This window comes from Paenibacillus sp. J31P190 (assembly GCF_059692075.1).
In genome coordinates this window covers 115343-173013 of sequence record NZ_JCAUAS010000012.1, presented here as the reverse complement: position 1 = coordinate 173013, position 57671 = coordinate 115343, and the positions used below count along the sequence as shown (strand labels likewise).

Here is a 57671-nt window from a genome sequence, read left to right as displayed (position 1 = left end):
CTCGCGAAACAACCAGAAATAATGCGCAATTTCCCAGAAGTCGCTTGCACATAGACGATCCCCCACAAGGTGGGTGTGAGTATCCAAAACAGGCAGCTGCATGATCCGTTCCTCAAACGCTTCCTTACCGTGTTTCATCTCCATATTCGTTCCTTTTCCTCCTTCTATAACATCTATGTCCTGATGGTACAATGGTTGCTCCATCTGTTCCATGGGATAACTTCCACTGGGTTGTGATTTTTTATGATGGCTTCCGGTTTATCACTCGCTCGGATAGATACCAATCCGCTATCATCTCGTCTGTAATGATGAAATTTATCGTTACAGACACGATTTCACTACACCTTGCATCTGTAACGATGAAAAATATCTTTACAGCTTTGTGTACTGCCTGTATGTTGTTGCAGGCTTTTCAACACTATGAATATGAATTGGCTACATCCATTTCAAAAAAAATAAACCGCCCTAAGGAGGTTTCCTTTAGGCGGTTTGTCTTAAAGCTAGTTGACTTCACAGTCAATCATGACGTGTATGGTATCTCCTTTATGTTCATTCCTCAATTGGAATGCCCGGGCGACTTCCGCGAGGGGAACGACGTGAGTAATCATTTCCTCCGTGTTAACTAATCCGTCAAGGACCAGCCTCAGCCCTTCTTCAAAGTAGCGTCGGTTGTCGATGTCCCGCTTAGGTTCCGTAGAAAGGATATCCAACCGTTTTTTGTGAACCTTGAAGAAATCAACCGGCTTGTGACAGGTGCCGATGCACCCGTACATCACAATACGTCCGTTCTGCGCTGCTGCATTAATTGCGTCTACCATCCCCGCTCCTTCCAGAAGACAAGGAATGACCACGTCAAACCCGTCCGGGAAGTCTGCTCCAACGATATCCATGGTATCCGCATGTTCATGGGGGATTTTATACGTATGGGTGGCGCCATATTTACGAGCAAGAGCCAGCTTCTCATCAAACAAATCCGTTACGACCAAATTTCTCGGACTAAACATATTGATCACTTGAGTCATCACTAGACCGCTGACGCCTTGCCCAGTAATCAGCACGTTCTTATTAGGGGAAATGTCCCCGAGCTCCGCTGCATGAATGATGCCCGGGAGCACTTCAATCAGTGAACCCTCGATTAACGGCAGGTCTTTCGGCAGAACCTTAAGAGAAAACGGGGTGCAGCATACATATTCGGCAAACGCGCCCCAAACATACCGCAAAGCTACATGATCGCCTTCCTTGACACCAATCACATTAGGGCCGATCTTATCAATAACCCCTGCAACTTCATGTCCTAGCCTGGTAGGGTACGAAATAAATTCAGGCTCGCGCGCACCACGGAATACCTCAACGTCACTTCCACAAATACCGACCCACTTGACCTTGACGCGTACTTCGCCTTCCTTGGGTTCTGGAATCAAAGCCCGTTTGACACTAATCTCTCCGATAGCGTCCATAACCGCACACATCTGCGTTCCGGGACCATCATAATCTACCAATTCCATAGGAGGAACGGACATTTTTCTTACCATCTGAGTATTTCTCCTTCCGATATCTAAGGACTCTGCAACCTGTTAGGCCATAACTTCCCACATTTTCTCGGTTACTTCATACGTCGTCTTTTCTTCCCGCAGGCTTCTGATGATGTCTTCGACTACTTCCTCCATCAGCGCAAGATGGCCTTGTACAGAGGCTCCGGCAATATGCGGAGATAGAAGGACATTCGGCAGCGACCGGATAGGATGATCCACAGCAAGAGGCTCCTTCTCAAACACATCAAGTGCAGCAAAGAATCGTCCGCTTTGAAGCCCTTCCATAAATGCCTGCTCATCCACCACAGGACCTCTGGAAGAGTTAATGAAGACCGCACCATCCGGAATAAGTGCCAACAATTCACGGGTCAGCATTCTTTCGGTAGCGGGAAGCTTCGGCGCGTGCACCGAAATAATGGGGCAGCTCATAACTTCCTCTAATGTAGCCCTCTTAGCATTCAACCGGGCTGCCGCTTCTTCCGTCAAATAGGGATCGTAAATGAGCACATTGACTTGAAACGGCGCAAGCAGCTTGATAAAAGCACGAGCAGTAGAACTAGCTGAAATGATGCCGACCGTGCTGCCGGTAAGCTCCCTACCCTTCAACCCGGCAATCTTCCATTTCCCTTCCCGCATCGTGGAATCGAAAGCAGGCAAATACCGCAGAGATGTAAGAAGTGCCGCCAAGCAATATTCCCCTACGCTTTGTGCGATCCTCGGAGCTGCGGAGAATACTTTGATTCCACGAGAGAAAATCTGCTTCGGAACAAGGTTCTTCACAGTTCCGGCCGCATGGCCAATGGCTCTTAGCTTGACGGCCTTCTCTAGCATTTCGTCGGTCAGGCTAGGAGAGCCCCAACTGGAAATAATCACTTCAGCATCCGCAACCAGCGCTGATAACTCTTCTTGTGTATAGTCGCGTCCGTTCTCATTCCACACCGGTTCGAAATAGTCATTTATTTTCGCGCGGCACGCCTCCGAACATACTTCGTCCAAACGCGATTGCGGTGAAAGCACCAAGGCTTTTAACTTCATTGCAAAAGTCCTCCTTCGTTTTCCCCTCAAGGATTAAAGCTGTACAACTTGACCGGTACGCATCGATTCGAAGCAACCATCAATGACTTTCATCACCTGGATGATTTCTCGGCCTGAAGCCAGAGGCTGACGTCCTTCTCGTATAGCGCCCACAAATTCCTCAAGCTGCCATGTGAAATTAGCGAAAGTGGTCTCACACGTTTCCAGTTTCTCTCCATTCAAACTAAGCTCGTATTCGTCTTTCAAGTGCAGCAAGCCGTTCGAGCCAATTAAATATCGGTCGTAAATGCTATTCTGAGTGGACCATATACGCTTTCCTGTAAGACCATCTTCATCCGTCCGGCGGCAGCCCGCGTTGAACGACATCCACACATTCGCCATCCGGCCTTCGCCAAAATTCATGGAAATGGCGACTTCATCTTCACCCGTCCAATTCGGATTGTTAGAATGTCCTTGCGCATAGACCGACAGTGGGGCTCTGCCGTAAGCCCATAGCATATAGTCAAGAATATGGCTCCCCCAAAGCGGAATAATAAATCCGCCGATTTTCGACTCGTCCTTCCACCAATCTGCTGCCGGCTTATCCATATGCGCCAGAAGCATTGCGTTGATATTGATCAAATCGCCGATAGCCTTCATTCTCACCTGACGGATCGATTCCATCACCGGTTTATAAAAACGGCGGCTTTGCCCGATCATTAAGGTGACGTTATTGGCTTCCGCAGCCTCTGCCATCTCCTCTGCTTCCTGCACATTCATCGCCATTGGCTTTTCAACCAGCACATGCTTGCCTGCGCGAAGCGCCTTAATCGAATATTCCGCGTGAATATCATGCGGAAGAAGCAGCAGGAAAGCGTCGATATCCGGATCATTGACCGCATCATCATAGGAAGTATAGGTTTTCACCCCTTCCCACTTTTCGGCTTCCGACCGCAATTTACCTTCATCGCGGGTTACAAGCGCAACCAGCTCAATTTGTTCAGCCAGCTCTCGTACAGCCGGAAGATGGGACTTCGATACGCGTCCCAATCCGACAACTGCCAATCGCAATTTTTGCAGCATGGGTCTCCCAACTCCTTCTCTCTGTTTATTTCCCACTTTTTCTATTCTGGAAGGCCTGGTTGAACTCATCGATCATCTTCATATAATTGGCGTCCGCTTTGAAAGACTTCACCATCGCATCCCAAGATTCAATCGGTTCTTTACCCATGATCACTTTAATTTTCATATCGTCCATCTTCTTCTTGAAGTCCGGTCCCATTTTCAAATCGATATCGGACAATAAACCGAACGCTACATCCGCAACACCGTACTTTGATCGTTCGTCAATGATTTTTTTGTTGCGTTCGAAGATGGCTTTCGGCATACCTACGCGGTAGGCCCATAGGTATGGATCATATCTTTCGAATATTTTACCGAACGAGCTTTGCGAAACACTATCTTTAACTGCTTGCTCTGTTGCCGTTTTGAAGCCGTCTACTACCTTAAAGTGGACATCCTTAAGGCCATAGCAGGCCAATTCAAAGCCTTCTTCCGATGCACCGTAATCCATCAAAGCTAATATTTTCTTCATCTTGGCTTCAGGGACTGTTTTCGGGATCACGTATAGTCCAGAAACGCCAGTATTTGTGTGAACCATTTTACCGTTCGGGCCTTCAAGATAAGTCATAGCAACAAAGTCGGCTTTTGGATCAAGCTTTTGTGCGCCTTCTGTTGAACGATACACACCTTCCGTGGTATCCGCTTGGACGCCGACTTTACCTGCTTTTGCCATGTTTTCAAAGTCGGTGGTTTTCAAAACAGCGAAGTCTTCAGGCAATATTTTATCTTTGTACATCTTGTTCAGATAAATAAGTCCGTCTCTTGTTCCCTGTTCCAGATCCGTGTCAACCAGCTTGCCCCCCACTTCTTTCCATTTACCGTTGCTTTTGTTGAAAATATCAATAACCCTTTCCCAGTTCTTGCCGTTATAACCATATGTGTCTGCCTTGCCATTCTTGTCAGGATCTTTATCTACAAATGCCTTTAAAGCTGTATAGAACTCATCCATGGTGTTAGGCATTTTCAGCCCAACATTATCCAGCCAATCTTGGCGGATATTGAAGAAGTTGCCTCCTTGGAGCGGACGTACCGACGGCAAGATATATTGTTTGCCATTGATTTTCGTAATGTCCATAATTTCTTTCGGATAAGCCGACAAGTTTTTATAATCCTTCAAATAAGGCGTCAAATCCCAAAAAGCGCCTTGTTTAATCATGGTGATCGCCTGAGTTTGTTTAAAGTCCTTGATCTTCATCAAATCAGGCATGTCGCCCGATGCCAGCATAACGTTTTGCTTCTCTTCCCACGCGTTTGGAGATGCCCAAGTAATATTCAGTTTGGTATTCGTGCGCTTCTCGAATTCCTTCGTAACCGGATTATCAGCTGCCGGAGGTTCAGGTGTACTAAACTCTGTGAAAATGCTGATTTCCGTTGGTTTACCACTGTCAGCCGTAGCGGCTGTACCTGTTGTTGAAACTGGCGTTGAACTGCCGCCGGAACAAGCCGACAAAGCCGAAGCGACCATAATCAATGCTAGAGATGCAGGCACCGCTTTAGATGTAATGACCCTTCCTATTTCTTTCATACTAACCCTCCTCATTCATTTTAAAAAGATTATCCTTTCACCGAACCCAGCATGACGCCTTTGGCAAAATGCTTTTGTAGGAACGGATAAACACACAGGATTGGAAGCGTCGCTATAACAACTGCAGCCATTTTTAAAGTTTCGGTAGGGATACTTTGTTCTGCCATCATCGCTGCTGCTGCCGATCCCCCCGCTTGAGTCGATGAGTCGATCAACATATTGCGCAGCACGAGCTGAAGCGGCCATTTGGCATGATCATTGATGTATAATACCGCACTAAAGAATGTGTTCCAGTAAGCCACTCCGTAAAATAATCCGAATGCGGCAAGTGCGGGAAGTGACAGTGGAAGGACAATCCGGAAGAAAACGCCAATATCGGTTGATCCGTCGATGATAGCGGATTCCTCCAACTCAACCGGAATGCTGTCGAAGAAGCTTTTCATCAGGATGACGTACCATCCGCTGGTCAGCACCGGTAAAATCAATGACCAGACGCTGTTAATCAATCCCAAATCGCGAACCAGCAAGTAAGGCGGGATCAATCCCGGACTGAACAAAAGTGTAATAAGAATCAATAACATGATTAGTCTTCTACCCTGCAACCGCTTACGGGATAAACCATATGCTAGCGCAGCTGTTATCACCAAGCTGAGTGCGGTTCCGACAGCAGCTAGAAAACCACTGATCATCGTTGCGCTTTGAAAAGCCGACGTAGACAACAAATATTTGTAAGAATCTAATGTCCATTTTTCTGGAAATAGGATATAGCCTTGCTTCTGGATGTACTCTGCCGGATCCGTAAAAGAAACGACAAATACATAGTAAAGCGGAAAAAGCGTAATGATCGCTATAATGCCGAGCACAATGATATTCGCTGTATCAAACATGCGGTCGCCTATGCTTCGTTTCATTATTCTCACCCCGTTACCGATAATTAGCGGTGATTAATAAACGCCTTCTTCGCCAAATCGTTTAGCCAGCTTATTAGCTGCAATAACCAGAATTAATCCGACCACGGATTTGAACAAACCGACGGCGGTACTGAAACTGAATTGTCCCTGCTGAATACCCAGACGATAAGCATAAGTTTCAAATACATCCGCGACATTGGACACTGCGCCGTTCATCATCAAAAATACTTGCTCGAAACCTACATCCATAATATGACCGAGCTTCAAAATGAACAAAACGACAATGACACTGCGGATCGCAGGCAGCGTTACGTGCCAGGCTTGCCGAATACGGTTGGCTCCATCCATTTTAGCCGCTTCATACTGCTGAGGATCCACGCCCGCAATAGCGGCTAGGAAAATGATCGTTCCCCATCCGGCTTCTTTCCAGACGTTTTGTACGGTAAGCAGTACCCAGAAATTATTTTCATTCGTTAAAAAGTCATATTTGGCCGCCCCTAAACTGACAAGCATCTTATTGACAATACCCGACGACTGCGACAACAACAAAAAGGTAATCCCTGCGATAATAACCCACGAAAGAAAGTGCGGCATATATACGATCGATTGGATCCACTTTTTGTAGACGGCATTGCGCAGTTCGTTCAATAAAAGGGAAAGTAAGATCGGCAGCGGGAAAAAGAACACCAGGCTCAACAAGCTGATAGCCATCGTATTTCGAAATAGAAGATAGAAGTCTTGGTTTGAAAAAAAACGGATAAAGTGCTCAAAGCCAACCCACTGACTTCCCGTTACACCCATATATGGCGAGTAATCTTGGAAAGCGATGACGACTCCCCACATAGGAACATATTTGAATATCAGAAAAAACAACACGCCAGGAGCAATCAACAAATAAAGAAATTTGTCTCGTCTAAGTCCGTGCATCACATGCTTCCATCTGCTTTTCGGTGCGGTTTTTGCGAGACTGCCCACATACAATTCACTCTGAGCTGCCATGGTACTGCACCTCCTTTTACTTAAAAAGCGACTTCGCGTAAGCAAGATCTTCGGCGATGTAGCGGTCTTTATTGGCCAGATCCGTGTACTCCGCAGTCAAACAGACAACACCGGCATAGTTTCGTTCTTTTACATAGTCAGCAATCCGTGGCCAGTGGGCCATACCGTGCCGTCCGGTCGTAAAATGACGTTTCCACTCGGCTGTTTCGGCTTCAGGTCCGTTGCTTCGAATAAAGAAACCGTTTTTCAGATTCACCATCGCAAGGTGGGACCAAACGATGTCTAATCCATATTCAGGCTGCTGTCCCGCGAATGCGTCGTGCGCAGCATCCCAGACTACACCGATATGGCCCGGGCTGAGGTTATCCATCAACCTCATAATTCCATTGGAATCGATGATAAAGTTTCCGTAATGCTGCTGGACGCCAACCTTCACGCTGTACTTCTCGCAAAGCGGTACCAGCTCTTCCAACATCCGCTTGGTCCGTTCTTCCGTCGCCTTATAGCCGTCCTGATCTATGTTGGCCATGATCCGGATAAGCGGCACTCCAGCCTCCGCACATGCGGCGAAAATCGACTCATCGGTTGAAGCGGCAACGCTGTATATGTTGACCCCTTGTTCACCGAGCTGCTTAGCGAATTCCGGCAGCGTTTTCTGGGCGGTTTCAGGCTCAACCTGAAACCCAGCGCGCACGGGAAGCTCGATGCCGTCAAACCCGATACTGCTTACAAAGCGAGCCAGCTCTGGTGCCGGTTTATCTTTCCAATGCTTGACAAAGAGTGAAAAAGAAAATGGCTTTTCTGAATTTTCCACAGCAGTGCTACACTCCCTCAGTCGAACTTGTTAAACGTTGACATTAGATTTTGTGATACTTAGCAATTGCTGCACATCCTTATAACATTGCTGCGCCAACACGGTATGTACGGGAAGATCGGAGCCAGGCTTGCTAACACTTTCAACAGTGAGGTAGCCGCTGTACCCGATTTGCTCCAGCCCGCGGAAAACTTCGTACCAGTCGATGCCGCCTTGATTAATGAGCCGGTGACAAAAATATTGCTCTTCCTGTTTGCCCTGTTTAGGCATGACCCGGTGGTATCGGCCGATATGCGGCACATAATCACTATATTCGAAAGCCCAAGGATACTGGTTTCCTTTCAATGCCACGATGTCTTTGATATGAACATTGAAGAGGTATGGTTTTAAGCGTTTAATGGTTTCTATCCCATAATCCGTCGGTACCTGATACAAGTTGACCGGATCCAAGATCAGCCCTACATTACTTCGCCCTACCGCTTCAACAAAGGCGATCGACGAATCCGCAGTATCACATAGTGTTCCATGGTGCATTTCAATAACCGCTCGGATATTGCGTTTGCTTGCAGCATCAGCGCAGAGTTGAAACCACTTCACAGCTTTCGCAAAATCATCCTTGGAAACCTCATCAGAATGCTGGAATCCTGGATTCAATCTCATCATGCCGCATCCGATCGTAGATGCAAAATTGAGATAGCGCTCCCATTTGAGAAACTCGGCATTATTTTCCTCCTCTGTATTGCAGGCAAAATTCCCTACAAACAGAGACAGATTAATAGGCGTTAGACGATAACCTTCAAGCAAATCTTTAATTTGCTCCGCCCGTTCTTGCGAGATATGACCGTCTTTCAACTCACCAACACCACGAATCTCGACACCCTCATAACCAATCGCAGCCGCATCTTTCAAAAAATGCTCGATTGTAGAATCATCATACATATTACCGCCTAAGACGATCATCGCTTTCACCCTATCCCCTCCGTAATAGCGCTTTCATTAATATGAGGATATCATAAAACAAGTGCAATACTTACGTCAAGATTTAAATTAAGTATTTATTTTTAATGAATTTAATAGTGAAATATGTCTCAATTAAGTAAAAATATATTGAACTTTGTTCTATTTTTTATTAAAGTGAGTACACTACCCTTATAACTTTAGGTTCAGGTATAATCGATTTAATGACATAATGATATAGCGACGGTGAAGTTCATGATAATTCCTAATAAAAGTGATCAAAAGGGCAGCAAAACCAGTATCATTCAAGCCTTGCGCATGCACGGATCCATGCCTCGGATTAAATTGACCAAAGTTACGGAACTGAGCAGGGCTACCATCTCTTCAACGATTTCCGAGCTCATGGATTGGAATCTTGTCAAAGAAACGGAAAAAGCCCCATCGACGGGTGGCCGTCCAGCTATTTCTCTAGAGCTTGTCCCTGGATCCCATGGCATTATGGGTGCCGATTTAGATAATCAAGTATGGACGCTAGGCGTATTTGACTTACTTGGCAATGTCCTGCATCTTACGAAAATACCGGTCAGCTCGTCCCAACCCGAGACAGCGATCCAGGAATTAACGGATCAAACCTCAAAGTTTGTGAAGGAATTGGACATCGAGATCATCAAATTGTTCGGTCTGGGAGTGCCAGGTCTTGTCGATACGAGACGAGGTATTATTAGGAGCGCATCCGATTTGGGCTGGTCTAACGTGAACATCGAGGAAATAGTAAGTAAAAAGCTGGGTTGGCCCACCGTGGCCATAAACAGGCACCGCGCCCGCGGGCTTGCCGAATGCCGATTCGGTTCAGGAAGCAGCTACAAGCATATGATTTATGTCGGGGTCGGCTCTGGCATAGCTGCGGGAATCTTTAATGATCGGCAGTTGGTGTCCGGTTCATTCGGAGGTGCAGGTGAGCTCGGGCATATTACAGTTGAACCAGACGGACCCGTATGTCCTTGTGGAAATAACGGATGTTTGCACCTATACGCTACGGCTTCAGCTATCGAACAGGAAGCCCGCAGACAGCTTCGCTCCGGTCAAGAGGAAAGTTTACTTAACGGTGTAGTACAAGGAAACGACCTCCAACTTCTCCAGGCAAGGGACGTTTGCTTGGCCGCAGATCAGGGCGATGAATTGGCGATACGCGTCGTTAATCATGCCGCCACTTATCTCGGCATTGCTCTGGCTAATCTGGTCAATTTACTGAATCCCGAGGCTATCATTCTTGGAGGATCCATCCCCAGTATGTGCAGCACCTATGTACAAACCGCCACCAAAGTTATGAAGCAGCGGTCCATGATGGCTCTATCCGCCGGAATAGCGGTAGATACTGCTGTATTGCCAGAAATCGGCGGAGCACTCGGTGCAATCAATTTTGCGCTTGATCAACATTTTTCTTTTACAATGATTCAGTAAAAACAAATCTCCACATTAGATTGCATTTCCGTTTTTCTCCATAAATAAGAAAGAGCACCGACCTATTAGTCAGTGCTCTTTCTTATTTATACGACACAAGAGCTTTCACTTACGCCTCTTTTAGCCGTGCAAACCTCCTACTAATCGCGGGCAATGACGATAGGGTCCAACCGGGATTTGGATCAGGCTGGTTATTCCTCGCGAAGCCATCTTGTAGATCTCATCACACAATCTCGCATCAAATCCTAGAAGCGGATGTCCCCCCATCCCGATAGCGGATGCCGCCAACAGTAAACGCTGAACGAGCATCCCTGCTTCCATCTGTTGGATACGGTACCCCCTATACCCCAGGGCACTTAAGAGATGCTCCTTGTCCCCTGCCACATGAAAGCATAACGGAACTTGAAACAAGTTCACGTTGTCGGAAGGCATTCCCTGCTGCAGCCTGAGCCGATGATCTCCATGACGTACCCGGCATAACGTATGAGCAGCGCTGTCATAATAGTAAGCGCCGTTCGGAATGCCCTCAATGTTATACAAACAGACGTATAGTGAGACGCGCGAAACAGGGTTCTCATGTGCTCCATCCAAATCGTTCCGATACCTGAAGGAAGATGTTGCCTCCTGCAGCAGCAAGGCCAACTGTTCTTGGCTTAGCTTGCCCATTACAAAATCACCGTCCGGTGAAAACCGTCGACGGCTTACTGACGCCAGATCATACAAGAGCCGCTTCACACGGGGCAGAGCAACCGCTTGATCCTCGCTGTGAACGATCTTACCTTCCCCAATTCGGCCTAACGGCCTAAGCGATTCCAATCGGGATGCTTCATTCATCTTGATAAGCATCGGAAACTCCTTGACCCTCCGGGACCGGACGTAGTGATCATGCTCAACCGACCTCAACTCCCGGCACAATTCGGTGGCAGAGATCCCCTCATCCTTATTGGCAAACCATGGGATCGCAGGCTCCACCGACAGTGGAATCACCGCATACACGCTTTCCTCTTGTTCGGACACTCCGAGAAGATCATTCACGGCCCGATCAAGAAACTGGAAATACACCCCTGACGCAAAGCCAAACCGTTTTGCCACTTCCAAGAGCTGCCCAATCAGCGCTCCTGCATCCAGTCCTTGCAGGCGGTAGGAAAAGTTATTGTATTTAAAGAAGTTTTTCCAAAACAGGGTCGACACAAAAACAGCACCAAAGCAAGTTGATACGTCACAGCGATTGCCAAGAGCCCGGGCTAAATATGAATCGAAGTCACCTTCGCGCAGCAATACCAAACGATGGTGTGCCACATCATAATGATATACCCCTGCCTGCATATCCTCTAGCTTCAGATACACGTATAATTCATTCGGATATAAGGCTCCCCCTGAGGGAGCAAACCGCCGGTACAACTGCAGCAGACCCATGTTTTGTACCATGGAATTCGAGGCAGGGAGTGACTGGGACAATTGCGTGAGCCCGAATATGTACCAGAGAAAATGGCCCATTCGACGGAGGTCGGGTATCACTGGCGCTTCGCCGCCTTCAAGCGTCAGCGGTACTTCCGGAGATAACGGAACCACAGGCAAACCGCGGTAGAGCTTATACGCAAGCGGTCGATCCTCCCAATCCACCACCAAGTCCGGCGGTTTGGTCTTGTCAATGTCATAATGCAGATTGTGCAGAAATACCTCCAGACTCAGACTCATCCTTCTCCCTCCTGATAGAAACGAGGCTGTCAACCTCACCGCGTTTCTATATTTGATACCATAGCTTAAACTATTTGCACGAAGGCATCATTCGTCGACGGTTGGCAGTGTGATATTCATAGGTTAAAACCCTATGGAAACGGATGCGGATACGGATTGAGACGTTCTAGCCTCAGCGGCTGCTTCGCATATCCGAGTTCCATAGGTACCCTCAGCACCCGCTCCAACCCTGCCAAGCGAGTAAAGTGATGGCCGAATGTCATTGGCAGCATCCCCGGGATCAGTACTTTCACGCAATGCAGTCCATTTCGAATGATTTCCGGCGCTGTCAGATCCACCACGATGACATCGAGATTCAATCGGCGGAACGCCTTAAGAATGTCCTTCAGATCGTCCGTTAAATCAGCATGCCTTGCCTCCCGCTTGAATTCCTCTTCAAAGGTTCGCAACGGGCGATTTTCATCCAGCAGAAATTGAAGGCGCTCCTGCGCTTGCGGCAAACCGTACAGCAGTGAATGATCCTCCATCTGATGTACCAAGGAGGAATCGTGAAACATCCGAACATACTCTTCCCGGTTCGCCTCAAATTTCTTATCCAGATTCAGTACCATGCCGGCCAATTCGTGAACCGCACCTTTCACTGCCCGTACCGGTTCAGGATGAGCTCCGGCCGCACAGATGAGATTCACTCCTGTTTGTTTCGTGTTTTTCGCCACCCCCCAAACGCTTGGAATCCCGTTCTCCGTTGTAGAGTTAAAGAAATACACTTCAAACCCCGCCACGGCCCGCAAACGATCAATCATCAACCGCAATTCTCTGTCGTTAGCGGAAGAAAGGTCAAGGCGTGGGAGAGACATCTGCGCATACCAAGCCATTAGAAACGAATCTCGCTCCACTACTTCCAATATGCCGTAAAAAATGGCCTCCTCCAAACTTCCTCCTAACGCGCATCCGTTGGAAGACTCGAACACGAAACCATGCCCACAGCCCATGCTGTAATAGGCGAGCTGCTCCGGAACCAGAATCGGACGCTCTTGCAAAAGCGAATAACCCCATACCCAATTGATTGAGTGATCAGGATTGAATGTTGTGAAGGGAAACCCCGGCCGAGCATACTGTTCCTTCGTGTGCACCCCTACCTTGACAGGGTCGAGCGCTTGATCTTTCAGATTGCGGTAGCTGCCATGGACTACCGTCCGTTTGCCTCGGGGTGCTAGACCGCAGTACCGCTCCAATCCCTCCAAAATGGCGGTCAATTCGCTAGCCGCATAGGAATGAGTTCGACCTGCCGTTCCCACATCCTCCGATAATAACGGCAGATTCACACTTACATCGGCAAATGGCGACGCAAGGTCAACCATTTTCCCATTCAAAAATCCGGTCCGATAATCCAGATAGTCTCTGGCCAAGACTTTTTTCAGGTCATCCATCGGCTTGGAGCGGTAACTGTCTGAGCTGATCTTCGGACTTGGTTGCAGCGAAATGTGTGCTGTTGTCGATGAATCGTCAGGCAATTGACTACAAACCGGACACAGCGGGTCTGGGAGAAAGAAGTGAAGTGTGCTCTCCAGCGTTTTCAGGTTGATCAAAAACAACTTCCCTGCCGACTGAACCGGATTGCCTTGTAACATCCTCCGTGCCTCCGCCACCAGCAGGTGAGCCACCTGCAAAAGTCCTGTACGCGACGCCCAGGCATCACTCGGCATTCCCCCATGTACCACCAGCCTCATCTGCAGCTTCCGCATCTCCTTGCGCTCGCGTCCCGCCATGAGGTGCCGCATGTCTGCACACTGGGAACACCCGCTTGTAATCGGACTTACCAGAGGCCCGATCACGCCTTCGCCAAATGAAACGAAGCCGCGCAACCAAGGAATGCCGGCTGGCTGCAGCAGTTCTTCCGCCTTTTGATGAACGTAAGGATGCCAAGCATCGTGCAGCACCAGAACCAAGTCCACTGCTTCCGGTACTCCCGCCTCGAAATTGATCTGACGTACGACCTCGAATTGGGCAGATAGTTCTTCGTACACGCTGTCCGCCAACACCCCATCTCCCACAATCAAAACGACAGCGCTCACTGATATCCCTCCTCTCGCAGCAACACGCCAAACACTCCTGCCATTTCCTCTTTTAAAAACGGTTCTACAGCCAGATCGAAGACCAAGAGCTGCTTACCATTCCGTTCCAACACCTGCAAGGCGGACTGCAGAACCTCCGAATTTGCCGACCCTTCACATGACGGGATCTCAAGGCTGATCGGCGACTGTTCTGACAGACGCACGGACGAAACATCCAACACTTGTGATGTGAAGCAAGCCGCTTGGTTTTGTACCTCCAACAGGGCCTGTTTCAAAGCATCCCGTAACGCCAGGGTCACATTCAAGCCTACACCACCATACCAGTGATCACTCGTACCGACCCACACCACAGGGAATCCGGACACTTCCTCTCCCAAGCCAATCATCGATTCTCCCTTCAACGTCGTCAAAGCCTGCAAATAAAACTGGCAGTGTTTATCTTCTACCGCAGACAACTGTACTCGAAAGACAGAGGGCAACTGAGCCCCCTGCTGCTTGCCCAATACCTCGGTCAAACACCTTTGCAACCCTCGGCCAATGCCTTCCGCAACCGTTTCTCCCGCTCCAACGCCGATAAATTCTTGAGGTTCTATCCTGCTCCCCGTAGCTTCCTGATTGGAGGGAGAGGTCGAAACGAGCAGGCCAGCCATCCGTGACATATACGCTTCAATCCCGGTCAGCCCTGCTTCCCGCCGTGCCCCCTCATGCGTCAAATCAGTACAAACGATGTCGGGCAGTAGCCCAGCCGGCCCTTCTGATAGCGGATCGACTGCCTGAACGCGACATTGAGAGAGCGGTAGCTGTTTTAAGTCTCCCTCCTCCCAAATATGGAAAATCCCTGATTCCGCCGATGTCAACTGGCCGAAGTAAGGAAGTAATCCGTTCTCACTTTTGCTTGATCTCCGCTCGAGCTGCAGATCGAAATCATGTGTCCACCTAGCTGCTGTACGTCCGGTCACGAGCGGATGGGGCATGAACGAATGCCATTTTCCTTCCAAAGTCTCCAGATTAAGCAGATAAAATGGATTACTTTGTTCCGAATCGTTCACTCCCGTAATCTTTTTTAGTAATTCAAACACAATCACATTCGCTAACATCGCTCCTGCTGTAGAAGAAAAGGTATGCAGCTGAGGGTCTTTATAAATCGCGGATTCGTGTATGCTGCGCCACGCTGACTCCCAGCAGCCCTCAAAGTCCGGATGCACTAGCGGACCCGCCAGCCCCACCTGCTGCAAACATACAGCGGGAAGAAAAACCTTTTTCTCCTCTCTGCAAACCGCATGAAGAACCCGCAGTTCCTCAATATCACCCTCCCGTGACACAAATAAAATCGAATCAAACGGCCTTACAGCGTCCCGCCAACTCCGAACCCCCTCCTTCTGCAGAGTAACCTCCTCTATAGCCACCTCGGGGTCCGTTTTACGGGCATGTGCCGCCAGTTCTGACATCCGTTGCCGATCAGTCGGTTCTGAGCCCGAGACCAGAACGTGAATCGTGGGCAATCCGGATTCAAGCAGCGCAGAAATTGCTGAGATTAAGAATGGGCCAGAGCCGACTGTCAATATTTTGGCCTGACGATAGGACTCAAATCGGTGTTCACCCGAATCGCCGAAATTGTTCAAAAATTCAATTTGAGAAGCATACTTTTTGAGAACTTCTTCCGGCAATTGATGTGGCTTGTCTTGGCTTACATCCCGAACAAAGCCATTCCGATATAACATTTCTGCAATTCCATATACCTGGTTTCTATGTTGGTCGGGCAATCCGTCTGTCAAATCCTCCAACCTATGCTCCCCGTTGAATATCGGTATCAGTTTTTCAATCCACTGATCGATCAACTCGCCTTCCATGCGGAACGAGCTTACATTGTTTCGAAAATATACACTACCGTTTGGATCAGGGAGAAAAAACGTATCCCTCTTCACCTTCAGTCGCATCGAAGGGTTCAAATTCGTCATTTTTTTCCTCCTCCGTAAGCTGTTCTCAATCTGCCCTAACTCTTCACAAGTAATCTTATGTACAGCTATTTGTCCCTCATGTCTTATTCTTTAAGGGAAGTACACCCTTAAATAGACATGGGAAAAACCCCTGTGCCGCTGCAGGGGCTTTTCTCTTCTCATTAGGCAGTCAATCTCAACGGCCACCATGATGACAGTTGTGGCAATTGTGGCAGTTATGGCAGTTATGGCAATTGTGACAATTATGACAGTTGTGGCAGTTATGGCATTGGTGACAAGTGAAACAATTGAAACAATTAAAGCAATTTAAGTTAACGCAACTGAAACAAGTGAAGCATAATCGAGCATCTTGTTGGCCTTGAGTGTTCAAAGGTGTTGCCTCGCTCGCCTTGAACTCGGAAACATTCAATTTCATTAAATCCTTTTTGAAATCATTCATCATTCCAACCTCCGTTTGATAGATAGTTGTGCCGACAGCATATACAACTTCTCTTTGAGATTCGCCAATCATTCGTATACCCAATGACAACATATGAACTTAGCTCCGCGCTTGTTACTGATCTAAATGCCTATATTTTTTTGACCTTTATTACATGTGGATTGGCGATAATGGCTCATTTTTGTGTAAGTTACTTACGGCATGAATAATCGCATTCCCCTGAATAGCAAATAGGAGCCCAGCCAAGTCCAAGTGGCTGAGCTCCTATTTCTTTTCGTTTTTGCGGATTTACAACATGGAGCCAAGGCAAACAGAACCCTGTCCAAGAAGCTATTTTCCCATTTAACTTCATTCTCTAAGAGAAGCCTCGTTTTCTTTAGGCTGCCTTGGTTGTGTGACTGTTCAAGCCATACCTCTTAGCCAGACGCTGCCCGTATAAAGCCGCTAGGATTTGTTGAAAAAGCATACCTGCAACCACCGGAAGCGCAACAGGCGGCGGAAAAAAGCTGATAGCGAGCACTGCACCCGCACTCAAATTTCTCATTCCTGAATTGAAGGTGAGGGCAATTGTGACTTCGCGGTCCCACCTCATCATCCGGGACACAAGCCATCCTGCCAAATAACCGATGGTTGCACATGCGAAAGAAACAGCAATGATTTTTACCAACTGACCATTCATGTCTTTCAGATAAGGAGCAATGACCGAAGAATTAATTGCAACAACCACAAAAAGTCCTATTTTTGAAAAGGGCGCCAACCGCGGCCCCCAGGTTGTTTTAATTCTGCCTTTCGTCCATTGATTAAGCAGCATGCCAAGCAATGATGGGATCACAACCATTAAGAATAACCCACTCATTATATCCCATGGGTCCATATGCACCTTAGCTCCAACAATGAGAGAGAGACTAAGCGGCACAATCAATGGAGATAGCAGCGTATCCAGTAAGATGAGCGCCAAAGTGAGCGCTATATTCCCCCCGTATATGGTAACCCACACCAAGCTGACAACCCCGGTAGGAATAACGAACAGGAGTACAAATCCAGTCTGTGTCAAATCATCACCCGGGAAAAAGATCGAGCCGGCCCCCCATCCCAGTAACGGCATCGCAAGATGCAAAATGATAAAGTTGGCTATAATCGGAAACGGATGCATCATCACTCTATGTAAATCCTTAAAATTAGATCCAATACTTCCGGCAAACGTCATTGCAGCAAATATCCACGGTACTAGAAAGCTAAGATGATGCAGCCAAGCTGAGCATATTAACCCAACAATAACAGCAGATGGCGTTACAAAAGGCATCGCTTTTTCGAGTACTTTATTCAATCGGATTAGCATAACACAACCTTCTTTTGTCTTTGATAGTGAGACTTTTCCATAGCTCCGTATACTTCGGTTCCCACTAATGCAAATCCTGCAAAAAGCAAGGCTAGAACGATCTTCCTCCGTCGATAAGATCTGGTCGAAAACTTCAACCCCCAAGAATTTGATCAATAAGATCCAATTCTTCTTGAGTGAAAGTAGGCTGCTTCAGAGCTGCCACATTATCGTCAAGCTGACTCACTTTACTTGCCCCAATTAAGGCGGAGGTCACATATCCCTTGCGAAGAACCCAAGCTAAAGCCATCTGGGCAAGGCTTTGCCCACGCTCCTGAGCTAATACATTCAAAAGACGAGACTTAGCAATCTTTTCCACGGTAATATCCTCAGGTCTTAGGAACACACTTCCACCTGCCGCACGGGAATCCGCCGGAATGTTTTCCAAGTAACGATCCGTCAGTAACCCCCTGGCTAGAGGGCTATAAGCGATTGACCCCACGCCTTCTCTTGCCAATATGTCTTGCAAGCCCTGCTCTAACCGTCTTTCGAACATCGAATAGTGAACTTGATGGATGATGAACGGAGTACCGAGACTTTTCAAAATAGCTGCTGCTTGCTCCGTTTGCTCCGCATTATAATTGGACACACCTACATATAGCGCTTTTCCTTGCCGCACAGCCTGATCCAAGGCGCCCATTGTTTCTTCCAGAGGTGTTTCAGCGTCAAAACGGTGCGAATAATAAATATCGACATAGTCCATCCCAAGCCGCTTCAAGCTCTGGTCAAGGCTAGCTAGCATGCTTTTACGGGAGCCCCGCTCCCCGTACGGACCGTCCCACATGCGATAGCCTGCTTTGGTCGCAATAATCAACTCACCACGGTATGGGTGAAGATCCTTCTTCACAATTTGTCCGAACGTTTCCTCCGCAGAGCCTGCCGATGGACCATAGTTATTCGCAAGATCAAAATGCGTAATCCCCAAGTCAAACGCATGGCGCGCTAAGGCCCTGCTGTTCTCGAATACATCAACGCTTCCAAAATTATGCCATAATCCAAATGAGATCGGAGGCAGCTTAAGGCCGCTCTTTCCGCTTCGATTGTACGGCATTTCTGCATATCTTCCTTCATTTGCTAAATAGTTCATCGATGATCCTCCTTGTGTGCTTGCCATAAGTTCTATTGGATAGAGATGGTTGCGAGGCCCGAGGCTGGAACCGCAAGCTTATGAATACCTGTTGTCAGTATGGCAGACAGCTCCTCTACAATGTCTCCACAGCAATTTTTAATACTCACTTTCACTAATCCAACTTCACCAGTAACCTCTAGATAAAGTCCATCCTGTCTTCTACCATTCACCACAATCCACTCGGACACCAGTTCCGACGCATCCATAGGCACAATTCTGTCATGGTAGGCAACAATAATCCCTCTATTGTCTTTAAAAGCACGGACTAGCGGATACAACAGCTCTGGATTCATAGACTCAATACGACCTTCTAACAGCAGATCACGGTTCTTCTTCCAGAAGGAAAGCCAGTATTCGAGCATTTTCAAGTGATTGGAAGGAAGCTTATCCAAGAGGACGGATACTTGAGGCACAGAGAACAGGCAATTAATTAGCTGCAAGGCGGCGCTTTCCACGGGTTCCTCCGAATGCCACATGATCATATCCGCATGAGCTGCCGTATCTCCGCAAATCAGCCTAATGTCCAGCGTCCGCACTCGGTTCTGGATGCTGTCATTCGGACAGTCCGCTGCCCGGAACATATTGCCGTATTTGCGCATGGCAGGACCGATATACATCTGGCGGAATTCGATCATGATATCGGGATTCAATTCTCTCAATCTGCCGATAGAATCCGTCAATAAACGGTCAACGGCTGCTGGTATAGACTCATAATCCTTCCCCTCAACTGTTGAGGGAAGCTGCAGTTCAGGTGAATAAAACGTATCAATGAAATCTAGCTTGAAGCCGTCCAAGCCCCATTCTTTCACTGCTTCTTCATATTTATTGATGATATACTCTCGGACATCAGGGTATCTCGGATCGAGCACGGCTGCCCCGTGTCCTTCATTAAACCGAAGAATTTTATTCTTAAATCGATCCCACACCTTGCTGTATTTGCCGATAAAAGGAACCGAGTACCAGAGAATAAACTTCATGCCTAGCTCATGAACCGCATCAACATGCCGCTTCATATCGGGAAATTTGCCCTCGTAAGTCTCCCAATCGCCGCAGTACGCATACCCCCTGCGGTTATCTTCCGTCTGCCAGCCATCGTCCACGATGACGGCTTCCATCCCCAACTTCTTGGCGATTCGGCACTGCTCTTCGATATGTGCATCTGTTACATTCTGATGCATACTGTACCAGGTCGAATACATCGGCTCCTTAGCAGCCGCAGGAACGTAAGCCGGGCGATATTCCGGCATGGCGCTCCACCACTCTTGAATGCCTTGAAGGCTTTCATAATAAGGAATATCTCTCGTATCTACGAGCAGCTTCGCCTCATAAGATGTGAAAGGCGCCGTCGTTTCTGTAAACAATCGAATGCGGCAATGGAAATCGGCCGTTTCCTCGCTGATGCCTCCCGAATAGTGCACCGTGTTAAGTGCATCCGAATAAGCAAATGTCAGCCTATTGCGGCTCTCACTATTAAATAAGGCATAAACAGGAGCCGACGCAGCCGCGTTGGAACGTAATGTGCGCATCCAGTCGGCTTTAAAGCTCTTATTCCGGTCCTGGGCCGGATGCCAGCTGCCCTGAATGTCACAGGCAGGATGCGACCATTGAAGTGTAAAAACGGGAGGCGTCAGCGCCTCCACTGCTTCCAATTGCAGTGTGATGAGATCGATTCCCTCCTGCAGCTTTTTCGTAAATAGCGTGACAGTAAACCCATGATCCTCACCCGATAAAGTAAAGGTATGACTATCCGTGTTTATGATTTTGTTCATACTGCGTCCTCCTGCTGTTGATTCTTATGACGATTCGGGCCTGCATGGCACCACACGGTGACAATCGGGTCGTCCTCACTCGAATTGAGGTGATGATCCTCACCTGGTTCAACAATCACGATATCCCCGGTTGTTACCGGAATATGCTCCCCGTTTATTTCCATCGTTCCGGTTCCCTGCAAAATAATGAAAGCTTCACAATCGCCATGGACATGGTAGTCCCTTCCATCCGGTCCATCGTTCGTGTGACTGCGCTCTCCCCGTTTCGCGAATGAAAGACCGCCTGAAGATAAATAAGCACCTGGTAAAACATCTTGTAAAATGTGGCCGTTCCTCTTATCCTGCAAATCGCTCAAACGCAGCTTTTTCATCTTGTCATTCCTCCATTTTCAAGCGGTAAAGGCGGCTTCGGAAATCGCCTTTCCAGATCGGTAAATTTAGACCCACATGCATGAGCTCATCCCCGCCAAATATTTCCACACCATCGCCTTGATCTTCCGCATCGTAAAGTAAGTAATTGCTCTCTGCCGCTAAACCCTTCAATCGCAGCTTCCTGAGAGGCGCATTCGGCTCCGACAGTACTTGGAAAAAAGCGACCAACGCTTCCTTCTTATCCTCGGATACAAACATCCAAGCAGCGCTAATGTGTTCAAAAGGGCTGATCAAACGGTAAAATTCGCCGAATTGGATCAACGGCCGCAATTGTTTATAAAGCGCAACTTGCTTCTTCACGGCTTCCTTTTCCGCTTCCGTAAATGTGGTCAAATCCAACTCGTAGCCAAAATTACCCGACATCGCCACATTCCCCCGCATATCGAGCGGCGTCGTACGATGCACTTGATGGTTAGGAACTGCGGAAACATGAGCACCCATCGTGCTGATTGGGTAAACGATACTCGTTCCATATTGAATTTTCAGTCGTTCTACCGCATCCGTATTATCGCTCGTCCACGTCTGCGGCATATAGTAGAGCATCCCAGGATCGAACCTTCCGCCCCCACCGGAACAGCTTTCGAACAACACGCTTGGGAATGCGGAGGTTATCCGTTCCATCACTTCATACAGTCCGAGCATATAACGGTGAGCCGTTTCACGCTGCCGCTCAGGCGGGAGCTGGGCAGAACCGATTTCCGTCATATTGCGGTTCATATCCCATTTCACATAGGTGATTGGACTGCTCGCAAGAATATCGGTGATGACCGTTACGATGTAGTCTCTTACATCTTGACGCGAATAATCTAGAATCAACTGCTGTCTCGCTTCTGTCCTCCGCCGGCCAGGTATGTGGAGGCACCAGTCAGGATGGGCCCGATACAGGTCGCTGTCCGGGGATACCATCTCAGGCTCAAACCATAGACCGAACTCTAGATCTTGCTGCTTCACACGGCTTACCAAATCCGGCATGCCTTGCGGGAGCTTACCTCGATCAACGAACCAATCTCCGAGTGAGCTTTTATCATTGTCACGCTTGCCAAACCAACCATCGTCCAGCACTAGAAGCTCTAAACCAAGCTCCTTGCCGACTCGTGCAAGCTCTTCAATTTTATCCGCGTTGAAATTAAAATAGGTGGCTTCCCAGTTGTTGATCAGAATCGGCCGGTGACGATCGCGGAATTGTCCACGGCATAACCGTGTGCGATACAGCCTGTGATACGTGCGCGACATCCCGCCGATACCTTCCGCGGAATAGACGAGAACTGCCTCAGGCGTTTGGAAGGTTTGCCCAGGCTCCAAGAGCCAAGAAAAATCAAATGAGTTGATGCCCATCACTACACGGGTCGTTCCGTAAGGATCCACTTCGGCTTGAGCAACAAAGCTGCCGCTGTAGACAAGACTGAATCCATAGGCTTCTCCATGGTCTTCATCTGCTTGCTTGGAAAGCAGGGCCATAAAGGGGTTGAGCGAATGGCTGCTAGACCCACGTCGGCTCTCAATGACAGACCCGCCTGTTAGAATGGGGCGTCTTTCGATATGACGCTCGCGCGCCCATGTGCCTGATAAATGAAGCATATCGAAATCGCAGCGGGATATATCGATACCAAAGCTTAGTGCTCGAAGCAGCTTGATCGATTGGTTTCCCACATTTATGAATCGTACAGACCGGGTTATCGCATCCAAATCACGAAATACGGTATACGTGAGAATAGCCTTCAATCCGATCACCGGATCGGCCAATATAACATCGATACTCTCCGCTTCGCTGTCATCCTCCGTATAGGTGGACGGCAGTCCCTCTAATGGTGCTTTTCCCGCGTATATCCGATGGGACTCATAGATGAGTTCACTGACCGTAGTTCCGTCTTCTAATTGAACCTGATAGGCTGGAACGCGAAAATCACTACCTCCGTATGCCGGATATTCCTGCGGCAACGTATCCAAAGACAGCGTTAGATCATTCGGGTCCGTGGACGGCGAGAAAGAGCAGCGACGTCTTATCGCGAGTAAATTTCCCGGATTGGTTCCCCGTATTTGGCGTCCCCAATGAACGTGAGCCAAAAATTTGGATTTGATCAGCTGCATGATATAGCTCGATGATTTCCCTTGAAGATGGAAAGTTTGCGAATTCGAATCGTACACAATCCCCATTATTCCGCGTCTCCTTTTGCTTATTAAACCTTTAGATGCTTCCATGCCCCTCGTTTGAACCTAAAATAAATCAGATTAGATCTGAGAAACTGATCGCATGCAACTGCACTCCATAAGCCGATCATGCCCCAATGAAAGACGTAAACAAACAAATAACTGAGTACAACCCGTATTCCCCACACACCAATGAATGTCGAATATAAGGGGTACCGGGTATCTCCTGCTCCTCTTAACGCTCCTCCAAGAACAAACTGCGATATTTGCGATACCTGGATAAAACCTACGATCCGAAGGGCCCATGCCCCTTCGCGAATAATCGTCTCGTCATTCGTATACAGCATGAGGATATGGGGTGCGAGCAAGATGAAAAGTGTTCCCATAAAACCGGCCACGAACATGCCGTACTTTCTGACTTGCCACACATATCGTTCGGCGAGGTCGGGTTTACTTACGCCAAGGGTTTGCCCAACTAGCGTAGAAGCTGCGATGGCAAAAGCAGCCCCCGGCATAAAGGATATCCCGATTATGCTCGTTACAATTTGAGATGCCGCGACGGCAACCGTTCCGAGTCCAGCACAGATTTTCACAAACGTCATAATCCCTAATCGCATAATAAGCTGCTCAAGACTGCTCGGTATCCCTATCTTCAACATGCGGCTGATCATCGCCTTATCCAAACGGCTTATATCCGACCAGCCGATACGGACTGCAAATCTGCCGCTGAACATGACGGCTATAAAGCAAATCATAGCCCCGGTCTGGACCGCTAAGGTAGCGATTGCCGCCCCCGTAATGCCCATTTGCGGAAAATCGAGGTGACCGTAAATCAACACGAACCCGAGGATAACATTAACGCATCCTGACAGCACATTGATTTTCATCGGAGTCCGTGTGTCTCCCGCCCCTCGCAGAATTGCGGATAAAGCTGACGAGATAGAGGAGAAGCCAATGGAGAAAAACATTAATTTCGCATATGGCAATCCATATTGTACGACCTCAGCGCTGGCTCCCATCAAATGGAGCATGCTCTCCGCAAAGGTGACTCCAAGCGCAACAATTAGGACAGACAGGACGGTACCGAGAAGAAGCGACTGCCCTGCGGCCAGATTCGCGTCCCCCATTTTGCCCGCTCCTGTGGAACGTGCGACGATAACGGTTGTACCTGTATTAAGCGCTGCAAAAAGGACGGTCAGTAATAAATAAGGTTGGCTCGTTAAGCCCACCGCCGCCACGGCAATAGCCCCAAGGTGTCCGACCAGAATCATCATCACCATTTGGGTCATATTCATGAGCAGCATTTCCGTCAAAGATGGACCTGCCAGCTTGAAAATCATCCGGCGAACGGCTTTATCATCCTGCGGATCAATCGAGGCGGATTCGCTGAATAATTCTAACCCTGCACTCATGGCCGACCCGCCATCAGATGTTCCATCCTGGCAAATAAGCTTTCGTATTTTGCAGCATTTGATCGAACAATACCTCGGCATCGTGGATATCGATATTCACAAGCGGATCGTTCATAAACGCTTTGAATGCTAAGTCTTTGTCCTTATGAAGAGCAGCCTTCAAAATAAGCTCCTGATTCATCGTATGTTGCAAGACCAGATTATTAACTTCTATCGGAAGCTCGCCCGCGTAGACCGGACGCAAACTGTTCGCTGAGAACACAGCATTCGTTTCTACAACGGCTCCCAAAGGAATTCCTTTCATTTGACCAACGTTGGGAACGTTAATATTGGTTACAAATTGTTCAAGTCCGATTAGACCTTTTAACTGTCTGACCTCTTCCTCTCCAGATGCCTTGAGCGGCAGTTTCTCCTCGGAACGTAGCAGCTTACTGTAAAAAAGTTCCGTTGCTGCATGCTTGTCGACACGGCTTTGTACCGTCGTTAAGCCGAACTTCCATGAACGAACTGTCTCCGGATCTTTCAAATACCAAGGAGGCATAAATTCCGCCAAGTGGCGATCACCTGCTGCTGCAATAACGCCATAGCGCCGAAACAAATCAAACTTCACGCGGTTAGCGGCCGTATACGTGTTCGTGAGCCAGGCATCTTTGTTGTGCTCAAATCCGGATTCAAAGTATGTATCAACAAACTTCCGATACATCGGAAGTAAATCCAAATTTTGATATGTTGCTTGATCGATCCAAGTAAAATGATTGATGCCCAGCACATTCACTTTCACTTGATCCCGATGCACACCTTCAATCCCTTCCATATCCCGCAGCATACGAATCAAAAGACCTTGCACACCGAAAATCTCATGGCAGCAGCCAAGTGCTTTAATTTTTGGAAACACTTCAAAAAGCGTCCGCGTACAGAGCGTCATTGGATTCGTGTAATTGAACACCCAGGCATCCGGTGAATAGCGCTCAATGGCTTGTGCTATTTCCACATACATGGGAATGGTGCGCAGAGCTCTGACAAGGCCACCGGGTCCAGTCGTATCGCCAACGGCCTGATAAATGCCGTATTTCTCCGGTTCATGCACATCGGATTCCATCTCCCGGAATGTACCGGGCAGGATTGAAATAAACACAAAATCGCATCCACTAAGCGCCTCTTGGAGCGTCGGATACGCCTTGTAAATCCATTTGGATTTCGTCTCCGCATAATCTGAAACCGAATTACCCAGCTTTTCATTATTTTTGGCCTTGCCATAATCAAGGTCGTACAAACGAATGGTGCCTGACAATTGACCATCTAACGCCAGATCGGCAATCAGATTTTTCGCCCAATACATCGAGCCTCCACCAATATAAGCGATTTGGATATCGCTGACTTTCTCATTAGCAAATTTCATGTTGCCCCTCCCTCTTGTCTCGGAACCGTCTTGCATACGTACCAGTATAGTTAACAATTCCAAATTTCGGGATGGCAAAAATTAAGTCAGGTTGTGATTTTTTACACTTTTATGTACGAAAGATGGCCATATTCTGAAAGGCCTTAGCTAGCAGGGGGTCATCCAAATCTTACCACCCAAAATATAACCACCAGCAGTCTTGTATTTGGATGTGCTAAATTATTGGGCAAATTACGATAGCTACAATACAATTTGCAGCCTGATAGTTCATTTCATTGGATTAAATCCAATAGAAGCCGTCTTCAGACGACGAATCGGCCATTTCATTGGATTAAATCCAATAGAAGTCGGTCTTCGGAAGATGAATCGGCTATTTCATTGGATTTAAACCCAATGGAAGTCGGTCTTCGGACGATGAATCGGCCATTTCATTGGATTAAATCCAATGGAAGTCGGTCTTCGGACGATGAATCGGCCATTTCATTGGATTAAATCCAATGGAAGTCCGAGTTCGGACGAGAATCGGCCATTTCATTGGATTAAATCCAATGGAAGTCGGTCTTCGGACGATGAATCGGCCATTTCATTGGATTAAATCCAATAGAAGCCGTCTTCAGACGATGAATCGGCCATTTCATTGGATTAAATCCAATGGAAGTCGGTCTTCGGACGAGAATCGGCCATTTCATCGGATTAAATCCAATGGAAGTCGGTCTTCGGACGATGAATCGGCCATTTCATTGGATTAAACCCAATAGAAGCCGTCTTCAGACGATGCATCGGCCATTTCATTGGATTAAATCCAAAGGAAGTCCGAGTTCGGACGACGAATCGGCCATTCTATTGGATTTAATCCAATAGAATGGTGATTTTCACAGCCTCAGAGAGCATTTGATTGGATTTATTCCAATGGAGTTGCAATTTTCGTCTTGAAAACCAATGCCGATGTACCAGAAGCTATATAAAAAAGCAAAAGGGCTGTCCCAAAAGTCATTTTAGAGTGATGTTAGGCCACTCTCCCCTAAACTGTACTTTGCTATGGTCACAAGTATTTACTGAGGGGGAACGTCGATGTGCTAATTGGACGAAAAATCGCAGAAATCATGAGGAAGAGGAACGATGATGCGTTAATTCGCTATTTTTTTGCCACCCTGAGCGTTTAATTGATCAAATTGCGCCCTCACGTTCCTCTCATTCGATTTTCAGTGCAAAAATCCCAAAATAACGAATCGACGTTCCGCTAACTAGAGGTCAGGTGACTTTTGCCTTTTAAAACACAAAAAAATGAGATGACAAGTAATTACCTTGCCATCTCATTTTTCCTTATATAGATAAAGCGTCTACAGCAGACGCTTTAAACGTAGAATCGTGAATCGGTTGCGCACGAAAAGCGCATCCTTCAGGGACGCCTCCACCAGCTCGGGCTCCACACCGAGCTGCTCTGGCGTCACCTTCCCCTGCACGGCCTCGAGCCAAGCGATGAGCTGCGATGGTGCAGGGACCGCACGGGCGATGGCTTGCACATCGCCCCACTTCTCCGCGATGCGCGCCTTCAGCGCCTGCGCATCTACAGCCGTGCCATTCGCCGGGAAATTCTCGGCGATGACCTGCTCGGCCATGTCCCCATAGACCTGCCGGATGCGCTCCGCATCCGTAAGCTCGCTGGGGACATGGCCCTGCGCTAGGCGCGCAGCGGCCGCGTCGGCCGTGAGCCCCTGCAGCGCCTGATAGCGCTGCGCCATGAGCACGGTCGCGACGCCGACCTTCGCGCCGTGCAGCAGCGCCCGGCGGCGCTGCTGCAGAAGCACCATCTCCCAGTAGTGGGAGAGATGGTGCTCAGCCCCGGAGGCCGGCCGCGAGTGGCCGACCATGAGCATGGAAAGGCCTGATAGGATCAGGCCTTCCATCAATCGGAGCAAGCCGAGATCGGTGCGCTGCGCGATCTCGTCCAAATGAGCCGTGCAGAGCTCCACGGCTTCCAGCGTCAACCGAGCGCTCAGCTCGCAGTAGTGCTCGCCGAGGAGCACACGGCCAAGCGACCAATCGGCCAGCGACGTGTGCTTGCCGAGCATATCGCCGAGGCCGGCCGCAATCATCGCCTGCGGCGCCTCCGCCAGCACCGCGAGGTCGGCGAAGATCGCCTCCGGCGCGCAGGCTGGGATCGTCTGCTTGAAGCCGCGAACGATGAGCGGCGCGCCCACTGAGGCGAAGCCGTCCACCGACGGCGCCGTCGGCACAGACAAGAACGGCCGCTTCGTACGATGTGCTACGAAGCGCACAATGTCGTGGACTGTACCCGCGCCCACGGCCACTATTACCTCCGATGTAAGCGGCATGTCCAGCATCACCTGGACAATCGCTTCTTCATCGGCCGCCACTTCCCCCATCGCGTTCTCGCGAATCACGCTGATGCTCACCTTCACCTGCGCGGCTTCCAGCAGCTCGCGCAGTTTCTCTCCAGCCGCTTGATACGTCCTCCCGTCCGCGACAAGCGTCACTTCCCCATAGCCGGCTTCTTTCACATACCCGGCTACCTGCGCAAGCGCATTCCGTTCAATAATGATGCGCCGAATCGGCACTTCGTGCCGCAACCCGCAAGCGCAATCCATACTCTTTCCTAACCAGACATCCAATATCTCACTCATCCCACGCAGCCTCCTCTGTCTCCTGGCTCTACCGTTCCGTTCCAACATGTACGTACAAGTGATTCTTCCCCTATTCTAGCAAAAGCTATGCTATAATGAAACACATTCTGGCTGCAATTATTGTAACTAGAGAGGAGATCATTAACCTCATGCCTATCCAAACAGAAACGGAGCTTTATGCTCCGATTAAACAATATTTCGAGCAGCGAGGATACACCGTACGTGCGGAGATTAAGCATTGCGACTTAGTTGCCATTCGCGGCGATGAGCCCCCAATTATTGTCGAATTGAAAAAAAGCTTCAATATCCCGCTCCTCGTGCAAGGCATCGATCGTCTGCGGCTGACGGATCAGGTCTATGTCGCTTTCGAGCTTCCTAATAAAGGACGAGCGCCTCATCGACTGCAATGGGAAGAAATTCGACGTTTATGCCGCATGCTCGGTCTAGGTGTACTGACCGTTCAATTCTTCAAACGCAAACAGCCCGCAGTGGATCTCATCTGCGAGCCTACTCCCTATCTATTACGTCCGAATAAGCGGGCTGCCTTGAAAGTCGTAAATGAATTTCATGAACGCAGTGGGGACTACAACGTTGGAGGCAGCTCTAAACAAAAACTCATGACTGCCTACCGCGAAAAATCGCTTCATTGCGCCTACCTAATGCGTCAGCATGGACCGCTTAGTCCTCGTCAGCTTCGCGATTTCACGAGCAATAAAGCTGTGAGCTCCCTGCTTCAAAAAAACTACTACCGCTGGTTCGTACGCCAAAGCCGCGGTATTTATCACATCACCCCACTTGGGGAGCAGGCGTTAGCGGACTATGCCCATGTTGTAACTGCTTTCCCAGGGGCGGAGACTTCCGACTCGTCTGCTGTTCTATCTACTATATAAACCCTTAAGAGCGAACTACAACTCGATGTATGTTCGCTTCTTCTTTTAACATCAACAGTGCTTTGTTCATCCAAATCGCCGCCTGCGCCCCTTCTCCCATAGCAATAGTGACTTGTTCCGCATGAACGCCTACATCCCCAGCTGCCCAGACGAACGGCACACTCGTCATTTTGCTGCGGGGATCCGTTACAATGTGGCGATTCTCCAATCGCTCCGCGCCTAATTGCCGTGCCAAATCCGACTTCACTTCATTCCCGCCGAAGGCAATAAACCCACGCTCCGCACCGATTCGTTCCCCATTTGCTAAAACAACACCGCCAAATAAGCCATTGGTTTCAGCCATGACCTCCCCAATATCTTCCGCGACATAGGTGATTCTCTTTTCCTTCAGCTTTGCTAGTAGTTCGCTCTTCACTGCTTTCTGCTCATGATTTACATAGGTCAGCTTGTCCGTACGCGTACTAAGCGTCAGGGCCATTTCCGCTCCAGAATCACCAGAACCCATCACAACAGTCTGTTTGTTTTTAACCTCATAGCCATCGCAATCTGGACAGACGTAAACAGTCAGCCCTAGACAGTTTTTCAGATTAGGCAGCTCGGGAATACGGTCTAGAAGCCCTGTAGCCAAGAGTAAAGTTGGGGCTTCATATCCCTTACCCGACTTCCCCCATAGCTCAAATCCATCCCCAGGCTTCCCTTTGTTTACGGCTTGTACAACTTCATCTTTAGCGAAAATAACACCCAGCTTCTCAGCTTGAAGCCTCCCCAATCGGCGAAGCTCTTCACCCGATACACCATCTGGCCACCCCAAAAGGTTATGATAACTTTTACATAGTGTAGACCGGCCATAACCGGCATCTATAACAAGCACACGATGCTCATATCTTCCTAATTGAATAGCCGCTTGAAGTCCAGCAATACCTCCGCCAACAATCATGCTGTCATACTGCTCCATAACCGCACGTCCTCTTCTCCTGTCATCTACTTCCTAGGATATCCGAGTTAACGCGCTTTCATGCTCATCTTATTGATTCTTAATCGACCATACAAGGGCAATTTGTGACATCGCTGCCATCATTAAAATCCATGGAATCCAGCCCCCATCCAAATCACTGCCAAATGAGATTAAACAGGTAATTGAAATCACACGTCCGACATTCAAGAAAAATTCCCGAACAACCACACTTTCTACTTTCAATTGACCTTTAAGCGGCAGCTTCGCAATGAGGCCATAATAATAGCCTGTCATCGTATTCCCTTGCAGCGGTGCGAAAATAGAGTGTAAAATCATGAAACTAACAACGGTCCATACATTAACATTTCCTAGTAAAAAAGATACACCAATAAGGTAACCAAGTGTTGATATGGCTAAATAAAGACGAGCTTTACTAGCGTTTGCGTATTTAGATATAAAAAGGCCCATTACGATCGATAGACTTGAGTATAATACACCGAGATAGCCCACAATATCTTCACGCGGCATCACTTTGAAAAGCAGAATATTCGGTAAGAAAAGCATCGTCCCTTGCAGCAAACCCATTCCCAAAAATCCAAACAGCGCTTTTAACCAGTCACGTTCTTTCTTCATAATAAGACCAGTCAGCTTCAAGTAATAAACTCTATGATGTCCGCTTGAAGCTTTAATTTTCAATGAAATCAGCGCCGCTAGTAAGAACATACAGAATGCGATTGAGAAGACGATCGTGTAGCCGCTAAGCCCTTCTTTTAAACGGATAATGAACCCGGCAAGAGCCGGCCCCGCTAAGGTTGCTGCTGTGAAAAAAATCATATTAAAGGCAAGATATCGAATCCGGTTCTGTTCGTTAGACACATCATACATCAGGGTTAAATAACCTACCCAATAAAAAGCACCCGCAAGTCCATTAAAAATGGCAAATAGTATATAGTATTCGACCAGTGTCTCTTGGGCTAGAATGACGCTCAAATAAAAAAGACCTATGAGCATGATACCTAGACGATACGATACCATTCGGTCTTTCTTCTTAATCATGAGGCCGCCAAGTGCAAAGCCAATCGGTGTTAAGATGAAAACAATCATGCTGTATGTACCATTCACTACGACACTGTGCGTTAACCGCCATAAGTACAAGTTTAAGAACACGCCCGACATGGAAGCGCCAAACTGAAAAATAGAATGAATAATTAATGAAATTACGGCCTCACGAGACAATTGCTTCTCACGCGGAAGTGAATTTCCTCTGCTATGCAGCCAAGACCTGATTCTTATTATCATCATAGACCTCCAGTCTTCTTCATTGTAACAGCCTATTCGTTTTCTGTTAAACAGCAAAAAGCCTCAGCATTGGCGCTGAGGCTTTATTACTACCCATTATTGAGTTACTTCTTAAGGCTATCCCATGTTTTCTGGAATTCCTCAAGCATTTGATCCTTCGTGTACTTCTTCGCAACATAACCTTGCATAATATCGCCGAATTTTTTACTGGAAGCTTCGCCGCCTGGGAATTTGAACCAGTTCCAGCTAAGTGTTTTACCAGCTTTGCTGTAAGCGATAATGTCAGCTGCCAAAGGTCCTAGAACTTTCTCGTCAGCAGGAATGGATTTGAAAGCTGGAATGAATTTGAATTCTTCCGTGATGTATTTCTTACCTACATCAGAGCTTACCATCCAGTTCAAGAATTTCTTAGCTTCGTCTTTCACAGCAGAGTTTTTGTTGATAACCCAGTTGTTTGGTACACCAACGAACAATTTATCATTCGCTGCAGCGTCATCGCTGATCGGCATTGGCAAGAAGCCAATTTTGATGTTCGGGTTCGTTTTCGTGATTTGGACTTGTGTCCAGTTACCTTGTTGTGTCATTGCTGCTTTACCAGTAGCAAAGTCTGTTACTTGTGTATTGTAGTCGGTTTGAAGCGGATTTTTGTTACCATATTTCAATTGTAGATCAAATAGTTTCGACCATTGATTAAATACTTCGTTACCCGGAATTTTTGCTGTTCCTTTGTTCAAGCCATCAATGAAGGCATTTGGATCCTTTTGGTAAGCAAAAGGAAGGTTTACGAAGTGGTTACCTAGAACCCACCACTCGCCATAGCCAGTTTCGAAAGGTGTGATGCCTTTGGCTTGAAGCTTTTTAGCCGCATCTTCGAGTTGTGTGAGTGTTTTTGGCAATTCGGTAATGCCGGCTTGTGTAAACAAGTCTTTATTGTATTGGAAACCATAACCTTCTAGGTTCAGCGGTTGTCCATACAATTTACCGTTTTTCGTCATTGGCTCTTTTGCTACATCTACAAGATCATTAACCCATGGTTGATCCGAAAGATCTTCCAGGTTTTCGATCCATTTATCCATATCCGAGAAACCACCGTTGTTGAAAATGTCCGGTTTGTCACCCGAGTTGAACTTCGCAAGTAATGCTGCGCCGTAGTCAGCACCGCCGCCTACTGTGTCAACTTGAATTTTAACATTAGGATTTAGCTTTTGATATTCTTGAATTAATTTGCCAAGTTGATCGGCGATTTCTACCTTGAATTGGAACATTTTAATTGTAACTTGTTTACCGCCTGCAGCAGGTGTTGCTGTTGCCGCTCCACCCGTAGTTGCACTTGGCGTTGGCGCTGTTTCTTTCTTCGCGCAACCAACGGCAACTAAAGATAGTGAAAGTACAGCAGCCATACTGATCATTGTTAATTTTTTCATTAAGGTAAAGCCTCCCTTTTAAGTTTCAATCAGCTTACCCTGATAACGTCTCATTAGCTCGTCATCAGCTTACATGGTTTATTGTAAACACTTACTTAAACCCTTAACACAGAGGATATTGAACATAAAGGTGGAAGATTTTGAACATATTTGCAAAACTGTTAACCTTTTACCGAACCTGCCGTAATGCCTTCTACAATATGTCTCTGCATGGCCAAGAAGAAAATAACGATCGGCAGGACGCCAAGTGTTAGACCAGCCAAGGCCAAATCCCATTGTTTCGTATATTGACCAAAGAAGGAGAATGTAGCTAAAGGTATTGTTCTCAGATCTGGACTATTTAACACGAGTGAAGGCAATAAATAATCATTCCATATCCATAAACTGTTTAAGATAATGACTGTCGTGGACATCGGCTTTAACAGCGGGAAAACAATTCGCCAAAATACCCCATACGGCGAGCAGCCATCCACAGTGGCTGACTCTTCAATTTCAAGTGGAATGGATTTAATAAAACCATGAAACAAGAAGACGTTCAGTGAAACACCAAATCCAAAATAACAAATAATCAAACCGAACTTGCTATCCATGAGTCCAACTGCATTAGCCACACGCACAAGCGGGATCATGATGGATTGAAACGGAATAACCATGGCAGCAACGAAAGCAATAAATACAAGATTGTTGAATTTACTTGATTTGCGTACCATTCGATAAGCGGCCATGGAACTAATCAATACAAGCCCCACATTACTGAGCACTGTAATAATTAAAGAGTTCATAAACGCACTTGGGAACTTCATGATTGACCATACCTTCGTATAGTTGTCTAGATATAAGCTTGACGGAAGCTTAGCTGTGCTAGCGGCCAGTTCCGGAAATGTCTTAAGGGAGTTGACGATGACAAAGTAGAAAGGGACTAGAAATAAAAGTCCAATCAAGATGCCAAGCACCTCGAGTGTGAAAAGTCGTCCAGAGTATTTTTTGACAGATTCCATTAAACTTCAACCTCCTTGCGTTTCGTATACATGACTTGGATGGTCGAAATAATGGCCACTACAACGAAGAATACTAACGCTTTTGCTGTTCCTAAACCGTAGTTGTTATTCCGGAACGCTTCTTGATAAATATTGATGGAAACAGATTCTGTTGAGTTGAAAGGTCCGCCTTTGGTCAAGGCAAAGTTTAGATCAAACATCTTGAAGTTCCATGAAATTGTGAGGAACAAACATACCGTAACTGCCGGCATAATGAGTGGAATGATAATGTTCTTAAGTACTTGTAATCGCGTAGCTCCATCAATATAGGCCGCTTCAACCATATCTTTGGGCACATTCGAAAGCGCCGCAATATAAATGATCATTAAGTAGCCGGAACCTTGCCAAATACTAACGATGGCGATCGCCCAGAAAGCGGTTGGAGCATCACCTAACCAAGGTAGTTGGAAAAAACTTAGATTCGTTATTTCACCTAGTGTCCCGAACCCTTTGACGAAAATAAACTGCCAGATGAAACCAAGCAATAATCCACCAATAACGTTCGGCATGAAGAAAATAGTACGCAGTACATTTCTGGTTTTCAGTGCCTGTGTGAGCAAGAGCGCCAAAAGAAACCCGACAAGATTCGTGAGAATGACATCCGTCACAGTTATTCTTGTTGTAAACCAGAATGCGTTGCGATAGTCCGTGTCATGAAAAAGAAGGTGTTTGAAATTGTCTAGACCGTTGAACTTCACGGTTGTTGTCACACCATTCCACTCGGTAAATGAATAATAAATACTCATGAGAAAAGGAGTAACAACAATGAGCGCGAAAAAGATCAACGCTGGTCCGATAAACACCCATTGTTGGATAAGTCCTGCTAACCCTTTGTTGGCCTTCATGGGAATTTCCCCCTTACGATTATGTAACTATACCCTAAGTATAAAGCCCTTGTTCTTGGCAAAACACAGATTATCGTGATGCATTAGGTGGAATTTGTTGACCTCTCCTGCTACAATGTAGGGTGAAAAGTCTAAAAAGAAACCGAGTTGATACACCTTGTTCCGTCATAGTATACGCAATAAATTAATCCTTTTTCTGCTCATTGCGACCTTAGTTCCATTCACTACATCCATTGTTGTTTCTTATATATTCACCAAGGAGAAAGTCACAGAAGACACAATTACGAATAATTCGGCCCTGATATCTCAAGCAAAAATGAATTTGTTGAACTACTTAAATGGTGTTGTCCAAGCATCCACTACGATTTATACAGGTCAGTATTCATCTGTTGGTTATCTTTACGATATTCTGCAAACCGAGCGAGAAATCGACTACATGAGTGATAAGGTTATCAAAAGCGGACTGCAGGTCATGTCCCACTCGGTTAAAGAGATCAAACAAATTTATCTTTACGCCTCCGTTAGCGACCGTTCTTATTTAGCGAGCAGCGACATTCAAGGAAGCACGATCGGTAAATATGAATCTCTTCGACAGTTCCCCGAGAACAAAACCGTTTATTTTGAAACCACTCATGAAAGCCATAATTACAATATTGCACTTAATGTGTATTCTGCTCCAACCCCTGTCCTATCTATGCACCGTAAAATTATGTACTCCCCAAGTAACATCTCGATTGGTGAGCTGATCATTGATCTTCAGCTGAATCTAGTCTCAGAAATATCTCAAAGCTTATTCACCCATGACCAAGAAGAACTGTATATCCTGGATGATAAGGGGTTCATCGTGTTCGGTCCTGATGTTTCTAAATGGGGACAACCTCTTGAAGCAAGCTGGGGGAATGAAGCGATTTATAGTGATCTCCAAAAAGGTTCCTATGAATGGAAAAACGGCGCTTATGCGGGGATAAATATTTATGAAAAAATGAAAACTGACTATGTGAACTGGACGATCGTGAAGCGGCTTCCCTACGAGCAATTAACGAAAAGTGCCAGACAGTTAACGTTAATTAATTCGTTGATCCTTACTCTGTTTATGTTGATTGTCATTGCCGGAACCATTTATATCAGCATTAAATTTACAGAGCCCATCAAACAATTACTTCGTTATATTACACGCATACAAGCGGGACAAGTTCAGTTAGGCCAATTGAATGCAGATATCGAGCTCACTCGAACGGATGAAATGGGCATTCTCGCCAATCGATTCCATGGCCTGATGCAAGATTTAAATCAAATGGTCATGCGCGAATACCGCTTAGAGCTTGCAAACAAATCGAATCAGCTCATGGCACTCCAAGCCCAGATCAATCCGCATTTTCTGAATAACGCACTGCAATCTATCGGTACATTAGCTTTACAGCACGAGGCTCCAAAGATTTACGCTTTAATTTCGTATCTGGCTAAAATGATGCATTACAGTATGAACACCAACGAATCGGTTGTTCCTTTGCGTAAGGAAATTGAACATATTAAAGCTTATCTCGAGCTGCAAAAACAGCGATTCGAGCATCAATTTGAAATTATTTACGACATAGAAGAAAGTACAAAAGCAATCTCTGTACCCAAGATGATCCTTCAACCGCTTGTGGAAAATTATTTTAAGCACGGTTTTAAACCAAGTGAAATCACAGGCTTATTACGTATTCAGGCAACGATGCCTACAGATCGTGAGGATGAATATTTAAAGCTCATTATTGAGGATAATGGGATTGGTATAACAGAGGAGCGGTTGCGCGAGGTAAAAAGCCGGCTGAATGCCCCTTCCATAACCGATGCAGCCTGTATTGGACTTAGTAATGTGCTGACCCGCGTACAGCTCTATTTTACCGATGATGCAACTCTTGATATTGAACATGTACAACCACAAGGTCTTAGGATTGTCATTCACATTCCTATGAAAAGGGAGCAAACGGAATGAAAGTATTACTTGTCGATGATGAAAAGCATGTGCGCGACGCCATCCGTCTGCTAGTCAACTGGAAACAGTATGGCATAGAAACCATTTTGGAGGCCCAAGATGGTGAATCGGCTATTGATATGGTGAACACCCATCATCCTGAGATTATTATGACCGATATGATGATGCCCATTATGAATGGTGTAAAATTGCTGGAGTGGCTGCATACGCATGCTCCTGACTCGAAGACGGTCGTCATTAGCGGGCATGACGACTTCTCTCTACTTCGCCATACGTTGAAGTATGGGGGAACGGACTATATATTAAAGCCTATTGATCCCGAGCAATTAAATGAAGCGTTAGATAAAGCCATTCAGGCTTGGAATAAGGATGAGGAGCTTCGTCATACTAATCGAGAGCTAAATATTGAAATGAACCAAATTAAGCCCATGTACTGGGACAAGCTGCTATCGAACTTAATTGCCGAACCCTCCGCTTATGATCAAGCGGCCGAGCAGCTCGAGAAAGAATTTCATTTATCTCGGACAACTCGAGAATGTCGTGTTGCTATTTTATCTTTAGATACGATGGAACGCAGTGTGAAGAACAAATTCAGTCATAATCTGGATTTACTGCTCTTCTCTCTCATTAACATATGTAATGAATTCCTCGTTAACGATCAGCGCGGCTATGCATTCCGCCATTGGAACAGCGATAACGAAATTGTTTTGCTTCTATGGAAGGATCAATCTGGCTCTGAGGCATTTCTAGCTAAAATTAATGATGGGATACGCACCGCGCTTCATACCCGCGTGGACTTCGGTATCGGAAGCTCTCGCTCCTTCCCGACGGATTTAGCTTTATCCTATCAGGAAGCCCGTGATGCTCTCAGACAGCGCAATCTCAAATCCAAGGAAACTTGGATTCACAGTACATTGAAAACTGCCAAAACGATTCAGCCTGCGCTTACTTTCAGTCAATACGAGGAAAGAATTCAACTCGCTATTCGCAGTGGCAGCATAGACCAAATTCAAGAAACGGTTCAAGCATGGATGGATGCCGTCAAACTGAGTGAAGCCATTACACTCGAACAGCTTGACCATTGGTGGCGGGAGTATAGGGTGATGAAGCGCCGCTGGGTGCAGCAATTTTTCTCTAACATTAGTGAAGATCAGGTCAAACAGCTGCTCCTGGATGAGCCATCCAGTCTAATCGTTCCGTTGGATGAGTACGGGATCCTTTCTCTCTCACTGTGGCAGCAGGAACTCACTCGGAGTATTGTTCACTTATCGAAACTGCTTCTTGAGAGTCAGCAAAAGGACAAAAGCGTTATTTTTGAAATCGCCGAGTTCCTTGAGAAGCACTATCACGAAGATGTCTCTCTTCAGGATATCGCGAATCGATTCTACCTCAGCCGCGAGTACATCTCACGGAAATTCAAGCAAGAGTTCGAAGTAAATCTTTCTGAATATTTAGGTCAAATTCGCATGAGTAAAGCAAAGGTCTTGCTGCGTAATCCACATCTTCGGATTTCACAAGTAGCGGAGATGGTCGGTTACCAGGACGAGAAATATTTCAGCAAAGTTTTCAAAAAACTAGAGGGACTCACCCCAAATGAATATCGAAAAACAGCGAATTCTATCTAAAATTCTGTAAAAAATATGGAATATGTTATACTAGTAAACAGAGGTGATTTTCATGAACATGCCCATCGAGACTACGACTGCGAATTCTTTCCCTCGCGCCGCTTCGAAGGCTACCAAGGTAAGAAAGAAAACGTACGTATACTTGTTTGTGGGTTGGGTCATGCTGATCGCAATCGGAGTCGCCGCAGCTATGATGTACACAGAGCATTTGAGGCAAAAAATTGCAACCGATATCGCACAGCAAACCCAGCAACAACTGCAAGTGGTTCAACAAGACTATCAGAAGCAAGTGACCCAATTGAAAGATAGCGTTACGACAGATATGAAAGCTTTACAGACAAAAGTAGACTCACTGAATGAATTACTGGCTTTCACTAAGGACAGCGCTAACAGCAAAACCGATAACAGCAACCAGCTTTATACGCAGCTTGCCGACGTAAAGAAGAAGCTGGAAGAACTGCAAAAAAATCTGGATGTGTTAAAGTAATGAACGTAATCAGCATTCAACAAATCAACCGCGTCCTTCTACTTGCCTGCGCCCCGTTTCTGGGGATGCTGATTTGGCTGCTCTTCGTTACGGCGAACGTCCCTATCCAACCGTTGATACATAAGGCGTCTACGCCGATCTCTTTGCATCAAGAAACGCTTACGCTTGATAACTTGCTGACCAAAGCGAATAGCGACGCTGTGCAAACCAAATCCATCATTCAGCAATATTTCGAGCTTTATGAGAAAAGTGCCGCAGAAGTAGCGGCCATGCTCCAGAACGCTGCAGCACAAGCTGCCAAACCCGGGATTATCTATGATACCCGGATAACAGCCAAGCTCGGCAGCCCAATTCGACAAGCTTCATCTGGGAATATCGACTTAAAACTTTTTGCTTTGAATGAAAGCAACTATAAAGGTTATGCTCTTAAAGTAAACCTTAAGAGCGATAAGGCCATTAAACTTGTGCTTGGCAAGGATAAAATTGGCTCCAGTGAAACAACGCTGGATGCAGTCACACGTTATGGGGCTATCGCTGGTGTGAATGCAGGGGGCTTCGCCGATGATAACAAAGGCAAACGCTATCCGCTCGACACAACCATGATGAATGGGAAGTATGTGAATGGCTTCTTTCCTACCAACAACGATACAACCTTCATTGGCCTGAATAAAGACCGCAAGCTCATTGGCGGAAAGTTCAGTTCTCAGTCTGAGCTAGACAAGTTGAACCCGGTCATGGGATCTACCTTCGTTCCGGTTCTCCTGAAGAATGGTAACAAAATGTCGATTCCCTATCAGTGGCAAAGCTCACCGGCAAGAGCAGCGCGGACCATCATGGCCAACTACAAGCACGACCAGCTGTTATTTATTGTGACCGACGGTTACGACGAGAGCGGTAATTCAGGAGCAACACTAGCCGAGCTGCAGGACAAAATGCAGCAATTAGGCATTGTGGATGCGTATAACTTGGATGGGGGCGGCTCCACCACTTTAGTCATGGGGGGCAGCGTCATCAATCGCCCATCTGATGGGAAGCTTAGACCGCTAGCTACCAACTTTCTATTTTTTAAATAACCGAAATTATTCACACTTTATTCGTTTCTTTTTTTAGAATGGTTGGGTATAATAAGCCTTAACTATGCTCTAGGATCCCCAAAGCTGAGAGACTTTTAGCACGCTAAAAGATCCCAAAGCTGAGAGACTTTTAGCACGCTAAAAGATCCCAAAGCTGAGAGACTTTTAGCACGCTAAAAGATCCCTATATTAGGAGGTGCAGCAATGTTTGGTTTATCAGCAACATTTTGGCTCGTTAACACCGTTTTTCTATTATTCATCGTCGCTATGATGACGGCTTCCTATAACGAGGACAAAACAAAAGGTTTATAAACAATTGACATGCAAGAAAAAAAGCATCTGTTTTCTCCGCTAGGAGAAACGATGCTTTTTCTTTTTACTACTCTTACGCTCTAACCTTTAGCAAGTTCATTTCAGTTACACATACGCCGCAAATATAGCGTTCTTTGAATTCACTAACACTTTCCATACTTCCGCAAAACACACATTTTGGACGATATCTCTCCAGTATGATATGGTCACCCTGCACCAAAATTTCGACAGGATCTCCTTCATTCATTTGATATCGCTTTCTTAATGACTTAGGCAGTACAATACGTCCCAATTGATCGACTTTACGAACGACTCCGGCTGGTTTCATCATAGGACTTCACCTCTCTTCCGCTCACGTTTTCTATGCTCTCTACTTCATCAAGCATATCTATACGGACTGATACGGATTACTATTCGCCGTTATTTAAGAAACTCCTGCTAATAACATGCTGAAACTTTCTTTTCCTGTCAAATATGTCGGCTCAGCCCTAATATTGATAGGCCTTAAGCTCTAATCAAGACCAACGAAGCCGGTCTGCCGCAAGCCCTCATACAGCATGATCGCTGCCGAATTCGATAAATTGAGCGATCTGACCGCATCTGACATTGGCAACCGCAGCAATGTTTCGGGATGCTGTGCTAACAGTTCCTCAGGAAGTCCTTTGGTTTCTTTGCCAAAAACAAAAAAGTCTCCGTCCTGAAATGTAAAATCTGTGTAACGTTTGGTTGCCTTCGTTGTTGCAAAGAAAAAACGATGCTCTTTGTACGCCTTTAGCACCTCATCAAATGAGTCATGATACTCGAGCTTAACGGAGTGCCAATAGTCCAATCCAGCGCGCTTTAACGTCTTGTCATCTGTCTGAAAGCCTAGCGGTCTAACCAAATGGAGATATGTGCCGGTCGCTGCGCAGGTTCTGGAAATGTTGCCTGTGTTTGCAGGAATCTCAGGTTCTACTAATACAATATGAAAAGCCATCTCTGTCAAATTCACCTCATTCTCTATCCTATTATAAGCGAATACGGAATGCAATTTTACACTGGGTTAACTTTATCTTAATATCTCGATGATAGAGCGCTGTCATAATAGAGTTATCCTCGATAAAAGGAGTCCACCCATCGATGAAAAAGAAAATCCTAGTTGTTGATGACGAACCTTCCATTTCCATGCTTATAGAATTCAACTTAAAGCTTGTAGGTTTTGAAGTCCATTGCGTATTCGATGGCGAAGCTGTCTTCGATGCCATCCAAACGTTTCGCCCCGATCTCATCGTTCTCGACTTAATGCTGCCGAAGATGGACGGGTTCCAAGTGTGCCGCAAGCTTAGAAACCAGAATAACCTTGTACCCATTATTATGCTTACAGCTATGCAGGATCTCACGGATAAAATTGCCGGCTTGGATAACGGTGCTGACGATTATATGACCAAACCCTTTTCACCGCAGGAGCTCATTTCTCGTATACAGGCCATACATCGGCGAATCCAAACCTTACCGTCCTCGACAGAAAATGCGCCCATCACGATTGGCCAAATCGCCATTAAAGCCGATCAACGCGAAGTCATGGTGAATGGCTCCCCGATTGAACTTACACCTAAGGAATTCGAGCTGCTGCTCTTCCTGTGTAAACATCGCGGCAAAGTCCTTAGCAGACAGCAGCTTCTCCATGGGGTGTGGGACTATCACTTCCTCGGAGATACCCGCATCGTCGATGTGCATATTTCTCACTTGAGAGATAAAATTGAGAACAATGCACGCAACCCGGAATATATTATGACCATCAGGAACGTTGGCTATAAGCTAACTGAGCCTGTTGTGAAGGAATCGCTGGCTTAATGGCCTCTTCGCCTTTCCCCTTCCGCATCCGGCGGAGCACTAATACGAAAAATCCCCTGATAACTCAGGGGATTTTCTTTATGTACGCATATATATAAAAGGCCATCAATTATATTGCCGCTCCAACCGCCTTAAGCCAAGCTTTGGCTATTAGCGCATGTCCTGCCGGTGACGGGTGTACTCCGTCTGGTGCCCAGAAGCTGGAGGGTGCGAGCATCGAAGCCTGTGCGAATATACCGTCAAGCGGAACCAAAAGGGCACCAAATTCCCGGGCTAGTTCCCGCACGACATTAATTTTGGGATCGAGATCCTCACGCCACAGCTTGCGGTCTTCCGGCACTGGTAGTACGAATGGCTCGATCATAATCAGATTGGCCCCGAGCTCCTCTTTCGTGCGGACAAGCAGTTCCCGGTAACCTTCTTCGAATTGTTCCGCAGATGTAGGATCGTTTCGGTCATATCGTCTCCAGCAGTCGTTAATACCGATATAGATCGAAACCCAGCTCGGCTGCAATGCCGTGCAGTCCTGTTCCCAACGAGACTGCAGATCTTTCACTCGATTCCCGCTAATCCCCCGGTTCAGGAATGTGACCTGTTGTTCCGGATAAGATGAACCGAAAAGTGCTGCTGTCATCAGTGCATACCCTTTGCCCATATCAGCTGGATTTTCCCTCACCCTGCCGGCATCCGTAATACTGTCACCTTGAAATAATACGATGTCACCTTGCTTGAATGGCACTCCCATGATGCACATCCTCCTACTCTGAATTTAACCATTTTAAAATCCGTAAAGGCGCCAAGGCTTATGTCCGCCGAAATAGCGGGCAACCTTTCGCGGTGATTCCACAGGAAAGATCCGCCAGTCAGGCATCTCCGTACCTCGGGAAAGAATCGCTTCATCCCCCTTGTTCAAATCCAAAATGATTTCGTCTTCACCCGCTTCTACATAGACGGTATGCTCGGCAACTCTGGTTCCGGATATCGTCCAGTGAATTACACCGGTCCAGCCTGTCTTGATGATACACGGCTCCCCAGCCAAACTCTTCACTCGAATCATTTGGGTTTCACCATCGCGACGTACCGCGCTGATTAAGAAAGCTCCTTCGGTTCGCAAATTTTCGAAAGATGCTTCTTGCCACTCGCCCGGCACAGCTGGGAATACGCGTATCTTGCCGCCCCAGCTTTGAAGCAGCATGTCGTGGATCGCTTCTGCACCCGCGAGGGGCGTCTCGATGACAGGCCCTGCTTCTTTATACATTGTATTCGGTTTCAAGATCAACATCAACGATTGCAAATAACGCAATGCTTCATCTCCTGAGCCGAGAATAGCAGCTATTGAAGCCGCCCCAGTAAGGCTGAAGCCGCGCAAGTCGCCTTCCTTTCCGATCCAATGACGAAGCGAGGTTGCGATCAGCTTCCGGTCCTCTTCCTTATCGCAGCCGATCAAATGGAGTGGAAAAATCGCAAGCAGATGACTGAAATGTCGATGACCGTATGCTAGAGGTGTGTCTTGTCCAATCATAAACCCTGTCTCATCTACAGGTAACGGAGTCAACCTTTCCAGTACTTCCTCCCATTTCCCGGTAAGCGGATCTGCCACCGTCAGAAGCTGGCATATTTCCAAAAGAGTCTGGCAGCCCCAGCGCAGCAAAGCAAGGTCATAATGACAGTCACGTACCTTTGTTTTCATAAAAGAACCATATTCAGGTGAAATAGTAGGCGGAAGATGCAGACAGCCATCATCGCCTTCTTCAAGAATGTGAAGATAATAATTCACACTTCTGCGCAAAAGCGGAAATAAGATGGTTTTGAGCATCTCATCATCCATGCTGTACCGATACTGCCGCCACACATTATGGCAAATCCAGTTCAAATTCCCTACTTCATCATCTACTTTGGCCCGCAAATCATAGCTGCAGCTCCGACCAAGTCCTGCAGAATCATGCCTGCAGGACTCCGGAACATTGGTTATTAGATTTTCCCTGTTTTCGACTAACGCGCGAACAAGCGACATCCCTATGTCCAATCGATTTGCGGTATACACCGGTGAATAACTCATTTGCACATTCATATTGAACCAAACGCCAGGCCATGGCGTTGAAGTTAGCCATGGGCCTTGATTATCAATCAATGGATGATCTGCACGCGTGGCAGAAGCCAATTTATACATTTGTATCCAATAGAAGCTTTGGAGCCGCCCATCCGGAACCGACACGAAGCTTTGCCGATAATAGTTGTGCCACCAAAGGCGGTGAACGCCCACCCATGCATCGAAATCAACGCTAGAGGCTTGAACAACGGCATTCACCGCTTTATCAACCGCAGCTTCGTTATGCCCATTAATAACGGACATGTAGCAAACTCGGCGATTTGGCGACACATGAACTTCCTTCCAGGCTGTTACACACCCATCCTCGCCTGAATATCGCTGAATGCAAAGGTTCACGGCATCTTTAACCATTTTTTCCATATCCGTTGCAGGTATATATTGATTTAAATTAAAGCCATCTGCATTTTTCAGTACGTGATCCACTTCCGGGTAGGCATACCACGCGAACTGCGTGCCACGCTCCCCTTCTGATGTCTCCATCTCGATAGCCATAACCGGTTCCTCGCTATGGACAATAGAGCGAAGCTTTACCTCACCCCGGGTCGTCGTCAAATTAGCACGAAGCTCCGCGTTCCATAAGTCTACCCGCATGCTTGTCGGATGATAAATCATACCTTCCATCTCGAGGTCAAGCTCACCAATGGGCACGCGTGGAGGGAAGCCGGCTTTGTCGGTCCGGTTTGCCGTCACATCTGTGCGTCCTGTGACAAAACGGAGCACGTGCCGTTTCTTCGCATTTTCCTCCCCATACACCATCGCGCCGATCGAGCCATTACCAAGGAAGGCCCCTTCATCCCAACTGACTGGCTTTACAACCCATTCCATATCATTGTCGGCCATAAAATGTTCCCATTCTAAGTCATTCATTGCAAGCATCCTCCCCTATCCTTTAATCGCTCCAATCAGAGCGCCTTTAACGAAATATTTTTGGAGAAAGGGATAAACAAGCAGAATTGGCACCGTTGCCACAATAATGGTCGCGTATTTCAATGTAACCGAGAGCATGGCCGAAGCGCCGTCCGAGGCCCCTAAATTTGAGCTTGCTTCCCCTTGGAGCAAAACTTCGCGGAGGACGAGCTGCAGCGGATAGAGTGACCGGTCCTGCAAGAAAATCATCGCATTGAACCAAGAATTCCAATGACTGACACCATAATACAACAACATAACCGCAATAACCGGCATGGAAAGCGGCAAAATGATCCGGAACAAAATGACAAAGTCATTCGCGCCATCTATTTTAGCCGACTCCTCCAACGCATCCGGAATCGCTTCGAACGCGGTTTTCATCAGAATGAGATTAAATGTGTTAATCGCTTGAGGAATAATGAGCGCCCATAGCGAATCAACGAGTCCAACTCCTTTAATCGTCAAATAGAGAGGAATTAGTCCACCGCTGAAAAACATGGTAAACACGATAAACAGCAGAAGCGGTTTACGGTAGGCCAAACTTTTTCTTGATAACGCATAGGCCCCGAAAGCTGTAAGTACAATATTGAAAAACAGACCCACCAGCACAACAAAAAACGTATTCCCGTATCCTTTCAGAATCATGGGGTTTCGAAACACGTTCGTGTAAGCATCCAATGAAAATCCGAGCGGCCGCCATAAAATGCCTTTGTGCCCCATCAAAGCCCCAGCATCACTAATAGAGGCAAACGCCACATAAACGATAGGATATATCGTAATGATCATCAAGAAAGTCAAGAAAATCACATTGATAGAATCAAAGCTTTTTTCTGAAAATGTTGCCCGGTTCAGCATGATTATGCCTCCTTTCTACCATAAGCTAGTATCATTTAATTTTCGGCTTAACCAGTTGGAACAAATGAGCAGAATAAAATTGATCATCGAATTAAACAAGCCAACCGCCGAGCTGAAGCTATAATTGAAGTCTTGTAAACCAACCCGGTACACGTAAGAAGATATCACATCAGCCGTTTCATAAGTGCCTGGATTATAAAGCAAAATGATCTTTTCGAACCCGACATTCATCATTCTTCCAATCTCCAAAATGAGCAGAATGATGATCGTCGGCATTAAGCCAGGAAGCGTCACATTCATCATCTGCTTCCACCTGCCTGCGCCGTCTATTTTAGCCGCTTCATATTGCTCCTGATCAATGCCGGTCAAAGCTGCCAAAAAGATTATCGTTCCCCAACCGATATGCTGCCAGACACCTGAAGATACATAGACGGAACGAAAAAAGCTCGGTTCAAGTAAAAATGTCGTCCGTTCCCCGCCGAAAAAGACAATGATGTCATTCATTACGCCGTCGCTAACGGTGAAATCTTTGATGATGCCGCAGATGACAACTAGTGAAATGAAATGAGGCATATACGTAATGGTCTGCACCGTGCGTTTAAATAAGGCATGTCTCACTTCATTGAGAAGAAGCGCTAGTACGATTGGTGCCGGGAATCCGAACAATAGCTGATAGAAGCTGATAAGTATTGTATTTTTTATTGTTCTCCAGAAATACGGCCCAGTGAAGAATGCTTGAAAATGCTCAAAGCCTACCCAATCGCTCCCCCAAATACCAAGGCGTGGAGAAAAATCCTTAAAGGCGATAATAGCACCATACATCGGTCCATAATGGAAGATCACATAGTAAAGCAGTACGGGAAAGAGCATCACATAAAGCAGTTTATTTTTACGAATATCGATCAATATCCCTATTCGGGATCTCTTTTTCGGTATGAAGGTACTGACCGTTTCAGGACTGATTGTGTTCATTTCTCTGCTCCCTCTCTATCCTTGGGCTAATTCCTTGCAGGTGAATACAAGCCACTTACCAAAGGCTGGCTTATGATTCCGTATTCACCTGCAAGATACCCAAAAGGTGTTATCTTTTGTTATAGCGGTCAAGCGCATCCTGATAGATTTTTGTGACCTTATCGATACCCATTTCATTAATGCGTTTTACGTACTCATCGAACTTCTCGATAGGTTCCTTGCCCATAATGAATTTCACGAACATTTCTTCTTTATAGCTCGAAATCGCTGTGTTCAATTTGGCAACTTCCTTGCTTTCGTCTATTGTTGGTGTAATGAAAAGCGGCATAACATGCTTGGCTGCATCCGTTTCACCCCAAATTTTAATCGCTTCGTCCTGCTCCTTGAACGTATTGAAGCTTTTTCGGGAGTCACCTAGAAAAGGACCATTTGGCTTCGTATACTGAGATACCATTTGTTGAAGATTAAACTTCTCATTTTTGGTAATTTTCTCGCTAAATTTAGGGACATTGTTTTCCATCTTGTAGCTGTCGCCTTCAATACCGAAGTTGAACAGCAAGCTGCCTTTTTCACCATAAGCATAATCCATCCATTTAACCGCGAGCTCAGCGTTCTTTGAATCGCCTGACACGGCTTTACTGGCAACCGGATTGTACTTGAAATCACGCTGACCGATAAAAGCGCGTTCCCCTTGCTTCAAAGTCGGATATGGAGCTGCAACCAGCTGGAATTTCGGGTTTTTCTTCTTCCCGGTATCCATCCATCTGCCCATCCCACCGCTTAAAAGACCTACCGTTGCTCCCGCACTGTCACTCATTAATTTGTTGTCCAACGCTTTAGAATCCGTGTTAAGTGCAAAGTCTTTATCAAGCAGTCCTTCCGCATACCATTTACGCAGCAGAGTCAAAGCATCTTTAAACTGCGGATCGATTGGACCGTATTTCACCTTTCCTTGATCATCGATATAGAATCGATTGGCCGTTTTGAAGGCGCCAATAAATGCGTCCTGAATGTTCAGCTCGTTACTATACTGAGCCGTAAATGGTGCAGTTGCGCCTTTCTTTTCTTTGAACGCTTTTAACACGATATACCATTCATCGATCGTCTTCGGAACCTGCAGGTTCAATTCATCCAACCAGTCCTTGCGAATCATCGGTCCTCGGAATACTAACCCATTGTCGGGACGAATCATCGGAAATGCGTAATATTTGCCGCTGTCCGTTTTGATCATCCTGTCTAATTCCTTGTCCTGTTGAAGCAATTTCTTTAAATTCGGCGCATTCTTATCTATCAAATCGTTGAGCGGAAGAATGACTTTATCGGCAATCGCTTTCTCAGGTCCGCCTGGATAAGCGGCAGTCCCGCCTCCGCCCCAATTATATTCAATAACATCCGGTAATTTATTGGATGCAATCATTAGATTAAACTGCTCCTTCGATTGCCCATCAGCCGGATGTGTATACTTCACTTTCACACCGGTTTCTTTTTCAAGCTGCATGCCGAACGGCGATTCCGCCAGATTAGGAACAAAAGATGCCAAGTTGGTGTCGATCTGTTCCCAAGATGTTAACGTTTCTTGCGTACTAATTGGATACTTAGCTCCAGCCGCTGTTGGGGCAGCAGATGCTTTAGGTGAAGGCGTGCTCACACCTGCCTCTTGTTTGGAACAACCAACGAACACACTAGATGCCACTACAACGCTTAATGCCATACTAAAAGACTTCTTGTTCACATATTTCCCCATGTAAATCCCCCTCGGATGAATTGCTTCTAGGCACTTCGGTGCACCGTGGTTTCATTATGTAACGAAAACCATGAATCGGATATCGTTAAAACCGAAACTGCATCATTAAAATCGATAATAATCAACCTTCAATTTACACAATCGCTATGCAAAAACGGAAAAGCCGCGCAAGCATGCTTGTACGGCTTCTCTCATGTCATTGAATATCTTTATATTTGCCCGGTGTAATGCCCTCAAATTTCTTGAATATCCGATTGAACGTATTCATGTCGGAGTATCCGACTTTTTTCGCAATGTCCGTGACAGATAAGACTTGAAGAGAAAGCAGCCGCTTTGCTTCTTCTAATCGAGTTCTGCTAATAAAATCAAGCAAGGCTTCACCCGTCTGTGCTTTAAACTGTTTGGATAAATAGGAAGGGGTTAACCCGAACTTATCGCCCACCATCGAGATGTTCAGATTCTCTTCAGCGTAATTGCTTTTGACGTACTCGATGACCTGCTGGCTAAGTTGGTTGTTATCCTGCCCACGGTCTTCCTGAATGAATCGGCACACCTGTCTCAACACTTCTCTAATCTGTACCTTCATCTCTTTGATGGTTGAACTGCTCATCAATCGGTCGATTTGGTCGGTTTTTACGATTAACGCCTGATTATTGCTGCTCGTACCGATTTCATCCATCGTTTTTAGCAGCGTACTTATCAAATCAAACATGAGGCACTTGGCGAGCGGTACGGACAAGGACGCATCCGATACGTTAGTCTCGATGATTTCGTCGATGATTGCACTCGATTTTTCAAAATCCCCTGACTTCACAAAATTGATCAGCTGGTGCTCTACAGGCAATGGATAGTAGTAACTTCTGGATTGCCTAACCGTTTCTGAACTCGGTAAATCATCGTAGCCAATAATTTCCCCGCTGCCCATAACGAGCCGGTACTCTAAGGCTGCCAAGGTTTGCTGGTAAGCTGGTGGGATCCCATAGAGCTCCTGATGGATGCCGCTGATCGCCACAGTCAAATGGACATGGAAATGTTCTAGTAAGAATGATTTCACCTGCTCGGCAATACGCTTCAACTCTTGCGAATCCGGATCTGTCCCGAAATTTACGATGCACGCTTGCATATTGTCTACTTCCGTAATGAAAGCTTGATTGTGATGACCGATCACTTCTTCAGCGACATTCATAATAATGAAATGCAGCATTCTCACTTTCTCAGGAGCGGCATACTCGTCAATCTCAAACTTGCCGAAATGCTCGATGTGAAATAACAAAACGGCAAAATACGGTGAAGCCAAACGAATATCGTGGGCAGCAAGCGATTCGTGTATCGGGACATTTTGTTCCAAACGGCCTTTCAGCAGCCCCTGAAGAAAATGCGAACGAATGGCATCACGATGCTGATGCAGCCGCCTATCAATCTGTTCTTTTTCTGCAAACGTATTATTCAACGCATCCTGTAAAAATCCGTATTCGTTCGAACCTTCATGAAAAGATATCCCTGATTTCACAGAAAAGCTCCGAATCAGTAGGTTGATTGGGTTATAATTTTTTCTCAAAAAGAGATATGTGACAATTCCCCCCATGATAAGGCTCAAGATCACACTGGCGTAAATCAGCTTCTTCATGTATTTCATCTTGTCATCATATAATTCGGCGGGAATCGTTGAAATGTATTTCCAACCTGTGCTGCTTGAGGTGATATAAGAAACGGCTGCCCTTTTGCCGGAGTCCTCACTGATAAACATCCCATTTTTACCAGAAAGATTGTCGTAATCCAGAAAGTCCGTTCTAGATTCAAAGCCAGTTGAAGCAATTAGGCGGTTTTCCTTATCGAGTACAGCTATTGAGGTTTTATCCGACGTGGATGGAATATTATCCAGCAGCTTGGAATCCTTAATGACAAATAAAATGACTGCGCCTGGATGATCTGGGTTGGCGAGTATGACGGATTTGGCATACATCACAGCTTTGACTGAATGGCCGTCTTCCCTAAACGTAATGGGTGCATACTCCTGGATGTAAGGCTTCTCAAAAAACTTCGCCCACTCCTCGTAGCTCATCCCGTCTTTCTCGCGGATCTTTTCAAACAACATACGGCTGTTCGTGTGATCACGTGTCGATATAACCGTGTCGCTATTCCGGTAGTAGATATAGATTTGTTCAATAAAATCATTCGCTGTCTGGTATACCCGCAGATCGTTGGCAATGCTGACCAAATCGTAATAGTCGCTATCGGTCAATGGCTTCACCGTATTCATGAAACCAGTTACCATCTTGCTTAAAGCGATTTCCAAGCTTAACCGCTCAATACCGCGAAGGCTATTATCAATCGCTTGCTCCATCTGCTCTAGGGCTGACTTGTTCGCACGGTTGACTTCCGATTCCACAACATGCCAGGCAGCTGCGTATAGAATCCCACTAATGATAATCGGGATAAGAAGTACAGAAATATAGGATATGAGCCACGTGACGATAACACTGCGTTTGTTGAAGCGGATTCGAGCAAGATTCATTGGAGTACCCCTCATCGCCATGATGTAACTGCTTTCACCACCATTATACAGAAAATATGGCAGGATTGAAGAACTTATATTGTATATAAAAGGAAAGCTGGAATCGATCAGTATGTAATTACCCCACTATGTGTGAGGAAGCCAGCGAATTCATCGAAATCAGGCAACTCATCGAGGGGGAAATATCCGTATCTCATGTAAATGAATTCAACACATTCTCAACATGCATTGAGTATCTTTCGAGTGGAAATCCGATCCTGCTGCTTGATAACGAGGCAATCGGTCTTGCTTTAGGATTGTGTAAATGGGAGAAACGCGCCATAGATGAACCTTCCGCTGAAGTGGGAATCCATAGTCCACGCGAAGGCTTTACTGAAAATCTTCGAACTTCTACTATTTAATTTGTCGGATTACCGCTTTGTGGTCTTTCCTCTGGGCATCTTTTCACTTGTGTTTAGCTTGTGGGGATTACCCAATTCCGTCTTTGTTGTGAAATGGCCAGTACGTGTTGGGTGACAAATAAGTTTTGAAGTGCAAGAAACCAGCAAACTCAAGGGTTTGCTGGTTTCTTTCGTAAAAATAAATTACTTGCCATTTGGCCTACCACCTCAAGCCGGTTTTTACGGCTTATGGCTTTGTTTTCGCCTTGCCTTTAAGCCGACACCAGCCCCCGGCGGTGCCGATCCTTATACAATCGACCGACACTCGGCTACGTCCAAGCCGAAAATAAATTTTTGCACCGCCTTGGCGACACCATCCTCATTGTTGGAGGAGGTGACGGCATCGGCGATCGCCTTGACGTGCTCCTCGGCGTTGCCCATCGCTACGCCGAGCCCCGCCGCCTGCAGCATCAGCACGTCGTTATCGCTGTCTCCAACCGCCAAGACCTGCGTCATGTCGATGCCGAGCAGACGGCAAACCTCCCGCACGCCGCTTTCCTTGGTGATCCCCTGGACGGAGATCTCCACATTGACTGGTGCGGAAGCAGTAATCTCCAGCCCGCCCCAGCCGAGCAGCTCCTCACGGATGCGCGCAACTACCGCCAAATCGTCATGCTTCATGCCGAACTTCATCCAGTCGGTTTCAAACAGCTCTTCGCTCCAATTGCGCCTGCTGGACAAGCTCTCCACGGAATAGCCCCAGAAATGCGCATCCTCGCGGAGAGCCAGCTCATGCAACCGACGAACCGTTTCGCGGGGCAAATGGGTGCGGGCCATCAATCGGCCTGGCCCTTCCCAGATCTCCGCACCGTTCAACAGGACCATCGGGGAATCGAGCTCCAGCTCCTCCCAAAAATGGCTGGCCGTCTGCACACCCCGGCCCGTGGAAAACATGACAGTTACCCCATGGTCCACTGCCTTACGCAGCCACTTCTTCGTTTCTTCCGTCACCTGCTTATCGTCAGTAAGCAGCGTGCCGTCCATATCCAAAGCTAGCAATTTATAATGCGACATTTCCTCGTTCTCCTCCATGCACTCCTTCCGATTACAGCGACAGGCTATCAACAGGTACCTCAAATACGCGCTTCAACACCAAACCCGCGGCCAGAGCCGCTTCGTTCGGTTTCTGCCGCATGTAATTGAGCCGCACCCCACGACACGTTTCCGGCACGTTAGCCATAATCCGCTCGTCCATGACCTGGATTAGCAAATCGCCAAACGACTCAAGCAGCTTGCCCGTCATCAGCACCTGGTCGGGATTTAGAAACGTCACCACGTTGCTTACGGCCAAGCAGAGCGCCGTCACAACGGTTTCGTATAGTTCTGCCATCCGCGGCTCGCCGGTACGAACGCCTTCAGCGAACTCATCCAGCGTCAATCCGGCATTCATTGCCAGTCCGCTTGTAGATGCAAGCGTAGTCAGGCAGCCCATTCCCCCGCAGTGGCAGCGGTAAACGTTGGCACCCGTGAATGCCTTGTAATGCCCAAATTCCCCAGCTACGAAATTGGAGCCGGTCACCAACTGATTATCGGCTACGATCGCGCCGCCTATGCCGTAATCGAATTTCAGCGTTATATTGTCCGACGAGCCTCTAAGGCTGCCATTCATGTTTTCATTGATCGCTAATAAATTAACGTCGTTCTCCAGATAGAAGGGCATATCGTACCTATTCTCCAGCCGCTCCTGCAAAGGAAACCGTCCCCACCCAAAACCAGGCAGTCGCAGTGCGATTCCCTGCTTGGAAACCACCAGCCCCTGAATACTCAGGCCGATCCCTTTGATCCGGCTTCGTTCCGGAGCTAGCTGAAGGAGCTCATCGATAACCTCGCACACGGTCGCGATAATATGGTCTTCGTTCACGTACCGATCTACCGGGCGTCTGGCTTCGCCGACAAGATCGTAGTGAAAATTGTGCAGGGCCCCCTGGACATATTTCCCCGCGAGTTCGATGCCGATGGCGAACATGTTGGCGACATTGATCGTCAGCGGAACCGGCTTGCGGCCTCCGCTGCTTGCGCCGGGCGTACCCTCGATTACGATATCCTCCAGCAGCAGCCGGTTGACGATATTGGTCACGGTTTGCTGAGTCAGCCCCGTTTTGTCGGCCAACTCCACACGGGATATCGGTCCTTCGGCAAAGACCAGGTGCAGCACCTTCTGCTGATTAATCGATTTGAGCAGTTGCTGGCTGGTTACTCTAGTCATTCGCTTTTTCACCACTCCTTTTGACGTTCCGGGGTGTATACACAATTTAAGAGACCAACCATTTGGCGAAAAAACATTTTAAATCAAATTGATATATTAAGTATTATGATAAAATGAAACCCTTTCTGCATAGGAGGGAAAACGCTAGTTTGAGAAAATATCCTCGTTGTCTGATACGTACGAACGGAGCCCCAGCTCCTGCAGCTAGATACCTGCCGTACGAATGGCGAACGTATAAACCTCTTGGCAAAGAAGCTTCGTGATTTGGGGCTGCCATGTTCCTCGATAATGGAGCCCGCATGCAACGTTTTACTTGGTCACTAAGCCGGATTTTATGTCTTAACGATCTTTTGCCCACTCCGTCAGGGGCATTACCGCATGGAGCACCTGACTTAGTATCGATGGTGCAACCCTACTATGAATCCGCCAGGATTCGCCGCAGCACCGGCTCCAGACCGTTGGCCATGCGCAGGAAGCCCATGTCCGTCGGGTGGACACCGTCCACGGTCGCTTCAGCCGGATCTGCACCGAGCAGTGTTGAGCCGTCGAAGAAGAACAGACGGCGGTCTCCCTGTTCCTGCAGCTGTTTAACATGCTCCCGCTGGAACGTCAGTCGTTCCAGCCGACTGTGCAGCAGCTCGGGCTTCAGCGGCTCCAGCCCGTATGGGACCCGCGATATGACGAGTATCGGTGCCTCCGGGCGAGCTTCCCGCAGAATGCGGATAAACTCCGGCAGCGTCTGCCGGTATTTCTCGGTGCTGCCAGAGTTGCCTTCATAATCAAGGACGAGCAGCGCTGGGTCCTCGATCTGAGAAATGAGGCGGGCTAGCTCGGGCTCGCCTTTGCCGTTGCCAGAGAAGCCGAGATTTATAAATTCGTAATTGATCCTTCGGCTAAGAATATTCGTGTACGCCATTCCCGGGCGGGAAGCGCAGCCTCCCTGCCCGATGGAGGTGCCGTACAGGACAATCCGCTTTTCCGATTCATAAGCCTTAGGGGGAAGAATCCGCGCACCCGGCTCCAAACCGATCCAGACTGCCTCTACCCCTTGATACAGGGGGAGATTCAGGGTGAACTGGCGCAGTCCGACGCTCTCTCCTGCAAACAGTTCGCTCTCGTACTCCTGCTGCGACGGCAGAAACCTTGCCGTCCCGGCATACAGCAGGGCACCGGCTTCGCCTATGTAAGCATCGACTCCGCCTTCACCCGTAGCCGGCATATGATACATGCCGGTTTTGGCTTTCAATCGCATCCGAACCGCCACCGACGGCGAGTCCGTCTGAAAGCGGATCTGTCCGCCCGCAGTACAGTTAGCCAGGTCATCCACTGCGGGCGGGATCTCCACGTTCGGCTTCACCGGAAGGCGGCGGTACTGGTGCTCCAAGTCCCACCAGGCAAGGCCGGAAACGCGAAACGGACTCTCTAGGGGACTGTGCCACTCTTTCCCGACAACTCCGCCAGTTTCCACTTTCATATGCTTATCCAACTGAAAGGCATTCCCTGTCGGTTGATTATTCTCGGCCATAAACCGCCCACCTCCATGCAAAATGAATCAACATTCTTAACCATTTATCGCTCAACCGCCTAGCCTACTTAACCCGCTTACCCACTAAATCCAATAATTTCTGCTAAAATGATTCCTGCGCCAGCTTACTTCCCGCTAAGCCTTCACGCGTCCATTTTCATCCAAATTAACCGGCTCGCCCCGGCGAACCGATTCATAAGCCGCCGAAGCGACAGCAGCCGACCGAAGACCGTCCATGCCGGTAATCGGTACTTCCCGGTTGCTTCTTATCGCATCGATGAAAGCCTGCACCAGACTTCGGTTCATATCGTCTCCCCAGTAGCTCCACTGGGCTTTCATACTCTCGTTGCTGTAGACCTCGCTCTTCTGGCCGAAGGCATTGACGGAAAGCAGACCGTTCGTTCCTACAATCTCCATCGTAACATCGCCCCAGTAAGGGAAAGACTTCGTACGCGACCAGCTGGTATCGATCGAAGCAAAAGCTCCGTTCGCGAACTTCACGTGCAGTATTCCGGCGTCATCCACCGGAATCTCATGGAACAGGGTCGCAACTTCAGCGTAAACCTCCGTTACAGGACTTTCCAGCATCCAGTTGAGCAGATCCATGACATGTACGGAATGGTCCAGTAGGGCGCCTCCGCCAGATAGCGCAGGATCAATGAACCAGCCTCCCGGCATGGTGCCCCGGTTCGTGCCTTTCACTGCAACGACCTCACCGATCTCGCCCCTGTCGATCGCTGCCTTGGCCTGCACAATTGCAGGGAGGAAGCGGCAGGGAAACGCCGTCATTAGCCGGACTCCGTTCTTCTCGCAGGCAGCTACCATCTGTTTCATTTCCTCCACGTTCAAGCCGAGCGGTTTCTCGCACAGCACATGCTTTCCCGCCTCCGCTGCGGAAATCGTGAGCTCGGCATGATGAACGTTCTCCGAGCAGATGACCACCGCATCACAGTCGCTGCTCAGCAGCTCACGGTAATCCGCAAAATAATGGATTTCGGCATCCTCCTGCAAATACGGCTCCACCCGGGCACGGTTCTCATCCGCTATGCCCGTTACCTTCACTCCCGGTAACCTCCGGAGCTGGCGATAGAAACCGGCAGCATGGCCATGGGCGAAGCTGATCATTCCTATCTTTACAACATTCGTTAACTCAGACACTGCTTCTCTTCCTCTCCATCACTGTATACGTACCGGACGTCCTGATGCGGCAGATTCAATCGCGGCAAGGCCTGTCTGCAGCGCACTCCGGGCGTCAGCGATCGTTATGTCCGGCTCGGCGCCGGTCCGCAGGCATTCCACGAAATGAGCCAGCTCCAGGTAATACGGATTATGCATAAAAGGGCTTTTGGGAATCGCAACATCCGGGGTATCCGATAAATCCCTATTTGCCTTGAACTTCTTGAGCGAAACGGCATCCTCACTGTCAAAGCGGATGACACCTCCGCTGCCCGCCAATTCCACACTCGTCGTAAAAGGGCCCGGAAATCCCCAATAGCCCTCGAGATGCGCAATCCCGCCATTTTCGAAACGCAGGGTAGCCAGAGCATAGTCGAGACCCTCGTGCCTGCGGTTCATTGCATACACGGATACAGCCTTCCCGAAGATGCTTTGAGCAAAATCAATATCGTGAATCATTAGGTCGAGGATCACACCCCCGCTGATGTCACTATTGGCGTACCAAGTCTTGGCAATACCCGGATTGCCGCCCATCCGTCTTGTATGCAGCACTCCTGGCTTCCCGACGACTCCTTCCGCAGCTTTGCGGCGAATATCGGAATAACTTGGGAAGAAGCGTACCACATGCCCGATAAACAGCCGTACTC

At 47.4% G+C, this 57671-nt stretch carries 48 protein-coding genes (2 of these 48 running past the window's edge); 9 read left to right on the top strand and 39 right to left on the bottom strand.

Translation table 11 applies throughout. The features are described 5' to 3' along the window. The 9 genes from AC58U0_RS21375 to AC58U0_RS21335 all read right to left on the bottom strand — a co-directional run. A protein-coding gene (locus AC58U0_RS21375) for a glucuronate isomerase (protein WP_497380994.1) crosses the window boundary here: on the bottom strand, positions 1-213 show its beginning. 1050 nt of this gene lie to the left of the window's left edge; 213 of the gene's 1263 nt are visible here — the first part of the coding sequence; its start codon is at positions 211-213; the stop codon falls past the left edge of the window. A gap of 287 nt (positions 214-500) precedes the next feature. Beyond that, positions 501-1532: a zinc-dependent alcohol dehydrogenase gene (locus AC58U0_RS21370; protein WP_497380993.1), complete on the bottom strand. Its 1032-nt coding sequence runs from the start codon at positions 1530-1532 to the stop codon at positions 501-503. A 42-nt stretch (positions 1533-1574) separates the two neighbouring features. Continuing rightward, on the bottom strand, positions 1575-2567 hold the full coding sequence (locus AC58U0_RS21365; protein ID WP_497380992.1) for a hydroxyacid dehydrogenase: 993 nt from the start codon (positions 2565-2567) through the stop codon (positions 1575-1577). 33 nt (positions 2568-2600) lie between these two features. Continuing rightward, complete coding sequence (locus AC58U0_RS21360) at positions 2601-3629, bottom strand: Gfo/Idh/MocA family protein (RefSeq protein ID WP_497380991.1); 1029 nt, start codon at positions 3627-3629, stop codon at positions 2601-2603. Positions 3630-3654: 25 nt separating this feature from the next. Further along, positions 3655-5193, bottom strand: a complete 1539-nt coding sequence (locus AC58U0_RS21355; protein ID WP_497380990.1) for a type 2 periplasmic-binding domain-containing protein — start codon at positions 5191-5193, stop codon at positions 3655-3657. Between the two features lie 29 nt (positions 5194-5222). Further along, complete coding sequence (locus tag AC58U0_RS21350; RefSeq protein WP_497380989.1) at positions 5223-6104, bottom strand: carbohydrate ABC transporter permease; 882 nt, start codon at positions 6102-6104, stop codon at positions 5223-5225. Between the two features lie 33 nt (positions 6105-6137). Beyond that, complete coding sequence (locus AC58U0_RS21345) at positions 6138-7103, bottom strand: ABC transporter permease (RefSeq protein WP_497380988.1); 966 nt, start codon at positions 7101-7103, stop codon at positions 6138-6140. A 16-nt stretch (positions 7104-7119) separates the two neighbouring features. Continuing rightward, positions 7120-7917, bottom strand: coding sequence for a sugar phosphate isomerase/epimerase family protein (locus AC58U0_RS21340; protein ID WP_497380987.1), 798 nt, complete (start codon positions 7915-7917; stop codon positions 7120-7122). A 30-nt stretch (positions 7918-7947) separates the two neighbouring features. Further along, positions 7948-8877, bottom strand: coding sequence for a sugar phosphate isomerase/epimerase family protein (locus tag AC58U0_RS21335; RefSeq protein ID WP_497381024.1), 930 nt, complete (start codon positions 8875-8877; stop codon positions 7948-7950). A 252-nt stretch (positions 8878-9129) separates the two neighbouring features. On the opposite strand from AC58U0_RS21335, the gene AC58U0_RS21330 reads away from it, so the two are divergent. Continuing rightward, on the top strand, positions 9130-10335 hold the full coding sequence (locus AC58U0_RS21330) for an ROK family protein (protein ID WP_497380986.1): 1206 nt from the start codon (positions 9130-9132) through the stop codon (positions 10333-10335). A gap of 120 nt (positions 10336-10455) precedes the next feature. Here AC58U0_RS21330 and AC58U0_RS21325 read toward each other — a convergent pair whose 3' ends face one another. The 11 genes from AC58U0_RS21325 to AC58U0_RS21275 form a co-directional block, all read right to left on the bottom strand. Next, positions 10456-12027: a SagB family peptide dehydrogenase gene (locus tag AC58U0_RS21325; RefSeq protein WP_497381023.1), complete on the bottom strand. Its 1572-nt coding sequence runs from the start codon at positions 12025-12027 to the stop codon at positions 10456-10458. Between the two features lie 137 nt (positions 12028-12164). Continuing rightward, the gene (locus AC58U0_RS21320; protein ID WP_497380984.1) at positions 12165-14108 is read right to left on the bottom strand and encodes a TOMM precursor leader peptide-binding protein; all 1944 of its coding nucleotides are present in this window, start codon (positions 14106-14108) and stop codon (positions 12165-12167) included. Next, complete coding sequence (locus tag AC58U0_RS21315; RefSeq protein WP_497380983.1) at positions 14105-16066, bottom strand: putative thiazole-containing bacteriocin maturation protein; 1962 nt, start codon at positions 16064-16066, stop codon at positions 14105-14107. Before AC58U0_RS21315 ends, AC58U0_RS21320 begins: the two co-directional genes overlap by 4 nt. 175 nt (positions 16067-16241) lie before the next feature. After that, positions 16242-16505 (bottom strand): hypothetical protein, encoded by a 264-nt coding sequence (locus AC58U0_RS21310; RefSeq protein WP_497381022.1) that lies wholly within the window; start codon positions 16503-16505, stop codon positions 16242-16244. Between the two features lie 376 nt (positions 16506-16881). Further along, entirely contained in the window at positions 16882-17844 is a 963-nt protein-coding gene (locus tag AC58U0_RS21305; protein ID WP_497380982.1) for a bile acid:sodium symporter family protein, read from the bottom strand. Between the two features lie 133 nt (positions 17845-17977). Beyond that, positions 17978-18970 carry an aldo/keto reductase gene (locus AC58U0_RS21300; protein ID WP_497380981.1) on the bottom strand — a complete coding sequence of 331 codons (993 nt, stop codon included), beginning with the start codon at positions 18968-18970 and terminating at the stop codon, positions 17978-17980. 32 nt (positions 18971-19002) lie between these two features. Then, positions 19003-20781, bottom strand: a complete 1779-nt coding sequence (locus AC58U0_RS21295; RefSeq protein ID WP_497380980.1) for a glycoside hydrolase family 36 protein — start codon at positions 20779-20781, stop codon at positions 19003-19005. Next, positions 20778-21152 (bottom strand): cupin domain-containing protein, encoded by a 375-nt coding sequence (locus AC58U0_RS21290; RefSeq protein ID WP_497380979.1) that lies wholly within the window; start codon positions 21150-21152, stop codon positions 20778-20780. The genes AC58U0_RS21295 and AC58U0_RS21290 overlap by 4 nt, the downstream gene beginning before the upstream one ends. 4 nt (positions 21153-21156) lie before the next feature. Continuing rightward, on the bottom strand, positions 21157-23367 hold the full coding sequence (locus AC58U0_RS21285; protein WP_497380978.1) for an alpha-galactosidase: 2211 nt from the start codon (positions 23365-23367) through the stop codon (positions 21157-21159). A 23-nt stretch (positions 23368-23390) separates the two neighbouring features. Next, on the bottom strand, positions 23391-24773 hold the full coding sequence (locus AC58U0_RS21280; protein WP_497380977.1) for an MATE family efflux transporter: 1383 nt from the start codon (positions 24771-24773) through the stop codon (positions 23391-23393). 13 nt (positions 24774-24786) lie between these two features. Next, entirely contained in the window at positions 24787-26172 is a 1386-nt protein-coding gene (locus tag AC58U0_RS21275; protein ID WP_497380976.1) for a family 4 glycosyl hydrolase, read from the bottom strand. A 497-nt stretch (positions 26173-26669) separates the two neighbouring features. Between AC58U0_RS21275 and AC58U0_RS21270 the strand changes: the two genes are divergently transcribed. Continuing rightward, the gene (locus tag AC58U0_RS21270) at positions 26670-26921 is read left to right on the top strand and encodes a hypothetical protein (RefSeq protein WP_497380975.1); all 252 of its coding nucleotides are present in this window, start codon (positions 26670-26672) and stop codon (positions 26919-26921) included. 591 nt (positions 26922-27512) lie between these two features. Here the strand turns inward: AC58U0_RS21270 and AC58U0_RS21265 are convergent. After that, positions 27513-28817 (bottom strand): sn-glycerol-1-phosphate dehydrogenase, encoded by a 1305-nt coding sequence (locus AC58U0_RS21265; protein ID WP_497380974.1) that lies wholly within the window; start codon positions 28815-28817, stop codon positions 27513-27515. 149 nt (positions 28818-28966) lie between these two features. On the opposite strand from AC58U0_RS21265, the gene AC58U0_RS21260 reads away from it, so the two are divergent. Further along, positions 28967-29707, top strand: a complete 741-nt coding sequence (locus tag AC58U0_RS21260; RefSeq protein WP_060647969.1) for a DUF2161 domain-containing phosphodiesterase — start codon at positions 28967-28969, stop codon at positions 29705-29707. Between the two features lie 4 nt (positions 29708-29711). Here AC58U0_RS21260 and AC58U0_RS21255 read toward each other — a convergent pair whose 3' ends face one another. The 5 genes from AC58U0_RS21255 to AC58U0_RS21235 form a co-directional block, all read right to left on the bottom strand. Beyond that, positions 29712-30662, bottom strand: coding sequence for an NAD(P)/FAD-dependent oxidoreductase (locus tag AC58U0_RS21255; RefSeq protein ID WP_497380973.1), 951 nt, complete (start codon positions 30660-30662; stop codon positions 29712-29714). 69 nt (positions 30663-30731) lie between these two features. Next, entirely contained in the window at positions 30732-31961 is a 1230-nt protein-coding gene (locus AC58U0_RS21250) for an MFS transporter (RefSeq protein ID WP_497380972.1), read from the bottom strand. Between the two features lie 104 nt (positions 31962-32065). Then, positions 32066-33385: an ABC transporter substrate-binding protein gene (locus AC58U0_RS21245; protein ID WP_057304896.1), complete on the bottom strand. Its 1320-nt coding sequence runs from the start codon at positions 33383-33385 to the stop codon at positions 32066-32068. A 161-nt stretch (positions 33386-33546) separates the two neighbouring features. Beyond that, positions 33547-34383, bottom strand: coding sequence for a carbohydrate ABC transporter permease (locus AC58U0_RS21240; RefSeq protein ID WP_497380970.1), 837 nt, complete (start codon positions 34381-34383; stop codon positions 33547-33549). Further along, positions 34383-35267 (bottom strand): carbohydrate ABC transporter permease, encoded by an 885-nt coding sequence (locus tag AC58U0_RS21235; RefSeq protein ID WP_057304894.1) that lies wholly within the window; start codon positions 35265-35267, stop codon positions 34383-34385. Before AC58U0_RS21235 ends, AC58U0_RS21240 begins: the two co-directional genes overlap by 1 nt. A gap of 157 nt (positions 35268-35424) precedes the next feature. On the opposite strand from AC58U0_RS21235, the gene AC58U0_RS21230 reads away from it, so the two are divergent. From AC58U0_RS21230 to AC58U0_RS21215, 4 genes are read left to right on the top strand one after another with little or no spacing between them, the layout of a single operon-like run. Next, entirely contained in the window at positions 35425-37245 is a 1821-nt protein-coding gene (locus tag AC58U0_RS21230; protein ID WP_497380968.1) for a sensor histidine kinase, read from the top strand. Further along, the gene (locus AC58U0_RS21225; protein ID WP_497380967.1) at positions 37242-38870 is read left to right on the top strand and encodes a response regulator; all 1629 of its coding nucleotides are present in this window, start codon (positions 37242-37244) and stop codon (positions 38868-38870) included. The genes AC58U0_RS21230 and AC58U0_RS21225 overlap by 4 nt, the downstream gene beginning before the upstream one ends. A gap of 52 nt (positions 38871-38922) precedes the next feature. After that, complete coding sequence (locus AC58U0_RS21220; RefSeq protein ID WP_047677233.1) at positions 38923-39357, top strand: hypothetical protein; 435 nt, start codon at positions 38923-38925, stop codon at positions 39355-39357. Continuing rightward, positions 39357-40430 (top strand): phosphodiester glycosidase family protein, encoded by a 1074-nt coding sequence (locus tag AC58U0_RS21215; protein WP_497380966.1) that lies wholly within the window; start codon positions 39357-39359, stop codon positions 40428-40430. Before AC58U0_RS21220 ends, AC58U0_RS21215 begins: the two co-directional genes overlap by 1 nt. A 385-nt stretch (positions 40431-40815) precedes the next feature. On the opposite strand, the gene AC58U0_RS21210 is transcribed toward AC58U0_RS21215, so the two are convergent. Both AC58U0_RS21210 and trmL read right to left on the bottom strand, forming a co-directional pair. Next, a complete protein-coding gene (locus tag AC58U0_RS21210; protein ID WP_047677456.1) occupies positions 40816-41070 on the bottom strand; it encodes an AbrB/MazE/SpoVT family DNA-binding domain-containing protein in 255 nt (84 codons plus the stop codon). A gap of 183 nt (positions 41071-41253) precedes the next feature. Then, complete coding sequence (gene trmL, locus AC58U0_RS21205; protein WP_497380965.1) at positions 41254-41718, bottom strand: tRNA (uridine(34)/cytosine(34)/5-carboxymethylaminomethyluridine(34)-2'-O)-methyltransferase TrmL; 465 nt, start codon at positions 41716-41718, stop codon at positions 41254-41256. A gap of 143 nt (positions 41719-41861) precedes the next feature. Here trmL and AC58U0_RS21200 point away from each other — a divergent pair, with 143 nt between their 5' ends. Further along, the gene (locus AC58U0_RS21200; RefSeq protein WP_047677301.1) at positions 41862-42575 is read left to right on the top strand and encodes a response regulator transcription factor; all 714 of its coding nucleotides are present in this window, start codon (positions 41862-41864) and stop codon (positions 42573-42575) included. A 109-nt stretch (positions 42576-42684) separates the two neighbouring features. On the opposite strand, the gene AC58U0_RS21195 is transcribed toward AC58U0_RS21200, so the two are convergent. The 6 genes from AC58U0_RS21195 to AC58U0_RS21170 all read right to left on the bottom strand — a co-directional run bounded on the left by AC58U0_RS21195 (position 42685) and on the right by AC58U0_RS21170 (position 51677). After that, positions 42685-43320 carry an SGNH/GDSL hydrolase family protein gene (locus AC58U0_RS21195; RefSeq protein ID WP_497380963.1) on the bottom strand — a complete coding sequence of 212 codons (636 nt, stop codon included), beginning with the start codon at positions 43318-43320 and terminating at the stop codon, positions 42685-42687. Positions 43321-43353: 33 nt separating this feature from the next. Next, positions 43354-45552 carry a glycosyl hydrolase family 95 catalytic domain-containing protein gene (locus AC58U0_RS21190; RefSeq protein WP_497380962.1) on the bottom strand — a complete coding sequence of 733 codons (2199 nt, stop codon included), beginning with the start codon at positions 45550-45552 and terminating at the stop codon, positions 43354-43356. A 15-nt stretch (positions 45553-45567) separates the two neighbouring features. After that, positions 45568-46446 (bottom strand): carbohydrate ABC transporter permease, encoded by an 879-nt coding sequence (locus AC58U0_RS21185; RefSeq protein ID WP_497380961.1) that lies wholly within the window; start codon positions 46444-46446, stop codon positions 45568-45570. 15 nt (positions 46447-46461) lie between these two features. Beyond that, positions 46462-47418 (bottom strand): ABC transporter permease, encoded by a 957-nt coding sequence (locus tag AC58U0_RS21180; protein WP_497380960.1) that lies wholly within the window; start codon positions 47416-47418, stop codon positions 46462-46464. A 109-nt stretch (positions 47419-47527) separates the two neighbouring features. Continuing rightward, on the bottom strand, positions 47528-49162 hold the full coding sequence (locus tag AC58U0_RS21175; RefSeq protein WP_497380959.1) for an extracellular solute-binding protein: 1635 nt from the start codon (positions 49160-49162) through the stop codon (positions 47528-47530). A gap of 196 nt (positions 49163-49358) precedes the next feature. Next, positions 49359-51677: a helix-turn-helix domain-containing protein gene (locus tag AC58U0_RS21170; protein WP_497380958.1), complete on the bottom strand. Its 2319-nt coding sequence runs from the start codon at positions 51675-51677 to the stop codon at positions 49359-49361. 128 nt (positions 51678-51805) lie between these two features. Here AC58U0_RS21170 and AC58U0_RS21165 point away from each other — a divergent pair, with 128 nt between their 5' ends. Continuing rightward, positions 51806-52078 carry a spore germination protein gene (locus AC58U0_RS21165; protein ID WP_497380957.1) on the top strand — a complete coding sequence of 91 codons (273 nt, stop codon included), beginning with the start codon at positions 51806-51808 and terminating at the stop codon, positions 52076-52078. A gap of 285 nt (positions 52079-52363) precedes the next feature. On the opposite strand, the gene AC58U0_RS21160 is transcribed toward AC58U0_RS21165, so the two are convergent. The 5 genes from AC58U0_RS21160 to AC58U0_RS21140 all read right to left on the bottom strand — a co-directional run. Continuing rightward, entirely contained in the window at positions 52364-53131 is a 768-nt protein-coding gene (locus AC58U0_RS21160) for a Cof-type HAD-IIB family hydrolase (RefSeq protein ID WP_057304883.1), read from the bottom strand. A 31-nt stretch (positions 53132-53162) separates the two neighbouring features. Next, positions 53163-54323, bottom strand: coding sequence for an ROK family protein (locus AC58U0_RS21155; RefSeq protein ID WP_497380956.1), 1161 nt, complete (start codon positions 54321-54323; stop codon positions 53163-53165). A gap of 415 nt (positions 54324-54738) precedes the next feature. After that, on the bottom strand, positions 54739-55848 hold the full coding sequence (locus AC58U0_RS21150; RefSeq protein ID WP_497380955.1) for an SGNH/GDSL hydrolase family protein: 1110 nt from the start codon (positions 55846-55848) through the stop codon (positions 54739-54741). A 135-nt stretch (positions 55849-55983) separates the two neighbouring features. Continuing rightward, positions 55984-56973, bottom strand: coding sequence for a Gfo/Idh/MocA family protein (locus tag AC58U0_RS21145; protein ID WP_497381020.1), 990 nt, complete (start codon positions 56971-56973; stop codon positions 55984-55986). A 51-nt stretch (positions 56974-57024) separates the two neighbouring features. Then, on the bottom strand, positions 57025-57671 hold the 3' portion of the coding sequence (locus AC58U0_RS21140) for a Gfo/Idh/MocA family protein (protein ID WP_497380954.1). It continues 334 nt past the right edge of the window; 647 of the gene's 981 nt are visible here — the last part of the coding sequence; the start codon falls outside the window, past its right edge; the stop codon is at positions 57025-57027.

Coding starts and splice junctions, on each gene's coding strand:
- AC58U0_RS21255 (WP_497380973.1), bottom strand. CDS start 30,662: ATGGAGCAGTATGACAGCATGATTGTTGGCGGAGGTATTGCTGGACTT.
- AC58U0_RS21345 (WP_497380988.1), bottom strand. CDS start 7,103: ATGGCAGCTCAGAGTGAATTGTATGTGGGCAGTCTCGCAAAAACCGCA.
- AC58U0_RS21165 (WP_497380957.1), top strand. CDS start 51,806: ATGTGTGAGGAAGCCAGCGAATTCATCGAAATCAGGCAACTCATCGAG.
- AC58U0_RS21360 (WP_497380991.1), bottom strand. CDS start 3,629: ATGCTGCAAAAATTGCGATTGGCAGTTGTCGGATTGGGACGCGTATCG.
- AC58U0_RS21335 (WP_497381024.1), bottom strand. CDS start 8,877: ATGATCGTCTTAGGCGGTAATATGTATGATGATTCTACAATCGAGCAT.
- AC58U0_RS21270 (WP_497380975.1), top strand. CDS start 26,670: ATGGAAGTCCGAGTTCGGACGAGAATCGGCCATTTCATTGGATTAAAT.
- AC58U0_RS21215 (WP_497380966.1), top strand. CDS start 39,357: ATGAACGTAATCAGCATTCAACAAATCAACCGCGTCCTTCTACTTGCC.
- trmL (WP_497380965.1), bottom strand. CDS start 41,718: ATGGCTTTTCATATTGTATTAGTAGAACCTGAGATTCCTGCAAACACA.
- AC58U0_RS21180 (WP_497380960.1), bottom strand. CDS start 47,418: ATGAACACAATCAGTCCTGAAACGGTCAGTACCTTCATACCGAAAAAG.
- AC58U0_RS21145 (WP_497381020.1), bottom strand. CDS start 56,973: ATGATCAGCTTCGCCCATGGCCATGCTGCCGGTTTCTATCGCCAGCTC.
- AC58U0_RS21275 (WP_497380976.1), bottom strand. CDS start 26,172: ATGAAATTTGCTAATGAGAAAGTCAGCGATATCCAAATCGCTTATATT.
- AC58U0_RS21265 (WP_497380974.1), bottom strand. CDS start 28,817: ATGAGTGAGATATTGGATGTCTGGTTAGGAAAGAGTATGGATTGCGCT.
- AC58U0_RS21175 (WP_497380959.1), bottom strand. CDS start 49,162: ATGGGGAAATATGTGAACAAGAAGTCTTTTAGTATGGCATTAAGCGTT.
- AC58U0_RS21285 (WP_497380978.1), bottom strand. CDS start 23,367: ATGGGGATTGTGTACGATTCGAATTCGCAAACTTTCCATCTTCAAGGG.
- AC58U0_RS21370 (WP_497380993.1), bottom strand. CDS start 1,532: ATGGTAAGAAAAATGTCCGTTCCTCCTATGGAATTGGTAGATTATGAT.
- AC58U0_RS21190 (WP_497380962.1), bottom strand. CDS start 45,552: ATGAATGACTTAGAATGGGAACATTTTATGGCCGACAATGATATGGAA.
- AC58U0_RS21330 (WP_497380986.1), top strand. CDS start 9,130: ATGATAATTCCTAATAAAAGTGATCAAAAGGGCAGCAAAACCAGTATC.
- AC58U0_RS21160 (WP_057304883.1), bottom strand. CDS start 53,131: ATGTCGCATTATAAATTGCTAGCTTTGGATATGGACGGCACGCTGCTT.
- AC58U0_RS21305 (WP_497380982.1), bottom strand. CDS start 17,844: ATGCTAATCCGATTGAATAAAGTACTCGAAAAAGCGATGCCTTTTGTA.
- AC58U0_RS21150 (WP_497380955.1), bottom strand. CDS start 55,848: ATGGCCGAGAATAATCAACCGACAGGGAATGCCTTTCAGTTGGATAAG.
- AC58U0_RS21280 (WP_497380977.1), bottom strand. CDS start 24,773: ATGAGTGCAGGGTTAGAATTATTCAGCGAATCCGCCTCGATTGATCCG.
- AC58U0_RS21350 (WP_497380989.1), bottom strand. CDS start 6,104: ATGAAACGAAGCATAGGCGACCGCATGTTTGATACAGCGAATATCATT.
- AC58U0_RS21355 (WP_497380990.1), bottom strand. CDS start 5,193: ATGAAAGAAATAGGAAGGGTCATTACATCTAAAGCGGTGCCTGCATCT.
- AC58U0_RS21295 (WP_497380980.1), bottom strand. CDS start 20,781: ATGAACAAAATCATAAACACGGATAGTCATACCTTTACTTTATCGGGT.
- AC58U0_RS21300 (WP_497380981.1), bottom strand. CDS start 18,970: ATGAACTATTTAGCAAATGAAGGAAGATATGCAGAAATGCCGTACAAT.
- AC58U0_RS21195 (WP_497380963.1), bottom strand. CDS start 43,320: ATGGGAGTGCCATTCAAGCAAGGTGACATCGTATTATTTCAAGGTGAC.
- AC58U0_RS21235 (WP_057304894.1), bottom strand. CDS start 35,267: ATGAAGGCCAACAAAGGGTTAGCAGGACTTATCCAACAATGGGTGTTT.
- AC58U0_RS21155 (WP_497380956.1), bottom strand. CDS start 54,323: ATGACTAGAGTAACCAGCCAGCAACTGCTCAAATCGATTAATCAGCAG.
- AC58U0_RS21225 (WP_497380967.1), top strand. CDS start 37,242: ATGAAAGTATTACTTGTCGATGATGAAAAGCATGTGCGCGACGCCATC.
- AC58U0_RS21315 (WP_497380983.1), bottom strand. CDS start 16,066: ATGACGAATTTGAACCCTTCGATGCGACTGAAGGTGAAGAGGGATACG.
- AC58U0_RS21245 (WP_057304896.1), bottom strand. CDS start 33,385: ATGAAAAAATTAACAATGATCAGTATGGCTGCTGTACTTTCACTATCT.
- AC58U0_RS21250 (WP_497380972.1), bottom strand. CDS start 31,961: ATGATAATAAGAATCAGGTCTTGGCTGCATAGCAGAGGAAATTCACTT.
- AC58U0_RS21365 (WP_497380992.1), bottom strand. CDS start 2,567: ATGAAGTTAAAAGCCTTGGTGCTTTCACCGCAATCGCGTTTGGACGAA.
- AC58U0_RS21290 (WP_497380979.1), bottom strand. CDS start 21,152: ATGAAAAAGCTGCGTTTGAGCGATTTGCAGGATAAGAGGAACGGCCAC.
- AC58U0_RS21220 (WP_047677233.1), top strand. CDS start 38,923: ATGAACATGCCCATCGAGACTACGACTGCGAATTCTTTCCCTCGCGCC.
- AC58U0_RS21260 (WP_060647969.1), top strand. CDS start 28,967: ATGCCTATCCAAACAGAAACGGAGCTTTATGCTCCGATTAAACAATAT.
- AC58U0_RS21210 (WP_047677456.1), bottom strand. CDS start 41,070: ATGAAACCAGCCGGAGTCGTTCGTAAAGTCGATCAATTGGGACGTATT.
- AC58U0_RS21240 (WP_497380970.1), bottom strand. CDS start 34,383: ATGGAATCTGTCAAAAAATACTCTGGACGACTTTTCACACTCGAGGTG.
- AC58U0_RS21200 (WP_047677301.1), top strand. CDS start 41,862: ATGAAAAAGAAAATCCTAGTTGTTGATGACGAACCTTCCATTTCCATG.
- AC58U0_RS21170 (WP_497380958.1), bottom strand. CDS start 51,677: ATGAATCTTGCTCGAATCCGCTTCAACAAACGCAGTGTTATCGTCACG.
- AC58U0_RS21185 (WP_497380961.1), bottom strand. CDS start 46,446: ATGCTGAACCGGGCAACATTTTCAGAAAAAAGCTTTGATTCTATCAAT.
- AC58U0_RS21310 (WP_497381022.1), bottom strand. CDS start 16,505: ATGAATGATTTCAAAAAGGATTTAATGAAATTGAATGTTTCCGAGTTC.